This window comes from Streptomyces sp. NBC_01214, from assembly GCF_026340975.1.
In the GTDB taxonomy this organism is placed as follows: domain Bacteria; phylum Actinomycetota; class Actinomycetes; order Streptomycetales; family Streptomycetaceae; genus Streptomyces.
In genome coordinates this window covers 2051823-2108962 of the sequence record NZ_JAPEOS010000001.1, presented here as the reverse complement: position 1 = coordinate 2108962, position 57140 = coordinate 2051823, and the positions used below count along the sequence as shown (strand labels likewise).

At 71.8% G+C, this 57140-nt stretch carries 48 protein-coding genes (2 of these 48 cut by a window edge); 26 read left to right on the top strand and 22 right to left on the bottom strand.

The window, feature by feature from the left end:
* Positions 1 to 512: the 3' portion of a PLP-dependent aminotransferase family protein gene (locus OG594_RS10160; RefSeq protein WP_266597375.1), read on the top strand. Its footprint begins 883 nt before the window's first position; only the last 512 of its 1395 coding nucleotides appear in the window; the start codon falls outside the window, past its left edge; its stop codon occupies positions 510 to 512.
* A 122-nt stretch (positions 513 to 634) separates the two neighbouring features.
* Positions 635 to 1186 carry a hypothetical protein gene (locus tag OG594_RS10155; RefSeq protein ID WP_266597373.1) on the top strand — a complete coding sequence of 184 codons (552 nt, stop codon included), beginning with the start codon at positions 635 to 637 and terminating at the stop codon, positions 1184 to 1186.
* An 8-nt stretch (positions 1187 to 1194) separates the two neighbouring features.
* On the opposite strand, the gene OG594_RS10150 is transcribed toward OG594_RS10155, so the two are convergent.
* Entirely contained in the window at positions 1195 to 2088 is an 894-nt protein-coding gene (locus tag OG594_RS10150) for a Gfo/Idh/MocA family protein (RefSeq protein WP_266602763.1), read from the bottom strand.
* 303 nt (positions 2089 to 2391) lie between these two features.
* Between OG594_RS10150 and glnII the strand changes: the two genes are divergently transcribed.
* The 3 genes from glnII to OG594_RS10135 all read left to right on the top strand — a co-directional run bounded on the left by glnII (position 2392) and on the right by OG594_RS10135 (position 4825).
* Entirely contained in the window at positions 2392 to 3411 is a 1020-nt protein-coding gene (glnII, locus tag OG594_RS10145) for a glutamine synthetase (RefSeq protein ID WP_266597371.1), read from the top strand.
* 124 nt (positions 3412 to 3535) lie between these two features.
* The gene (locus OG594_RS10140; protein ID WP_266597369.1) at positions 3536 to 3865 is read left to right on the top strand and encodes a hypothetical protein; all 330 of its coding nucleotides are present in this window, start codon (positions 3536 to 3538) and stop codon (positions 3863 to 3865) included.
* Between the two features lie 348 nt (positions 3866 to 4213).
* Positions 4214 to 4825: a winged helix-turn-helix domain-containing protein gene (locus tag OG594_RS10135; protein WP_266597367.1), complete on the top strand. Its 612-nt coding sequence runs from the start codon at positions 4214 to 4216 to the stop codon at positions 4823 to 4825.
* A gap of 88 nt (positions 4826 to 4913) precedes the next feature.
* On the opposite strand, the gene OG594_RS10130 is transcribed toward OG594_RS10135, so the two are convergent.
* Both OG594_RS10130 and OG594_RS10125 read right to left on the bottom strand, forming a co-directional pair.
* Entirely contained in the window at positions 4914 to 6359 is a 1446-nt protein-coding gene (locus OG594_RS10130; RefSeq protein WP_266597365.1) for a PepSY domain-containing protein, read from the bottom strand.
* Between the two features lie 63 nt (positions 6360 to 6422).
* Entirely contained in the window at positions 6423 to 7145 is a 723-nt protein-coding gene (locus tag OG594_RS10125; protein WP_266597363.1) for a hypothetical protein, read from the bottom strand.
* Between the two features lie 84 nt (positions 7146 to 7229).
* Here OG594_RS10125 and OG594_RS10120 point away from each other — a divergent pair, with 84 nt between their 5' ends.
* From OG594_RS10120 to OG594_RS10105, 4 genes are all read left to right on the top strand, one after another.
* Entirely contained in the window at positions 7230 to 7817 is a 588-nt protein-coding gene (locus OG594_RS10120; protein ID WP_266597361.1) for a rhomboid-like protein, read from the top strand.
* Positions 7818 to 7842: 25 nt separating this feature from the next.
* A complete protein-coding gene (locus OG594_RS10115) occupies positions 7843 to 8637 on the top strand; it encodes a tyrosine-protein phosphatase (RefSeq protein ID WP_266597359.1) in 795 nt (264 codons plus the stop codon).
* 128 nt (positions 8638 to 8765) lie between these two features.
* Positions 8766 to 10706, top strand: a complete 1941-nt coding sequence (locus OG594_RS10110) for a hypothetical protein (protein ID WP_266602761.1) — start codon at positions 8766 to 8768, stop codon at positions 10704 to 10706.
* A 154-nt stretch (positions 10707 to 10860) separates the two neighbouring features.
* Positions 10861 to 12318, top strand: coding sequence for a hypothetical protein (locus OG594_RS10105; RefSeq protein WP_266597357.1), 1458 nt, complete (start codon positions 10861 to 10863; stop codon positions 12316 to 12318).
* On the opposite strand, the gene OG594_RS10100 is transcribed toward OG594_RS10105, so the two are convergent.
* Positions 12315 to 13298 carry an IS481 family transposase gene (locus OG594_RS10100; RefSeq protein WP_266597355.1) on the bottom strand — a complete coding sequence of 328 codons (984 nt, stop codon included), beginning with the start codon at positions 13296 to 13298 and terminating at the stop codon, positions 12315 to 12317. The genes OG594_RS10105 and OG594_RS10100 overlap by 4 nt on opposite strands.
* Positions 13299 to 13538: 240 nt before the next feature.
* On the opposite strand from OG594_RS10100, the gene OG594_RS10095 reads away from it, so the two are divergent.
* From OG594_RS10095 to OG594_RS10080, 4 genes are all read left to right on the top strand, one after another.
* A complete protein-coding gene (locus tag OG594_RS10095) occupies positions 13539 to 14435 on the top strand; it encodes a metal-dependent hydrolase (RefSeq protein WP_266597353.1) in 897 nt (298 codons plus the stop codon).
* On the top strand, positions 14432 to 15478 hold the full coding sequence (locus tag OG594_RS10090; protein WP_266597351.1) for a PDR/VanB family oxidoreductase: 1047 nt from the start codon (positions 14432 to 14434) through the stop codon (positions 15476 to 15478). The genes OG594_RS10095 and OG594_RS10090 overlap by 4 nt, the downstream gene beginning before the upstream one ends.
* A gap of 24 nt (positions 15479 to 15502) precedes the next feature.
* The gene (locus OG594_RS10085; protein ID WP_266597349.1) at positions 15503 to 16225 is read left to right on the top strand and encodes a TetR/AcrR family transcriptional regulator; all 723 of its coding nucleotides are present in this window, start codon (positions 15503 to 15505) and stop codon (positions 16223 to 16225) included.
* An 84-nt stretch (positions 16226 to 16309) separates the two neighbouring features.
* Positions 16310 to 16846: a GNAT family N-acetyltransferase gene (locus tag OG594_RS10080; RefSeq protein WP_030009449.1), complete on the top strand. Its 537-nt coding sequence runs from the start codon at positions 16310 to 16312 to the stop codon at positions 16844 to 16846.
* On the opposite strand, the gene pulA is transcribed toward OG594_RS10080, so the two are convergent.
* Positions 16833 to 22139 (bottom strand): pullulanase-type alpha-1,6-glucosidase, encoded by a 5307-nt coding sequence (gene pulA / locus OG594_RS10075; protein WP_266602759.1) that lies wholly within the window; start codon positions 22137 to 22139, stop codon positions 16833 to 16835. The two genes, OG594_RS10080 and pulA, sit on opposite strands and share 14 nt — an antisense overlap.
* Before the next feature lie 163 nt (positions 22140 to 22302).
* Positions 22303 to 24006 (bottom strand): carbohydrate-binding module family 20 domain-containing protein, encoded by a 1704-nt coding sequence (locus tag OG594_RS10070; protein ID WP_266597347.1) that lies wholly within the window; start codon positions 24004 to 24006, stop codon positions 22303 to 22305.
* A 105-nt stretch (positions 24007 to 24111) separates the two neighbouring features.
* Here OG594_RS10070 and OG594_RS10065 point away from each other — a divergent pair, with 105 nt between their 5' ends.
* A complete protein-coding gene (locus OG594_RS10065; RefSeq protein ID WP_266597345.1) occupies positions 24112 to 25482 on the top strand; it encodes a multicopper oxidase family protein in 1371 nt (456 codons plus the stop codon).
* A 66-nt stretch (positions 25483 to 25548) separates the two neighbouring features.
* Here the strand turns inward: OG594_RS10065 and OG594_RS10060 are convergent, their stop codons facing one another.
* The 5 genes from OG594_RS10060 to OG594_RS10040 are packed head-to-tail and all read right to left on the bottom strand — an operon-like array spanning position 25549 to position 31532.
* Positions 25549 to 26550 carry a LacI family DNA-binding transcriptional regulator gene (locus OG594_RS10060; RefSeq protein ID WP_266597343.1) on the bottom strand — a complete coding sequence of 334 codons (1002 nt, stop codon included), beginning with the start codon at positions 26548 to 26550 and terminating at the stop codon, positions 25549 to 25551.
* The gene (locus tag OG594_RS10055) at positions 26547 to 28196 is read right to left on the bottom strand and encodes a glycoside hydrolase family 13 protein (protein WP_266597341.1); all 1650 of its coding nucleotides are present in this window, start codon (positions 28194 to 28196) and stop codon (positions 26547 to 26549) included. Before OG594_RS10055 ends, OG594_RS10060 begins: the two co-directional genes overlap by 4 nt.
* Before the next feature lie 51 nt (positions 28197 to 28247).
* Complete coding sequence (locus tag OG594_RS10050; RefSeq protein ID WP_266597339.1) at positions 28248 to 29192, bottom strand: sugar ABC transporter permease; 945 nt, start codon at positions 29190 to 29192, stop codon at positions 28248 to 28250.
* Complete coding sequence (locus OG594_RS10045) at positions 29189 to 30250, bottom strand: carbohydrate ABC transporter permease (protein WP_266597337.1); 1062 nt, start codon at positions 30248 to 30250, stop codon at positions 29189 to 29191. The genes OG594_RS10050 and OG594_RS10045 overlap by 4 nt, the downstream gene beginning before the upstream one ends.
* A 7-nt stretch (positions 30251 to 30257) precedes the next feature.
* Positions 30258 to 31532 carry an extracellular solute-binding protein gene (locus OG594_RS10040; RefSeq protein WP_266597335.1) on the bottom strand — a complete coding sequence of 425 codons (1275 nt, stop codon included), beginning with the start codon at positions 31530 to 31532 and terminating at the stop codon, positions 30258 to 30260.
* A gap of 222 nt (positions 31533 to 31754) precedes the next feature.
* On the opposite strand from OG594_RS10040, the gene OG594_RS10035 reads away from it, so the two are divergent.
* Together OG594_RS10035 and OG594_RS10030 are read left to right on the top strand one after the other, a co-directional pair.
* Positions 31755 to 33590: an alpha-amylase family glycosyl hydrolase gene (locus OG594_RS10035; protein WP_266597333.1), complete on the top strand. Its 1836-nt coding sequence runs from the start codon at positions 31755 to 31757 to the stop codon at positions 33588 to 33590.
* Positions 33591 to 33616: 26 nt separating this feature from the next.
* Positions 33617 to 34648 (top strand): LacI family DNA-binding transcriptional regulator, encoded by a 1032-nt coding sequence (locus tag OG594_RS10030; RefSeq protein ID WP_266597331.1) that lies wholly within the window; start codon positions 33617 to 33619, stop codon positions 34646 to 34648.
* On the opposite strand, the gene OG594_RS10025 is transcribed toward OG594_RS10030, so the two are convergent.
* A complete protein-coding gene (locus OG594_RS10025; RefSeq protein ID WP_266597329.1) occupies positions 34645 to 35853 on the bottom strand; it encodes an NAD(P)/FAD-dependent oxidoreductase in 1209 nt (402 codons plus the stop codon). The two genes, OG594_RS10030 and OG594_RS10025, sit on opposite strands and share 4 nt — an antisense overlap.
* A gap of 237 nt (positions 35854 to 36090) precedes the next feature.
* On the opposite strand from OG594_RS10025, the gene OG594_RS10020 reads away from it, so the two are divergent.
* From OG594_RS10020 to OG594_RS10010, 3 genes are all read left to right on the top strand, one after another.
* On the top strand, positions 36091 to 36696 hold the full coding sequence (locus tag OG594_RS10020) for a TetR/AcrR family transcriptional regulator (RefSeq protein ID WP_266597327.1): 606 nt from the start codon (positions 36091 to 36093) through the stop codon (positions 36694 to 36696).
* A 104-nt stretch (positions 36697 to 36800) separates the two neighbouring features.
* Positions 36801 to 37811, top strand: coding sequence for a DUF389 domain-containing protein (locus OG594_RS10015; protein ID WP_266597325.1), 1011 nt, complete (start codon positions 36801 to 36803; stop codon positions 37809 to 37811).
* Between the two features lie 94 nt (positions 37812 to 37905).
* Complete coding sequence (locus OG594_RS10010) at positions 37906 to 38802, top strand: phosphatase PAP2 family protein (RefSeq protein WP_266597323.1); 897 nt, start codon at positions 37906 to 37908, stop codon at positions 38800 to 38802.
* Positions 38803 to 38804: 2 nt separating this feature from the next.
* Here the strand turns inward: OG594_RS10010 and OG594_RS10005 are convergent, their stop codons facing one another.
* The 6 genes from OG594_RS10005 to OG594_RS09980 all read right to left on the bottom strand — a co-directional run bounded on the left by OG594_RS10005 (position 38805) and on the right by OG594_RS09980 (position 44417).
* Positions 38805 to 39236, bottom strand: a complete 432-nt coding sequence (locus OG594_RS10005; RefSeq protein WP_266597321.1) for a GNAT family N-acetyltransferase — start codon at positions 39234 to 39236, stop codon at positions 38805 to 38807.
* Between the two features lie 147 nt (positions 39237 to 39383).
* Complete coding sequence (locus OG594_RS10000) at positions 39384 to 41453, bottom strand: phosphocholine-specific phospholipase C (protein ID WP_266597319.1); 2070 nt, start codon at positions 41451 to 41453, stop codon at positions 39384 to 39386.
* A 205-nt stretch (positions 41454 to 41658) separates the two neighbouring features.
* A complete protein-coding gene (locus OG594_RS09995) occupies positions 41659 to 42156 on the bottom strand; it encodes a GNAT family N-acetyltransferase (protein WP_266597317.1) in 498 nt (165 codons plus the stop codon).
* 43 nt (positions 42157 to 42199) lie between these two features.
* The gene (locus tag OG594_RS09990; RefSeq protein WP_266597315.1) at positions 42200 to 43384 is read right to left on the bottom strand and encodes a hypothetical protein; all 1185 of its coding nucleotides are present in this window, start codon (positions 43382 to 43384) and stop codon (positions 42200 to 42202) included.
* Entirely contained in the window at positions 43381 to 43587 is a 207-nt protein-coding gene (locus tag OG594_RS09985) for a DUF397 domain-containing protein (RefSeq protein WP_266597313.1), read from the bottom strand. The genes OG594_RS09990 and OG594_RS09985 overlap by 4 nt, the downstream gene beginning before the upstream one ends.
* Positions 43584 to 44417, bottom strand: a complete 834-nt coding sequence (locus OG594_RS09980) for a helix-turn-helix transcriptional regulator (RefSeq protein WP_266602757.1) — start codon at positions 44415 to 44417, stop codon at positions 43584 to 43586. Before OG594_RS09980 ends, OG594_RS09985 begins: the two co-directional genes overlap by 4 nt.
* Positions 44418 to 44532: 115 nt before the next feature.
* Between OG594_RS09980 and OG594_RS09975 the strand changes: the two genes are divergently transcribed.
* Together OG594_RS09975 and OG594_RS09970 are read left to right on the top strand one after the other, a co-directional pair.
* On the top strand, positions 44533 to 45009 hold the full coding sequence (locus OG594_RS09975; protein ID WP_266597311.1) for an ATP-binding protein: 477 nt from the start codon (positions 44533 to 44535) through the stop codon (positions 45007 to 45009).
* Between the two features lie 204 nt (positions 45010 to 45213).
* Positions 45214 to 46086, top strand: coding sequence for a helix-turn-helix domain-containing protein (locus OG594_RS09970; RefSeq protein WP_266597309.1), 873 nt, complete (start codon positions 45214 to 45216; stop codon positions 46084 to 46086).
* A gap of 82 nt (positions 46087 to 46168) precedes the next feature.
* On the opposite strand, the gene OG594_RS09965 is transcribed toward OG594_RS09970, so the two are convergent.
* From OG594_RS09965 to OG594_RS09955, 3 genes are all read right to left on the bottom strand, one after another.
* Positions 46169 to 46933 carry a maleylpyruvate isomerase family mycothiol-dependent enzyme gene (locus OG594_RS09965; protein ID WP_266597307.1) on the bottom strand — a complete coding sequence of 255 codons (765 nt, stop codon included), beginning with the start codon at positions 46931 to 46933 and terminating at the stop codon, positions 46169 to 46171.
* A 106-nt stretch (positions 46934 to 47039) separates the two neighbouring features.
* Positions 47040 to 47360, bottom strand: coding sequence for a hypothetical protein (locus OG594_RS09960; protein ID WP_266597305.1), 321 nt, complete (start codon positions 47358 to 47360; stop codon positions 47040 to 47042).
* Positions 47361 to 47560: 200 nt separating this feature from the next.
* Positions 47561 to 48286 (bottom strand): dienelactone hydrolase family protein, encoded by a 726-nt coding sequence (locus OG594_RS09955; RefSeq protein ID WP_266597303.1) that lies wholly within the window; start codon positions 48284 to 48286, stop codon positions 47561 to 47563.
* 133 nt (positions 48287 to 48419) lie between these two features.
* On the opposite strand from OG594_RS09955, the gene OG594_RS09950 reads away from it, so the two are divergent.
* The 3 genes from OG594_RS09950 (at position 48420) to OG594_RS09940 (ending at position 50848) form a co-directional block, all read left to right on the top strand.
* Complete coding sequence (locus OG594_RS09950) at positions 48420 to 48905, top strand: hypothetical protein (RefSeq protein WP_266597301.1); 486 nt, start codon at positions 48420 to 48422, stop codon at positions 48903 to 48905.
* Between the two features lie 419 nt (positions 48906 to 49324).
* Positions 49325 to 49594, top strand: a complete 270-nt coding sequence (locus tag OG594_RS09945; protein ID WP_266597299.1) for a hypothetical protein — start codon at positions 49325 to 49327, stop codon at positions 49592 to 49594.
* A gap of 471 nt (positions 49595 to 50065) precedes the next feature.
* The gene (locus OG594_RS09940; RefSeq protein WP_266597297.1) at positions 50066 to 50848 is read left to right on the top strand and encodes a CAP domain-containing protein; all 783 of its coding nucleotides are present in this window, start codon (positions 50066 to 50068) and stop codon (positions 50846 to 50848) included.
* A gap of 109 nt (positions 50849 to 50957) precedes the next feature.
* Here OG594_RS09940 and OG594_RS09935 read toward each other — a convergent pair whose 3' ends face one another.
* Positions 50958 to 53945: a bifunctional [glutamine synthetase] adenylyltransferase/[glutamine synthetase]-adenylyl-L-tyrosine phosphorylase gene (locus tag OG594_RS09935; RefSeq protein WP_266597295.1), complete on the bottom strand. Its 2988-nt coding sequence runs from the start codon at positions 53943 to 53945 to the stop codon at positions 50958 to 50960.
* Between the two features lie 276 nt (positions 53946 to 54221).
* Between OG594_RS09935 and OG594_RS09930 the strand changes: the two genes are divergently transcribed.
* Both OG594_RS09930 and OG594_RS09925 read left to right on the top strand, forming a co-directional pair.
* Complete coding sequence (locus OG594_RS09930) at positions 54222 to 56780, top strand: PIG-L family deacetylase (RefSeq protein WP_266597293.1); 2559 nt, start codon at positions 54222 to 54224, stop codon at positions 56778 to 56780.
* Between the two features lie 179 nt (positions 56781 to 56959).
* Positions 56960 to 57140 carry the beginning of a PIG-L family deacetylase gene (locus OG594_RS09925; protein WP_266597291.1) on the top strand. The gene runs 1886 nt beyond the window's last position, so only the first 181 of its 2067 coding nucleotides appear in the window; it begins with the start codon at positions 56960 to 56962; its stop codon lies beyond the right edge, outside the window.

Below are 57140 nucleotides of genomic sequence, written 5' to 3'. Positions count from 1 at the left end.
CCGAGCACGTGGTGTACGCGGGCTCGTTGAGCAAGAGCCTCTCCCCCGCGCTGCGCCTGGGCTGGCTGGTCCTCCCCGACCAGCTGCGCGACCAGGTGCTGGCCGCGAAGGGGCTGCGGGAGTCCTGGGCGAGCGCGCTGGACCAACTGGCACTGGCCGACTTCATCGAGTGCGGGGCGTACGACCGCCACGTGCGCCGGATGCGGCTGCGCTACCGGGGCCGCCGCGACCAGCTGGTCGCCGTACTGGCGGCACGCGCCCCGGAGGTCCGGGTGACGGGCATCTCGGCCGGCCTGCACGCCGTCCTGGAACTCCCCGCGGGCCGGGAATCCCCGGCCCTCGCGGCGGCCCGCGCCGCGGGCCTGGCCCTGGACGGCCTGTCGTCCTACCAGCACCCGGCCGACCCGACCCCACCCCGCGAGGGCCTGGTGGTCGGCTACGCGGCGCCCCCGGACTCGGCGTTCGCCCGGGCCCTCGCATCCCTGGCGGGGGTGGCGGGCGGGCCGGAATGAGGAGGACCGGAAGCCACCGCCGCACCTCCCGGCTCCGGTGCCTCTTCACCTCGCCCCCATCTCCCGCCCCCTAGGGTGGCCAGGGCAGCAAAGTGGTACGTATCAGATCAAAGGGACCCGTTGTGAATGAGGAGCAGCAGCCACACGGCCGGGCGGACCAGCCGACCCTCCCCTCCGGGGCGGCCTCACGACCCGGGCGGCGGGGGGCCGACTGGATGTTCGGTGGGGTGTACGGGACCGTGCTGGCCAGTGCACTGCTGGCCGCGCTGCACCAAAAGGGGGAGGAGTTCACCCCGTACTACGACGCCAGCTGGGTGCTCGTGACGGCCGCGACCGCCGGGCTCGCGCACGGCTACTCGCACCACATGGCCTCCCACCGGGGGGAATCCGCCGGGCACCGGTGGCGGATGCTGGTCCTTGCGTTGTGGAACGAGTGGCCGCTGATCGTGGCCGCCCTGCCCACCGTCCTGCTGCTGGTCGCCGCCGGGCTGTTCGACTGGGACGCCTACGCGGTGAGCGCCGTCGGGCTGGGAGTGAACACCGCCCTGCTGTTCACCTGGGGTGCGCTCGTCGCGCTCCGCGTGGGCTACCGGCTCGGCTCCGCCCTGGCGATCGGCATGGCGGACGCCACGATCGGCCTGGCCATCATCGTGGCGAACGCGGTGATCAAGTAGCGCGGCGGTCAGGTGGGGAGCTGCGCCTCCGCCTCGGCCAGGATCTCCGTCAGTCGGGCCCCGAACTCCGCCCCGCGCGGATCCGGCACCCCCGTCCGGGCCGCGGTGAGCAGCGCGTCCAGGGCGCGCCCGTAGGCGCCCGGTACGTCGCTCCAGCCGGGCAGTTCGTGCACGCCCTCGGTGCCGCGCAGTTCGAGCCCGACCCCGGCGGCCGCGCGCGGCGCGCCCAGGCTGAGCACGGCGGTGCTGGCCGCGCCGGAGGTGTGCCGGAGTGCCAGTTGGACCACGTCGGAGGGGCCTCGGGTGGCGCTGATCTCGGTGACCTCGCCGAGGACCGGGATCAGGACGGACAGGGCGTGCGGGCCGACGTCCCACAGCCCGCCCTTGGCCTTGCGCCAGGGCGAGTCGGCGTAGGCGCTCGGCGTTCCGTCGGAGGGGAAGACGGCGCCGAGCCAGTGGGCGGCGGCCGTGAACCAGCCGGTGCGCGCGGCCTGTTCCTCGACCCAACCCGCGGTGGGCTCGGCGAAGCGCAGGGTGAGGAAGACGACGGAGGCGACCTGGTGGCGCGCGGCCGCTTCGGCGACGGCGCGGGCGTCCTCCACGGTGGTGGCGACGGGCTTGTCGAGGAGCAGGTGGCATCCCGCGGCGGCGGCGCGGACGGCCATGGCGGCCTGCACGTCGGGCGGCAGGGCGAAGGCGACGGCGTCACACTCGGCGAACAGCTCGTCGGGGTCTTCGTACACCTTCACGCCGTACTCGTGCGCCAGCTCGGCCGCGGCCTCGGGCCGGCGGCCCCACACGCCGGCGAAGTCGGAGTCGGCGTGCGCGGCGAGGGCGGGGGCGTGGGTGCGGTGCGCCCAGGGGCCGGTGCCCAGCAGCCCGACCCGGGGGCGGCGGTCCACGGGGGCCTGATCGGCGGTGCCGGCGGTATCGGCGGCACCTTCGGCAACGCGTTCGGCGGCGCTCTCGACGGGGCCCTCGGCGGAGTTCCAGTCAGACGAAATGCTCACGCGGTCAGTCTGCCCCACCCGGACGGGCGGGCCGTCACCAACCCGCACAACCCACCCGACCTGCGGTGCAAACCTCGGTAACACGGGGTTCACACACGGGCAACGGAAGAGAAATCGCGGGCGGGCACGCTGCGGTCATCACCGCAGCGATGAAGCAGCGACCAGCAGCACCCGCAGAGTCTGAGGATGGGGCCCGTGAGCTACAAGGCTGAGTACATCTGGATCGACGGCACCGAGCCGACGGCGAAGCTTCGCTCCAAGACGAAGATCATCGGGGACGGCGACGCGCTGCCGATCTGGGGCTTCGACGGATCGAGCACGAACCAGGCCGAGGGCCACGCGTCCGACCGCGTGCTCAACCCGGTCTTCTCCTGCCCGGACCCGATCCGCGGCGGCGACAACGTCCTCGTCCTGTGCGAGGTCCTGAACATCGACATGACCCCGCACGAGTCGAACACCCGCGCGCTGCTGCGTCCGGTCGCCGAGAAGTTCGCGGCCCAGGAGCCGATCTTCGGCATCGAGCAGGAGTACACCTTCTTCGACGGCATCCGTCCGCTCGGCTTCCCGGTGGGCGGCTTCCCGGCCGCGCAGGGCGGCTACTACTGCGGTGTCGGCTCGGACGAGATCTTCGGCCGCGAGATCGTCGAGAAGCACCTGGACCACTGCCTCGCGGCGGGCCTGAGCATCTCCGGCATCAACGCCGAGGTCATGCCCGGCCAGTGGGAGTTCCAGGTTGGTCCGGTCGGTCCGCTGGAGGTCTCGGACCAGCTGTGGATCGCGCGCTGGCTGCTCTACCGCACCGCCGAGGACTTCAACGTCTCCGCGACGCTGAACCCGAAGCCGGTCAAGGGCGACTGGAACGGCGCGGGCGCGCACACCAACTTCTCCACGAAGGCGATGCGCGAGGACTACCGCGCGATCATCTCCGCGTGCGAGGCGCTGGGCGAGGGCAGCAAGCCGCTCGACCACGTGAAGAACTACGGCGCCGGCATCGACGAGCGTCTGACGGGTCTGCACGAGACCGCCCCCTGGAACGAGTTCAGCTACGGCGTCTCGGACCGCGGCGCCTCGGTCCGCATCCCGTGGCAGGTGGAGAAGGACGGCAAGGGCTACATCGAGGACCGCCGTCCGAACGCGAACGTGGACCCGTACGTGGTGACCCGCCTCATCACGGACACCTGCTGCGCGGGTCTGGAGAAGGACGGCCTGGTCTGACGACCAGCACCACCAGCACCACCAGAACCACCGGGCCCGCGCCCGGCCGATGACCACGGACAGCGCCCGCCGCGCCCCCACGGGGCCGGCGGGCGCTGTCAGTGGCGCGTGCGACGGTGTGGCCATGTTGGCGATCAAAATCCAGACGGAGCGCGGCGAGTCCTACGAACGCCCCCCGCTCGGCTTGTTGTCCGAACTCGTGGGGCGCATCGGCCCGGACGGGGACCGCTTCCTCGTCGTCGAGCGGATCGTGGAGGACCCGGACGTCTACGTACAGGTCTGGCACGACGCGGGCGGCGACTACCAGTTGGAGCACCGGGACGGGTCCGCGGAGCGGCACTTCCAGGCGTACCTGCCCACGGCGGCCGAGGTGGTGGAGGTCATGGCGCGCTGGGCCCGCCAGGAGGAGGCCTGGGACGTCGGGCCGGGGTGGCAGCGGCTGCGGCTCCCGTGAGGAGTTGGCTTTTGTCCGGGATTGACAGGGGCGCGGGCTCGGCATATGAGATTTCCATCCACGGGGTGAGACGGGGCCTGCCCCGGGGACATGACATCTGCTTGAATGGGGCCATGGCCAGCCATTCGCACACCTCGTCAGGTCGCAGCGACCTCGAGCCTTTCTGGCCGTCCCGTCAGGATCACGATTACGACCGGGAGTGTTGCCGCGCGAAGAACGCGCCGGCCCTCTAAAGCCTCCGGGACCACCCACCTGACCTTCCCCGAGGCCTTCGGTCTGCGCGGTATCGACATCGACGACGTACGCACGTCTCCTGCCGACCACTCCGCGTGAAAGAGCTGACCACTCATGGCGAACACCCGCTCCCTCTCCTCCGCCGCCACCGCTGCGACCTCTCCCCTGTCCTATCCGCCCAGTCCGCGCCACCGACTCCGGTCCGTTGACCGAGACGAAGTGGCCCGAGTCGTGGACCTCCTGCCGCCGGGGGCCACCTGGCTGCCCGCACCCCAGCACACCCTGCCGACGCTGCCGGGCCAGCCGCCGATGATCGGCTACCTGGTGCTCGTACCGGCCGACCAGCAGCCTCCGATCGCCTTCGCCCCGCAGGCCGTGGCCACCGCCGTCCCCTCGACTGCCGCCGCCCCGGCGCCCGCCGCGCCCGCTCCGGCCGGACCGGGCGACGGCCGGGTCCGGATCGACTCGGCGCAGCGCACCGCCGAAGTCGACGGCCGGGTGCTCGACCTGACGTACCTGGAGTTCGAGCTGCTGGCCCACCTGGTGCAGCACCCGCACCGGGTGCACAGCCGGGACCAGCTGGTCACCACGGTCTGGGGCTACGGGCACGTCGGCGACGGCCGGACCGTGGACGTCCACATCGCCCGTCTGCGCCGCAAGCTGGGCGCCTCCCACCGCGCGGCGATCCAGACGGTGCGCCGGGTCGGCTACAAGTACGCCCCCTGAAGTGCCGGTTGACCTGACGACAGTGGGCCCGTACTCCCCCTGGGGAGTACGGGCCCACCTCGTTCGTGACGGCCGGGAGGCCGTGCGGCTACGCGGCCTTGACCTTGGCCTTGCGGCCCGCGACGAAGCCCAGCAGGACGTCGACCGCGAGGAAGGCGACCAGGCTGATCCCGAGCAGCGGGACGAACCAGCCGGTCACGGCGGTCACCGCGGCCAGCGGCAGCAGCACGGTCACCGGCAGCTTGCGCCAGGCGCCGCGCGGCTGCGCCCGGCCGACGGACAGCTTGCGGTCCTTCGTCGGCCGGCGCAGCCACCACATGCGGTAGCCCCAGAAGACGAGGAACATGACGGCGACGGCGAGCGCGGCCAGCGCGATCTGGTTGACGAGCCCGAAGGTCGTGCCCATGTGCAGGTCGATGCCGAAGCGGGTCATCTTGGCGAGCAGCGGGTAGTCCGCGAAGCGCAGTTCGTCCATGACGCGGGCGTCCGCGGGGTCGACGGCGACCGAGTCCAGGTGCACCGGCACCAGCTTGTCCTGCTCCTTGATGACGTAACCCTTGCCCTTGGCGGGCAGGGTCACGCGGAGCGCCTCGGTGACGCCCGCGGCGCGGGCGGCGTCCACGGCCTTGTCGATGCCGACGTCGGTGGTGGGCGCGGGCGGCGGGGCCATCTGCGTGCCGTCGGGCATGGTGTGCCCGGCGTGCTCGTCGGATCCGGCGTCCGCCCCGGCGTTGAGCTGCGCGGAGACGGCGGGGGTGGCTCCGCCGAGGCTGTCCTGGAGCTCCCCGATGTTCTCGCCGGCGTACTTCGACCAGGTCAGACCGGTTGCGGAGAGGACGACGAGGCCGGCGACGGCCCACAGGCCGACGACTCCGTGCCAGGACAGGGTGCGGCGGCGGCCGGTGGCCCCCCGGTCCGGGAGGACCAGCTGCGACCTGCGCTTGCGGCGGCGGCCGATCCACAGGGCGAGTCCGCCGAGCGCGACCACCCACATCCAGCTCGCGGCGAGCTCGCTGTAGTTGCGGCCGAACTCGCCGAGCTGGAGGTTGGAGTGGAAGGTGCTCAGCCAGGCCCGCAGCGGCAGTGCGTCGCCGGCGGTGGCGAGCTGACCGCGCACCTCGGCCGTATACGGGTCGACGAAGACGGTGAGGGTCTCGCCCTCGGGGAGGCCCGGGCTCTCCATGATCACCCGGGTGGTGGCCTCGGTGTCGGGGGCGGGCCACACGGACACGACCTCGCCCTCGGGGGCGGCACCCTTGGCCGCGTCGACCTGGGCGCTGAGCGGCAGGACGCTCTCGCCGACGCGGGCGACGGTCAGTTCGTCGGAGTAGATGATCTTCTCGGCCTGCCAGGAGACGGCGTAGAGCAGCCCGGTGGCGGCGGCGAGGAAGATCACCGGGGCGATGAGCAGCCCCGCGTAGAAGTGCATGCGCAGGAGCAGCGGCCGTACGGCGGCCCAGCCGCCGCGGTTCTTGGCCGTCCCGGCCGGTTCGGCGTCCGGGGTGCGGACGTCTTGGGCCTCGTCAAGAGACATGGGGATCCTCAGTGTTGGCGAAGACATGGGGAGTCGAGCCCCGGGCCTCGCCGCTGCGCCGGGTCAGGCGTGGACGGGCCGGCCGGGGGCCGTGGGACGCGGGAGCGGAACGCGTCCGGGCGGCCCGCGGCGCACCACGGCGTGGGCGTGCACGGCTCCGCGCAGGCGGCGCGGCCGTTCGTACCGGGCGGGGAAGACGGGCGGGGCCGGTACGGCGGCCACCCGTGCCCGGACCAGGGCGAGCGCGCGGGCGAGCGGCCGGGCCGCGTGCAGCGCAGCCGTGGCCAGGACGCGGGCCAGCCGGAAGACGGCGGCCTCGCCGCGCGCGAGCCAGGCGGCGCAGAGCAGTCCGGCGAGCACGTGGGCGGCGATCATCGCGGCGCCGCCGTGACCGGCCATGCCGGCCATGCCGGTGGCGTCCGCCATGCCTGCGGCACCGGCCATGTGGGCCATGTCCGCCATGCCGGGGGCGTCGGGGGCCATCGCGCCCGCGTCCGCGGCCGACGCGGAGTGGTGGCCGTGCATCGTTGCGGGAGCGGCGAACTGCTGCGCGGCCGTGCTCCCCGAGAAGACCAGGTGCAGCACGCCCTGCACGGAGAGCACCGCGGCGGTGATGCCCACGGGGCCCCGCCGCCGCCCGGCGGCGAGCCATGCCAACCCGCAGGTCACCCCGAAAGCACCCAGAAGGCCGAAGAACGGAATGTCCGTTCCGGACATGGACGAATGCCCCATCGCGCCCAGGGCGACGCACATTGCCGCGAATATTGCGGCTCGCGTGGCGCGCATCGGCGCGAATGATTCGAACATGGCCGGGATATGTTCGCACGGGGCGCCTTGGTGCCCGCCAGAGGCTTATCGGATCATGAGTAGATGATTCCAGTTCCGTGGGGAGCGGTGTACGCCGGAGGGGTGCAGCTCGGGGCCTACGCCCTGGAGCGCACGGGGGCGCCCGAACGGGAGCGGCTGCTCCGGGGCTGCTCCACGAATGTCGAGAACCTTGCCGCCGGGCGCTGGGAGACGCTGCTGAGCAGCGCTTTCCTCGTCGAGGAGCCCATGCCCCTGCCCTACGCGCTGCTGCTCGTCGCGGTCCTCGGGTACGCCGAATACGCGTACGGAGCGTGGTGGGCGGCCTCGGTGTTCCTGTTCGGGCACGCCGCGGCGACCCTCCTCGTCTACGGCGCCCTGCGCGGGAACACCGATCAGGGGACGCGGCGCGCGGTGGACGTGGGGACGAGCTACGGGTTCAACGCCGTGCTCGGCTCGTTGACCTCGGCCCTGCCGCGCGGCGCCGTCCGCACGGCCGCGCGGATGGGGCTGCTGGCGCTCGCGGCGGCGCCCGTGGTCCGGCGCGGGCGGACCTTCACGGACGCCGGACACCTGGCCGCGCTCGGGGTGGGCATCGGAATCTCGCTGACCCTCGATTACCTTTCCGGGGCGAAACATCAGAAAATTACATGAACCACACCTCGCAGGAGCTGCCACGATGACCGCCACCCCGTCCACCACCGTCGCCAACCTCCGCGACCTCGGCGGCACCCCGCTCCCCGGCGGCCGCACCGTCCGCCCGGGCCTGGTCCTGCGCTCCGGCCAGCTCGACCGGCTCGACCTCGGCGCCGACCCGGTGGTGGCCGGGCTGGGCCTGCGTACCGTCATCGACTTCCGCACCGACGCCGAGCGCGCCGACCACCCGGACCGGATACCCGCCGGGGCCCGGCTCCTGGTCGGTGACGTCCTCGCCGACAAGCTGCACTCCGCCAGGCTGCCCGCCGCGGTGCAGCTCAAGGACCTGCTGTCCGACCCGGCCGTGGCCGAGGAGCACCTGGGCGGCGGGCGGGCGCAGGCGCTGTTCGCCGACACCTACCGGTCCTTCGTGAACTCCGGATCCGCGCAGGCCGCGTACCGGATGCTGCTCATCGAGGCCGCCGACGCCGACTCGGGCCCGCTGCTGTTCCACTGCACGGCCGGCAAGGACCGGACCGGCTGGGGCGCGACGGTCATCCTGGCGCTGCTGGGCGCGGACGACGAGACCCTGATGGCCGAATACCTGTCCGTCAATCCGGCGGTCAAGCAGGCCTTCGCCCCGATGATCGAGGGCTTCACGGCGGCCGGTGGCGACCCGGACATCGCGCTCGCGCTGATCGGCGTCTTCCCCTCCTATCTGCGGGCGGCGCTGGACGAGGTCGAGACGCGGTACGGCTCCATGGAGAAGTACGTGCGCGAGGGGCTCGGTGTCGCCGACGAGACGGTCGAGGCGCTGCGCGCCCGCCTGGTGGTCTGACCCCGAGCCCTGAGCCCTGAAGCCCGAGCCCCGGGCCCCGAGCCCCGGGCCGGGGACCGGGGCCGAGCCCTGGGCCGGGGGCCGGGACCGGGGGCCGGGACCGGTGACCATCCGACGATTCGCTCGTTCTGCTGAACGTGACTGCGCCGGATACCGCCACCCGCCCCGTTTCTCCCGTGCCGCCGGACGTCGAGCAGGCCGAGGCCGCCATCGTCGAGCACTACCCCCGGCTGGTGCGGCTCGCCTACCTGGTGCTGCCGCCCGCCCTCGGCCGCAACCGGCGGGTGCTCACCGCCCACTCGCTGGTCCAGCGGGCGCTGCCGCGCGGGCGGCGGGACTCGGCGGCGGCCGCGGCCGCCGTGCGGGGCGGGGTCCCGGGGCAGCGGGTCGGGGCGGAGGACTCCGGGTACGCGTACGTCCGGCTGCGCGTGCTGCGCGCCGCCCTGGAGGCGGGGATCCCGCTGACGTTCCGGGCGCTGCCGCGGCGCGCGCAGCTCCCGCCGGTGCTCCCCCAGGTGTGGGGGCTGCGGTTGTTCCCCCGCTCGGGCGGGGCCGAAGAGCTCGCCCTCGACCAGTGGTTGGCCACCCTCGACGGGCCGGGGCGGGCCGCCTGCGTACTGCGGGCCCTGGAACGGTTGTCGGAGCCCGAGGTGCTCCGGGTGCTCGACGAGGCCGGGGTGCCGGATCCGGCCGCCGCGGCCCGGGAGTCCGGGGATCCGGCGAACGACGCCCTGTTCGCCTCCCCCGAGTTCGACCCGTGCGTGCTCCAGGCCCGGCCCACCGACCTGCTGCGTCGGCGCCGTCTCGGGCGGGCCGCGCTGGCCGCCGGGGCTGCCCTCGCCGTGTGCGGGGCGCTGCTCGCGCTGCCCGGCGGGGGCTGGGGCTCGGACGGGGCCGCCGCCCCGCCGTACGCGCGCAACGCCGCGGCCGAGCAGGCCCTGGATCCCGCGAAGCTGGTCCGGGCCGCACCCACCCTCTGGCGCACGTCGTCCCGTACGGACTTCTCCACCTGGCCCGCCCGCGGCGACCGGATCGGGGACACGGAGCTGCTGCGCCGGGCGCTGGCCGTCTGGGCCCGGCCCGGTGCTTCGGTGGTCACCTCGGCCACGGCGGGCACGCCCGCCGGGCCGCCGATGGGGCCGGCGCAGCTGCTGTTCGCGGGCGCCGTGGACCAGGCCGTCGTGGTCCTGATGTACGACGGCCTGCGCGTGGTCCGGTACGCCGAACCGCGGACCGGGACCGCGGGCGCCGCCCTCGACTTCGCCCGGACCGACGGCGCCTCTGCGGAGACCGCCACCGCGCTGGTGCTCAGCCGGGTCGACGGCAACGTCCGCTATCTCACCGCGCCCTGGGTCACCGGCACGGCCCTGCGGGACCTGCTGAGGCCCGCCGCCCCCGTAGTGGCGCTGAAGCCGACCCCGGACGGGGTGACCCCGCCGGTGGCGGGCCCGGCCCCGGCGGGCAACTGCACGAGCTGGAACGCGCTGGCCCTGACGGGCGACAGCGCCACCCGGCTGATCACCGACCTCGGTGAACTGACCCCGGCCCGGCTGACGTCGGGTGCGCCGGGTGCCGAGCGCGACGTGACGGAGGCCGCGGAGCTCGCGGACTGGTCGAGGATCGCCTGTCTGCTGCCGGCGGTCCGTTCGCACGGGGTCCGTACGGTCAACGCGTGGACGTACGCGAAGCAGCCGCTGCCGGAGGGCGACGGGACGGCGGCCTGGCTCTGCACCCGGGCCGAGACCTGGCAGGGGGCGGCCGATCGGGTGCAGGCGCAGTTCCTGGCCCCGGGCGCCCCGATGGCGGCGCAGGCGGCCCGCTCGGAGGGTACGGCGGCCTGCGGGCCGCGGGAGCCGCGGGTGCTGGCGGGCGTGCTGTGGAAGTCGCGGGCCGGGCAGTGGTACGTGCTGGCGGCGGGCAGCGCGCAGTTCACCTCGCTGTCGGTGTCGGGCGGCGGGGTGAGCGGGGCGGCGGCCGGTAACCGGCTGGCGGTGAAGGCGCCCGCGGGCGCGCAGGTCGACCTGTCGGGCAAGTTGACGGACGGGACGCAGGCGGGGGTGTTGCGGTAGGACTTCGCGGGTGGGTGAAGCTTCAACCGTCATGAACGGTGGGGTAGTTGGCGGGATCCGGACATGACGGTCGCCGTCAACACATGGCATGATCGGGTTCCGGTTACCAAGCGGTAACCCTCAACACCCCTCCCCCACCTGAAGGTCACCCCACGTGCGCACGCTCGCCCGACGCCTCCTCATACCCGGCTTGACCGCCCTCGCCCTGACCGCCACCGGCTGCGGCTCGACCCCTCACACCGGTGCCGCCGAACCGGCCGCCCCCGCCGCCGTCACCCCCACGTCCTCCGACGGCACGTCGCAGCAGCTCGACGTGGCCGCGGCCCCGGAGGGAACGCCCACACCGGCGGCCGTGGCCCGGGCCGACGGGAAGGGCAAGACCGAGCAGTCCACGCTGAAGGTCGCCTCCTACGACAAGGGCAGCGGCCGGGCCGTCATCGCCAAGTCCGCTCCGGAGCCGAACCGTTCGCCCTCGCCCGGCAAGTCGTCCGGGACGGGCAAGGCCCCTGAAACCGGCAAGTCCCCCGAGGCCGGCAAGTCCCCCGACGCCGACAAGCCGGTCGCGGTGGGCGATGTCATCGCCAGCGCACCCGCCCCCGGCGCCCCGGCCGGACTGCTCGCCAAGGTCACCGAGGTCGTCGGCAAGACCGACAAGGGCACCGAGGTCAAGACCGCCTCCACCACGCTGGCCGCCGTCCTCGGCGACGACAAGGCCGACGGCAAGGTCCCCGTCGACCCGGCGGCGGTCACCGTCGAGCCCCTGACGAAGGGCGTCACCTTCTCCTGGGCCAAGGGCCCGGGCCTGACCTTCGGCCCCGAGGGCGCGAAGCTGCCGCTCGGCAACCTGCGGCTCGACGTCAACGCCTCCGTCGACACCGCCCCGGACGCCCCCGCCTCGGCCGGCGCCTCGGTGTCCGGGTTCGTCCAGCTCGCCCCGCAGGTCGAGTTCGCGTACGACGGCAGCACCGGCGGCGGCCCCGGCCCGCGCGGCGCCTTCCTCGGCATGAGCGGTGACTGGTCCTCGCAGTGGAAGCTCCAGGGCCGCGCCGCCGCGAGCACCGGAGCGCCCAAGCGGATCCCGTTCGCCAAGCTGCACAGCTCGCCCGTCATCCAGGTCGGCCCGGTGCCGGTCGTCGTCAACCTCGACCTGACCTGCTACATCCAGGTGGAGGCCGACGGCCGCGTGACCCTCGACGTCCAGCAGGACGTCAAGGGCGACTTCAAGGTCGGCGGCAGCTACGCCGCGGGCAAGGGCTGGACCCCGGTGAGCGCCTCGAACGTGAAGAGCACGCCGGTCAAGGCGAGCGTCACCGCCGCCGGAAAGGTCAAGGGCGCGCTCGGCGCCGAGGCCTCGGTCGGCCTCTACGGCGCCGTCGGCGTCAGCGCGGACTTCGCCCCGTACCTGCGCGGCGAGGGGGACATCAAGGCGACCGCGTCCAGCGACGGCAAGACCTCCCTCGACGGCGCCTGGGCGCTGTACGGCGGCTTCGACCTGAGCGGCAACCTCCAGCTCCAGCTGTCGCTGTTCGGCACGCCCGTCTTCGAGCGCCGGATCCCGCTGGGCACCCTGAACCGCGAGTGGGCGCTCACGACGGGCCACGTCGGGCGCTAGCTGTATTGACCCGCAGCGTTGTTGACTCGGCTGATGGGTGGGTGTCCGCCGAGTGCGGTGTGGCAGCGGTGGTGGTTGTAGGTGTGGAGGAAGTCTGCCAGGGCTGCTGTCCGCTCGGTGTTGCTGGTGTAGGGCCGGAGATAGGCCCACTCGTCCAGCAGGGTGCGGTTGAAGCGTTCGACCTTGCCGTTGGTCTGCGGCCGGTAGGGCCGGGTTCGTTTGTGGGTGATCCCGGCCTTGGTCAGGGTCTGGGTGAACAGCTTCGACTTGTAGCAGGAGCCGTTGTCGGTCAGGACGCGTTCGACGGTGATCGCGTGGTCGGCGAAGAATGCGTTCGCCCGCTCCCAGAAGCCGATGGCGGTCTCCTTGCGTTCGTCGGTCAGGACCTCGCTGTAGGCCAGGCGGGAGTGGTCGTCGACCGCGGAATGGACGTAGGAGTAGCCGATCACCGGTGTGTTGCTCTTGCGCTGGCCGGTGGTGGCCTGGCGGTTGCGGTCGCCGGCTGACCGGCCCACGACGCGCCATCCGCCGCCGTCGGGGATGTTGCCGAGCTTCTTGATGTCCACGTGGACCAGTTCACCGGGCCGGGTCCGCTCGTAGCGGCGGACCGGCTCGCCGGTGGGCCGGTCGAGCCAGGCCAGGCGGTTCAGGCGGTGCCGGACGAGGATCCGGTGCACTGTGGAGGCGGGCAGGCCCAGGATCGGGCCGATGCGGGCCGGGCCGAGCTTGCGGTCGGTCCGCAGCCGGCACACATGGTCCTCGACCGTGGCCGGGGTGCGGTGCGGCGTCGTGCGGGGCCTGCTGGAGCGGTCCGCAAGGCCCGCTTCGCCCTCGGCACGCCAGCGGCGGACCCACTTGTGGGCCGTGGGACGCGATATCCCCATCTCCGCGGCCACGTGCGCGACCGGACGCCCGGCCAGAACACGTTCGACCAGGATCCGCCTGCCGTGCACGGTCAGCCGGGCATTACGGTGGGACACGAAGACCTCCGTGTGTGGTGTGGAGCCTAGACACCTCCACCACACCGGAGGTCTTCGCCATGATCAAGACCCGACACCGTTAACAACGCTCGTGATCAATACAGCTAGCCCGCGCGGCCGTAGGCACCCCCACCCATCGGACATGCCACTGCCCGGGCGCGGACGCGCCCGGGCAGTGGCATGTCGTAGAAGTCCGCCGGGGGGCTTCTCCTCCCAGCTACCCATCAGTACATTGACGCTATGTCTAATACGCCGCTCGCGCCCGCCCCCGTGGCGTCGGAACACGTGGACCTGAGGCCCCGGAACGTGTCCTTCGGCTGGGAGGACACCCCGCTCCACTGGCTGCCCGGCGACCCCTTCTCCGGGCACATGATCAACGTGCTGCACCTGCTGCTCCCCGCCGGGGAGCGCTGGTTCGTACACGTCTACAAGCAGGTGCTCCCGTACATCGAGGACGAGCAACTGCGGGCGGACGTCGTCGGCTTCATCGGTCAGGAGGCCATGCACGCCACCGCGCACGACGACGTGCTCCCCCACCTCAAGCGGCTCGGGCTGGACCCGACCCCCTACACCGCGCAGGTGGACTGGCTGTTCGAGAAGCTCCTCGGCGACCGGACCCTGCCGCCGGGCCGGGCCCGCCACTGGTGGCTGATGGAACGGGTCGCGATGATCGCGGCGATCGAGCACTACACGGCGTTCCTGGGCGACTGGGTGCTGAACGCCGACGCGCTCGACCGGCGGGGCGCCGACCCCACCATGCTGGACCTGCTGCGCTGGCACGGGGCGGAGGAGGTCGAGCACCGCTCGGTGGCCTTCGACCTCTTCATGCACGTCGACGGCACCTATCGCCGCCGGGCCCGGACCTGGGCGACCGCCTTCTCGGCCCTGGTGTTCCTGTGGCAGCGCGGGGTGCGCTTCTTCATGGAGAACGACCCCCACCTGGTGGACGGCAAGGCCTCCTTCGGGAAGTTCTTCGTGGCCGGGCAGCAGGGGGTGCTCCCGTCGACGGGAGCGATGCTGAAGTCCGTCCCGAAGTACCTCTCCCGCAGCTACCACCCCTCGCAGGAGGGCTCGACGGCCCAGGCGGTGGCCTATCTCGCCACCTCTCCCGGTGCGAACGGCGGGGTACGGGCATGAGGCGCACCCTCGCGGTCACGGCGGCCCTGGGCGCGGCCTGGATGACCCGGCGCGCCCTGAAGCGCCGCATCGGCGACTCCCCGCTCTGGCCGCTGCCGGCCCTGGAGACGCCGGTCTCGGGCAACTCCCCGCGCCGCGCGCTGCGTGCGCTGATCGTCTCCCGTACGGAGCCCGCCCAGGGCGTGCTGCGGCTGACCCTGGAGTCACCGGACCTCCCGGCGTGGACCCCGGGCGCGCACGTGGACGTCACGCTGCCCTCGGGCCTGGTCCGCCAGTACTCGCTGTGCGGCGACCCGGCGGACGAGGGCCGGTACACGATCGCGATCCGGCTGGTCGAGGACGGCCGGGGCGGCTCCCGCGAAGCGCACGACCAGCTGGTCGAGGGCGCCGAGCTGGAGCTGCGCCCGCCGCGCAACCGCTTCGGGCTGGTCCCGGCGGCCTCGTACGTCTTCGTCGCGGGCGGCATCGGCATCACGCCGATCCTGCCGATGCTGCGGGCCGCCACGGCGGCGGGCGCCGACTGGACGCTCCTCTACGGGGGCCGCACCCTCGACTCGATGCCCTTCCTGGACGACCTCGCGCCCTACGGCGACCGGGTGTCGGTCTTCCCCGAGGACGAGACGGGCCTGCCCGACCTGGCCCCGGTGGCCGCTGCGGGGCCGGGCACGCTGGTCTACTGCTGCGGTCCGGAGCCGCTGATGGCCGCCGTCACGGAGGCGGCGGCGGATCCGATGGCGGTGCACCTGGAGCGGTTCGCCCCGGCGGGCGAGCCCGGTCCGGGGCGGGCCTTCACGGTCGAACTGCGCCGCTCGGGGCGGGTCGTCGAGGTGGCCGCGGACGAGAGCGCGCTGGCCGCGGTGCGCCGGGAGCTGCCGGACACCCCGTACTCCTGCGAGCAGGGATTCTGCGGGACCTGCCAACACCGGGTGCTGTCGGGCGGGGTGGACCACCGCGACGAGCTCCTCACGGACCAGGAGCGCGAGGACTCGATGCTGCTGTGCGTCTCCCGCGCGCAGGGCGACCGACTGGTCCTGGACCTGTGAACGCGCCCCAGTAGGGTGTTCCGCATGACAACCGGGGTGCGACGCAGGATGGGTGTCGAGGAGCGGCGGCAGCAGCTGATCGGGGTTGCCCTGGAGCTGTTCAGCCACCGCTCGCCCGACGATGTGTCGATCGACGAGATCGCGGCGGCCGCCGGGATATCCCGGCCGCTCGTCTACCACTACTTTCCGGGCAAGCTGAGCCTGTACGAGGCCGCGCTGCGGCGGGCCGCCGACGAGCTGGCGCTGCGGTTCGTGGAGCCCAGGGAGGGGCCGCTCGGGGCCCGCCTGCTGCGGGTGATGGGGCGGTTCTTCGATTTCGTCGACGACCACGGGCCGGGTTTCTCGGCGCTGATGCGCGGCGGTCCGGCCGTCGGCAGCAGCCGGACGAACGCGATGATCGACGAGGTCCGGCAGGCGGCGTACGAGCAGATCCTCACGCACCTGGGCGTCGGGCTGGAGCGCACGCCCGCGCGCCTGGAGCTCGTGGTGCGGTCCTGGGTGTCGCTCGCCGAGTCCACCGCGCTGATCTGGTTGGACGGGCGCCGGATCCCGCGGGGCGAACTGGAACTGCAGCTGGTGCACGACTTCGCCGCGCTGGCCGCCGTGAGCGCCGCGTACGACGCGGAGATGGCGGGGATCCTCGGGGGGATCCTGGCCGGCGAGCCCGCCGACGGGCCCTTCGGCGAGCTGGTCGGGCGGCTCGTCGCGCTGGTGCCGGACGGTGCGTCGGAGACCGTACCGGCCTAAGTGCCGGGCGGGGTGCGGAAGTCGCGCTGGATCCGCACCGAATCCGGGGTGTGGCGGCCGCCCATGATCATCGATAATGCCCGCGTGATCATTGACGACGAGATCCTGTTCCGGCCGGCCGAGGAGAAGGACGCCGGCACGCTGGTGCAGCTGTACGACCAGGCTGCCCGGTGGATGCGCAAGCACGGGATCGACCAGTGGAAGCCCGGCGACAAGGACGCCGCGCACTTCCGGTCGAAGATGCGCGAGGGCGAGGTGTGGCTCGCCGCCGACGCCGACGGGCGCGTGTGCGGGGCCTACGAGTTGTGGTGGTCCGACGAGGAGGCCTGGGGGGTCCAGCCGCCCGTGGCCGGCTACGTGCACCGGCTGATGGTGGCGCGCGAGGTGGCCCCCGCCGGGGCCGGGCGGCGCCTGCTCGAACACGCCGAGCGGCGGACCGCCCGGACCGGTCGGGAACGGGCGCGGCTGGACTGCGTCTCCACCAACCCCCGGCTGCTCGCGTACTACCGGGGTGCGGGCTACCGGGTGGTTGGGGAGCTCCCCAACAAGGAGGGGAAGGACGGCAGGACCTACGGGGTGATCCTGCTGGAGAAGCGGCTGGACCGGCTCAGCGCCGTGTGAAGACCGAGACGGTGCGGGCGGGGACGGTGAACTCTCCTGTCTTCGCGTCGTACGCGGACTGCTTGACGGTGGCGTCGGAGCCCGCGGCCTGGACCGGGTGCAGCCGGTAGCCGGTGCCGGCGAGGGCCGGGACGCGCTGGGCCTGGGTGGTGGGGGCCGCGTTGAAGACGACCACCAGGTCGCCCAGGGTCATGGTGATCACGCCCGGGGTCTCGTCCTTGCCCGAGAGGGGGAAGGCCAGCCGGGACTGGACCGCCTCGGTCGTGGCGAGGGCGAAGTCGGGCTCGGTGGTGCGGATCCGCAGCAGGTCGCGGTAGGCGGCCGAGGTGGCGCCGATGTCGGTGCAGGTGGGCGCCGCTCCCGTGAGCAGCGGTTTCGCGTAGAGCCACTTCGAGGCGTTGTCGGCGGCCGGGGGCAGCCCGCGGCCGAAGCCGTTGCCGTCCCGGCAGTCCCAGTGGATGGCGTTGAACCAGTCGCCGCTGTCGTAGGAGTTGCGGTCCAGGGACTTGGAGCGGAGCAGGTCCGTGCCCGCCTGGGAGAGGGCCGGGCCCTGCGAGAGGGTGGCCGTGGCCATGGCCAGGACCTGCGTGCGAGCCTGGTCGCGGGGGGCGGTGCCGGTCGGGAGCTTGTAGGTCAGGGCGTCGGCCAGGGATTCGTTGTCGTGGGCGTCGGCGTAGGCGAGGGCGTCACCGGGGGCGGCCGCGTAGCCGGCCGGGGCGCCGTTGTAGTCCAGTTCGGAGCCCTTGATGCGGCGGCCGGTGGTGTCGGTGAAGGCGTACGAGGCGAGGTTGCCGGAGAGCCCGACCTTGATCAGGTCCTGGGCGTGCAGGAGGCGGGCCTTCTGCTGCTCGGCGGTGCCGTTGGCGGGCGCGGCGTTCGGGGCGGTGAACAGGCCGGACGCGAAGCCCTGGACGCGCGGGTCCTCGTCGAAGGGGCCGCCGCCGCGGACGGCGTCACGGGCCCGGTCGGAGAAGGTGGCGATGCCGGTTCCGGCCATGTTCTTCTGCGTGGCCTGCACGAAGCGGGCGTCGTCGGCGATCTCGCCGAAGTTCCAGCCCTCCCCGTAGAGGACGATCTTCTTTCCGTCGACCCCGTCCTTGGCGACCGTCAGGGCGTCGAGGGCCGAGCGGACGGCCAGGATGTTGGCCTTCGGGTGGTGGCCCATCAGGTCGAAGCGGAAGCCGTCGACCTTGTACTCCTTGGCCCAGGTGACGATCGAGTCGACGACCAGGCGCCCCATCATGGCGTTCTCGGGGGCGGTGTTGGCGCAGCAGGTGGAGGTGGCGACGCTGCCGTCGGCCAGCAGGCGCTGGTAGTAGCCGGGGACGATGCGGTCCAGGACGGACTTGTCCGACTGGCCCGCGGCGACGGTGTGGTTGTAGACGACGTCCATCACCGTGCGCAGTCCGGACCCGTTCAGGGACTGGACCATCTTGCGGAACTCGACGGTGCGGGCCGTGCCGTTCGGGTCGCTCGCGTAGCTGCCCTCGGGGACGGTGTAGTGGAGCGGGTCGTAGCCCCAGTTGTACGCGTCCTTCGCGGCCGCTGCGGCCACGCACGCCTGCTGTTCCTGCGAGTCCGGGGCGTACACCGTGAGCTCGCAGGCGGGCTCGGTGCGGTCGGCGGCCTTCTCCGGGATGGTGCCGATGTCGAAGGCCGGCAGGAGGTGGACGTACGAGGTTCCGGCGGCGGCCAGGTCGCGCAGGTGCCGCATGCCCGCCGAGGCGGTGTCGGTGAAGGCCAGGTACTGGCCGGGGTGGGTGGTGGTGCGGTCCGCGACGGAGAAGTCACGGACGTGCAGCTCCTGGATCTGCGCGGAGGTGAAGGGGACGGGCGCGGGCTTGCGCAGGGTCTTCCAGCCGGGCGGGGCGAGCTTGGGGTCGGCCAGGTCGACGACCAGGCTGTGGACGGAGTCCGCGGTGAGGGCGGTGGAGTAGGGGTCGGTGACGAGGTTGCGGACCACCTGGCGGGTGCTCGGGGCCCAAACGGTCACGTCGTAGCGGTAGGGCTTGCCGGTCCAGGAGCGTTCGCCGCGCACCGACCAGACGCCGGTGGCGTCGTCGCGGCGCATGGGATGCGTGCGGCCGTCGAGTTCGAGGGAGACCTGCTGGGCGGTGGGGGCCCAGACGGAGAGGGTGGGGCGGCCGTCCTTGAAGACGGGGCCGAGGGAGGCGGTCGTCGCGTACAGGTCGTCGAGGACGCCGGCGAGCTGGACGCCGGTGGCGGCGAGGACCGCGCCGTTCGCGGCGCGGGCGCTCGCGACGAGCTGTCCGCGCAGGGCCTCGCGGACCCGGGCTCGGTCGCGCGGGTCGACGGTGTAGGCGCCGTACGCGGCCAGGTGCGGGAACTTCTGCTTCTGGGCGGCGGTGAGCTCGGCCTTGCCCAGCCGCAGCCACTGGGCGCGGCCGGTCAGGGTGCCGTTCTCGGCCTTGACGGCGCCTTCGCGGGAGGCGAGGAGCTGCACGGAGGCGGCCGTGGCGGGGGCGTTCCAGGCGAGGGTGTCGCGGTCGATCCAGACGGCCTGGGACTTGGTGAGGTCCAGGGCGGCGGCGGAGCCGGCGGGCTGCGGGAGGAGGTACTGCTCCTGGCCGCCCAGCATCCACACCTCGTGGCCGGTGGCCTTCAGGTCCAGGGACCGGTCGGTGGGCAGGTCCTTCTCGTCGCCCTTGTGGAGGATGTAGCTGAGGCTGGTGGCGCCGGGCGCGAGCGGAACCTCGTAGACCGCGCCGTAGGAGTCGGTGCGGGTGGGCAGCAGCGGCTTGGACCAGTCGGTGGGGTTCGCGGCTCCGGTCCAGACGTGCAGGCCCCAGCCGTCGTAGGCGCGGTCGGGGCGCTGGTAGTGCAGGACGGCCTTGGCCTGGTCCTGCGGCGGGTAGGCGGGGCGGTCGGTGCGGGCGGGTTCCTTGCCCTGCTCCAGCCAGATCTCGCCGGTCTTCGTCACGTCGATGGTGCGGTCGGCGGCGACGTCCTTGTTGCCGTCCTTGTCGATGACGAGGTAGCCGACGGAGGAGGCGCCGGGCTTGAGCTTGACGTACGCGAAGGCGCCGTAGGCGTCGCGGCCGGTGAAGTCGTGGCCGGCGGGCCAGGGCGTGGCTTCGCCTTCGGCTATGTCGCCCCAGGCGTACAGGCGCCAGTTGGTGTAGTCGCCGTCGGGGCGGTTGTAGTGGACGACGGCGTAGTCGCGTTGGGTGGCGGTGGGGATCTCGGCGGGCGGGGCCTGGCCGGTGGCGGAGGCGGCGAGGGCGCTCGCGGTGCGGCCGGCGGAGTCGACGACGACGGCCTTGTAGCGCAGGGCGGTACCGGCCGGGGTCTTGGCGTCGAGGTGCTGGGTGACCTTGTAGGGGGCGTGGTCGGCGGTGCCGAGGACCTGCCACTTCTCGTTGCCGGTCTGAGCGGCGAAGACGACGCGGTTCAGGCCGCCGCCGCTGACGTCGGCGGAGAGCTCGACGGTGCCGGTGGCGCCGGCGGCCGGGGCCTTCAGGGTCAGGGTGGGCTTGACGGTGGGCTTGGCGGCGGGGGTCACGGCCTGGAGAACCACGGAGCCGAGGGCGGGGACGGGCACGGTGAGCTTGCCGGCCGCCGAGGCGCGGATCAGCGCGGTGCCGCCGTAGAGGGTGCGGTACTGGGTGCCGGCGGGGGCGTCGAGCTCGACGGTGCGGGATGCGGCGCCGTTGTTGGCGGCGACCAGGTACTCGGTGCGGGTCTTGGTGTCGGTGCGGGCGAAGGCGTAGACCGAGCCGTCGGAGAAACGTTCACTCTGAACGCCGTCGCGTAGGGCCGGGTGCGCCTTCGTCAGCTTCGAGAGAGCACTGATCTGCTGGTAGAGCGGGTGCCCCGGATCGTAAGCATCGCTCGCGTGCGTGCGCGCCGTTCCGAGCTGGTCGTCATCCAGGTAGTCGGCGACCTGCGTGGCGAACAGCGGCTGCCGGGCGTCCTTGTCGCCGCCGGCCCCCGTGAAGCCCTGCTCGTCACCGGAGTAGATCACCGGGTTGCCCCGGGCGAAGAACATCAGCTCGTTGGCCAGCCGGTAGCGCTCCAACAGCTCCTGCTCGCCGGCCCCCGGCCGGTCCTGCTTGAGGAAGGTGGCGAAGCGGCCCATGTCGTGGTTGCCGAGGAAGGTCACCTGCTCGTAGGCGTTGGCCTTGCCGGAGGTGTACCGGTAGTCGTCACCGAGTACGGAGGCCAGCCGGCCGGCCGCCGCGCCCTGGGAGGCGTACGCGCGGATCGCGTCCTGGAGCGGGAAGTCGAGGGTGGCGTCGAGCTTGCCGCGGGTCACGTACGGGGAGGTGACGGCCGTGTCGGCGGAGTAGACCTCGCCGAACATGAAGAAGTCGTCACGGCCGCGCTTGGCCGCGTAGGAGTCGAGGGCGGTCGCCCACTGCGTCCAGAACTCGGTGTTGACGTGCTTGACCGTGTCGATCCGGAAGCCGTCTATCCGGAAGTCCCGCACCCACTTCTCGTAGATCTTCTCCATCCCGCTGACGACCTCGGGACGCTCGGTCCACAGGTCGTCGAGACCGAAGAAGTCGCCCTGGTCGGAGGACTCGCCCGCGAAGGTGGAGTCCCCGCGGTTGTGGTACATCGTCGGGTCGTTGAGCCAGCCCGGCACCTTGAGGTTCTTCTTCGCGTCCGGCACGAAGGGCGTCCTGGGGAAGGACCCGCCGTCCACCTTCGGGAACTTCCCCTTCCCGTCCGCGTAGTCCTTGTCGTCGAACGGCACTCCGTCCTTGGTCAGGTACGGGAACGCCCCCTTCGACAGGTACGAGTACGACGCCTCCCGGTAGTCCACGACGTCGGCGGTGTGGTTGGTGATGACGTCGAAGAAGACCTTCATCCCCTTCCCGTGCGCCTTGTCGATCAGCCGCTCCAGGTCTGCGTTCGTCCCGAAGTGCGGGTCGACCTGCGTGAAGTCGGTGATCCAGTAGCCGTGGTAGCCGGCGGAGACGTCGGCCCCCTTGCCCTGCACCGGCTGGTTCTTGAAGATCGGCGCCAGCCAGATGGCCGTGGTGCCGAGCCCCTTGATGTAGTCGAGCCGGTCGGTGAGCCCCTTGAGGTCACCGCCCTGGTAGAAGCCCTTGTCCGTGGGGTCCAGGCCGGTCTCCAGGCGCGAGCCGGTCAGGCCGCCCCGGTCGTTGCCCGGGTCGCCGTTCGCGAACCGGTCCGGGAGCACGAAGTAGAACTGCTCCCGGGTCAGGTCGTGCCGGGCCGGTTCGGCGGCCAGTTTCGCGTCCGGGGGCGGGGCGGGCGGCCCGCTGGTCGCGGCCGCGGCGGGGAGGGCGGGCAGGAACGTCACGGCCAGGGCGGCGGCGAGCACTCCTGCGGCAGGGCGTATCAAGGCAGGTCTCCTTGTGTACGTGTCGCATGGATGAGGGCCGCCCGGCCGGGGGGTCCCCCCGGACGGAGTCTGGGGGATAGGGATGGTGGTGCCGGACGGCCCTGGTCTGTGGAGCGGCGGCTCAGTTGCGCCAGGTGTCGGCCAGCGTGACCTTGCCGCTCGCGGGGACGGTGGCGGTGCGGTTGGCTCCGCTCTCCCAGGTGACGTTCCCGGCAGCGTCCTTGCGGAGGTACTTGTACGAGAACGCGGTCCCGGCCGGGAGCGTCACGTCGAGCTTCCAGACCGGGTACGCGGCCGGGTCGAGCTTCAGCGCGCCACCGGTGTTCCAGCTGCCGAGCTCGGCGCGGTCACCGGTGACGTAGACGTTCTGCCCGAAAGCGGTGGTGGCGCCCACGCCGAAGGAGGCCCCGGCGGAGCCGGCCGGGGTACCGGAGCAGGTGCGGGCCCCGGCGTGCAGCGCGAGGGCCGTCCCGGGGGCGACCGTGGCGGTGAACTGCCCGCCCGAACCGACGGAGACCGTCCGCCCGCTCTGCACGTCGCAGTAGTCGCCGCCCGGCAGCGAGGTCTGGAAGCTCCGGGTCAGGGCGGAGCCCTCGTGGTTGATCACCACGTACGCCTTGGTGCCGCGCCCGAAGGCGATCTGGTCACCGCCGTTGTCCCACCAGTTGCCGACGGACTGGCCGCGGGCGGCGTTGCGGAACCCGACCATGGAGGAGATCTCCCGCCAGGCGTGCTGGCACTTCCAGCCGTCGGAGTAACAGGCGTTCACCGCGCCCCCGCCCGGCGGACCGGCGTCCTTGTCGCTCCACTCGTAGCCGGAGTGCACGTCGGGCGAGCCGTACGGCCAGGCCAGCGCGAAGACGTTGGCCAGCGTGTAGGCGGACCCGTCCTTGTAGCTGAGGGTGTCGCCGCCCCGCTCGGTGTCGTGGTTGTCGACGAAGACCCCGGCCTGCCCGCTGGGCATGTACCCCCAGGCCTCGCCGAAGTTCTTCAGGTAGGCGAGGTTCTCGTTCTGGAAGACCCGCTTGAGGTCCCGGGCGTACCGGAACTCCTGCACGTCCCCGTTCCCGAGGTACTCGCTCGGCGAGACGGCCTCGCCGGCCCCGTATATCGCCTCCTGCTTCCAGTACGCGCCGGGCTTGGTGAGCCGGGACTTGATGTTGGCGAGGTCGGCGGCGGGCATGTGCTTGGCGGCGTCGATCCGGAGGCCGTCCACGCCCAGCGACAACAGGTCGTTCAGGTACTCGGCGATGCGCCCGCGCACGTAGTCCTCACCGGTGTCCAGGTCGGCGAGCTGCACGAGCTCGCAGTTCTGGACGTTGCCCCGGTCCTGGTAGTTCGAGATCGAGGCCCGGCAGTCGTCCATGTCGGCGCCCGAGTAGAGCCCCGGGTACCCGTACTTCGTGTACGAAGACCCGCCGGTCCCGGTGAAGGTGGCGCCGGCGTCCGCCGGTCCGGCCATGTGGTTGATGACGGAGTCGGCGACGACCTTCACACCGGCGGCGTGACAGGTGTCGACCATGGCCTTGAAGGCGGCCCGGTCCCCGAGCCGCCCGGCGATCTTGTAACTGACGGGCTGGTACGAGGTCCACCACTGGCTGCCCTGCACGTGCTCCTGCGGCGGCGAGACCTGCACGTACCCGTACCCGGCCGGCCCGAGGGAGTCGGTGCAGGCCTTGGCGACGGAGTCGAAGCGCCACTCGAACAGGACGGCGGTGACGTCCTTCTCGCCGGGGGGCGCGGCAACGGCCTGCGGCCCGAGGCCCGTGAGGGTGGCCGCGGCAAGTGCGGTGGTGGCGCAAAAAGTTGCAGCTCTGGCAGGCATGCGGGAGGCCTCCTGGCGGAAGACGTGGGGATTGGAGCGACCGTAGGGGCCAGGTAGGAGCCCTGCAAGAGTTTGCGCAAGAGATTGCAGAATTGTTTCCGAGGCGTGTCCTCCTGGGTGGACCCCTGGACTCCGGTCCCGACGAGGGGAGTTCACCCCCGGGAACCCGACCGCGTCAAACGCAACGAAGCGATCTGCGCGTACACCAACCACGAGCGCTCGTCCCTGCTCTGGTACCACGACCACGGCATGGGGATGACCAGCATCAACGTCTACGCGGGTCTGGCCGGCCTGTACCTCGTCCGCGACCCCGCCGACGAGCGGCTCGGGCTGCCGCAGGGCGAGTTCGAGGTCCCCCTCATCCTTCAGGACCGGACCTTCCACCCGGACGGAAGACTCGCCTACACCATGACCCAGCAGGAGGGCGAGGACACCCCGGTCGTCAACGGCAAGGCGTACCCCTTCCTGGCCGTCGAGCCGCGGCGCTACCGGCTGCGCATCCTCAACGCCTCGAACGAGCGCTTCTGGCGGCTGAGGATCGACCCGCCCAGGGACGTGGTGCTCCAGCCCAACCTTCCGTTCTGGCTGATCGGCACCGACGGCGGCTTCCGCGCCCCGCTCCAGATGCTGAACTTCCTGATCGGGCCCGCCGAACGCTACGACCTGATCGTCGACTTCAGCGGGATGCCCATGGGCTCGAAGTTCACGTTGACGAACTACCACGCACCGGTGCACTACCCCGGTGTGCCCGGCCTGGGGCCGCAGATCTCGGAAGTCATGCAGTTCCAGGTCACCAAACCGCTGTCCGGTGCGGACAGGACCACGCCGCCCAAGCAGCTGAAGCTACCCGCGGTCGCGCCCCTCGTACCGGAACCGCAGATCCACCGGCGGGAATGGGTCGTGTACCAGCACAAGCTCTTCAGCACCATGACGTTCAACGCGGTGCCCTTCATGGAGCCGTCCCAGGACTTCATCAAGGCGGGCGCGAAGGAAATCTGGGAGTACGTCAATCCCAACCACGACGCGCACCCGATGCACGTCCACCTCGTCAATTTCCAGGTGCTGAACAGGCAGCCCATCGACGCGGCCGCCTACCAGGCGGATTACGAGAAGTGGATCGACGGCGGCCGCAAGGCGTCGGACAAGCCGGTGCTGGCGCACTACTTCACCGGCCCGCCGATCCCGCCGGACCCGGACGAAGCACTGTCCTACAAGGACACCTTCAAGTCCTATCCGGAGACGGTGACCAGGATCATCACCGACCCCTGGAGCCCGCCGATGGAACCGATCGCGGGGATCGCGAACAGCGGGACCGAACTCCCGGCGACGTACGTCCACCATTGCCACCTCCTCGAACACGAGGACGATGACCTGATGCGCCCGTTCACGATCGTCGACCCCGCGGCCCCCCTCCCCGTCGACCAGGACGGCGGCCATGGTGGTGGCCACGGCGCAGGCCACGGCCACGGCCGCTGACGGCACCGCTCGGCGGTTGGACCCCGGGCGGGGCGGAACAGGCCCGCGCCGCCCCGCCCGGGAGGATCACGGCACCTGGGCCGTCGAGCCCCGGACCACCAGTTCGGGTTGGAAGATGTACTCCGTGCGCTGGACCGGGGTGCCCGACACCGCCTCCAGGAGGGCGCCCACCGCCGCCGTCGCCATCGCACGCACCGGCTGGCGGACCGTCGTCAGCGGCGGGTCCGTGAACGGGATCAGCGGGGAGTCGTCGAAGCCGACCACTGACACGTCCTGCGGCACCCGCAGCCCGCGCTCGCGCGCCGCCCGGATGACGCCGAGCGCCATCGGGTCGCTGCCGCACACGATGCCCGTGCAGCCGCGGTCCAGCAGGGCGATGCCCGCAGCGTGTCCGCCCTCCACCGTGAAGAGCGTGCGCTGGATCAGCCCGTCCGCCTCCGCCTCCGGCAGCGCCGCGAGGAAGCCCTGCTCCTTGCGGGCCGACGGCACGTACCGCGTCGGCCCGATCGCGAGCCCGATCCTGCGGTGCCCGAGGTCCTGTAGGTGCCGCACGGCGATGTCCGCCGCCGCCCGGTCGTCCGGGGAGATGAACGGGGCGTTCACCTGCTCGTTGAAGCCGTTGATCAGGACGAACGGCACCCCGCGCGCTGCCAGTCGCTGGTAGCGCGCCGGGTCCGCGTGGGCGTCCGCGTGCAGGCCCGACAGGAAGACGATCCCGGTGACCCCGCGCTCCTCCAGCTGTTCCACCAGTTCGTCCTCGGTGGCCCCGCCGGGGGTCTGCGTGCACAGCACCGGCGTGTACCCGTGCCCCGCCAGCGCCTGCTCTATCACCTGCGCGAACGCCGGGAAGATCGGGTTGGTGAGCTCCGGGATCAGCAGCCCGACCAGCCCGTTGCTGCGCCGTTTGAGCCGGACGGGCCGCTCGTAGCCCAGCAGGTCGAGCGCGGCCAGCACCTTGTGCCGGGTGCCGGCCGCCACGCCCGGTTTCCCGTTGAGCACGCGGCTGACGGTCGCCTCGCTGACCTGGGCCTGCGCGGCGATGTCCGTCAGCCGAAGGGGGGAGGTCACCCCGACGTCACCTGCCACCACACCGTGGTGTCGGCCGGCAGCACGCCGTCCTCGACCGTCGCGCCGCTGGACAGCAGGGCCTCGCCGGTGACGGGGAACCGTACCGCCGTGCCGGTGGTGTTGGCGGCGCAGAGGAAGTCCCCCCGGCGGAAGACCAGGACGCCCTCGGGAGCCTCCTGCCAGTCCACCGACTCGCCGTCGCCCAGGTCCGGGCGCTCGCGGCGCAGCCGCAGGGCGGACCGGTACAGCTCCAGGGTGGAGGACGGGTCGCCGGTCTGCGCCTCCACGCTCAGGTCCGCCCAGGAGTCCGGCTGCGGGAGCCAGCTGCCGCCGGTGCCGAAGCCGTACGGGGCCTCGGTGCCCGACCACGGGATGGGGACCCGGCAGCCGTCGCGGAAGCCGTCCTGGCCCGCCGCGCGGGAGAACGACGGGTCCTGGCGGACCTCGTCCGGCAGGTCGGTGACGTCGGGCAGGCCGAGCTCCTCGCCCTGGTAGACGTACGCCGAACCGGGCAGTGCCAGCATCAGCAGGATCGCCGCGCGGGCCCGCCGCAGACCCAGCTCGCGGTCGCCGGGCTCGCGCAGCTGGGTGCCGAGGCCGGCGGGGTTGGCGAAGCGGGTGGCGTGCCGGGTGACGTCGTGGTTGGACAGCACCCAGGTGGTGGGGGCGCCGACGGTGCGCATGGCGGCCAGCGAGCCGTCGATGACCTCGCGGAGCGCCGTCGCCTCCCAGTCGCTGGTCAGGTACTGGAAGTTGAACGCCTGGTGCATCTCGTCGGGGCGGACGTAGAGGGCCGTGCGCTCGACGGTCGGGGTCCATGCCTCGGCGACCAGCACGCGGTCGCCCTCGTACTCGTCGAGGATCCGGCGCCAGGAGCGGTATATCTCGTGGACGCCGTCCTGGTCGAAGAAGGGCATGACGTCGTTGCCGAGCAGCTTGAGCTGGTCCTTGGCACCGAGGTCGGGCAGGCCGGGCGCCTTGACCAGGCCGTGGGCGACGTCGACGCGGAAGCCGTCGGCGCCGAGGTCGAGCCAGAAGCGCAAGATGGAGCGGAACTCGTCCTGGACGGCGGGGTGCTCCCAGTTGAAGTCGGGCTGCTCGGGGGCGAAGAGGTGCAGGTACCACTCGCCGTCCGCGACCCGGGTCCAGGCCGGGCCGCCGAAGATCGACTCCCAGTCGTTCGGGGGCTCCGCGCCGTCCGCGCCGCGGCCCGGGCGGAAGTGGAAGCGCTCGCGCAGCGGGGTGCCGGGGCCTTCCCGCAGCGCCTGCTTGAACCATTCGTGCTGGTCGGAGCAGTGGTTGGGGACGAGGTCCACGATGATGCGCAGGCCCAGTTCGTGGGCTTCGCGGATCACGGCGTCGGCGTCGTGCAGGGTGCCGAACATGGGGTCGATGGCCCGGTAGTCGGCGACGTCGTAGCCGGCGTCGGCCTGCGGGGAGGCGTAGAAGGGGCTGAGCCAGACGGCGTCGACGCCCAGCTCCTTCAGGTAGGGCAGGCGGCTGCGGATGCCTTCGAGGTCCCCCATGCCGTCCCCGTTGGAGTCGGCGAAGCTGCGCGGATAGACCTGGTAGATCACCGCTTCTCTCCACCAGCCGGGCTGCGTGCCGGTGGAGGTGGGGAGCGCGTCGGCGAGGTGCTGGGTCATGGTGTCCTTGGAGAGGTCGGGCCGGGGGTGAGAAGGGGCAGGCTCGGGTGGTCAGCCCTTGGTTGCGCCTGCCGTCATCCCGGCGACGAGGTGACGCTGGGCGAAGACGAAGAAGATCGCCGCGGGGATGGCGATGAGGACCGAGGCGGCGCTCATGGCTCCCCAGTTGGAGGTGTACTGCGTGACGAAGGTCTGCAGTCCGCCGGCCAGGGTGAGGTTCTCCTCGCCGACCATGAAGGCGGAGGCGTACGCGACCTCGCCCCAGGCGGTGATGAAGGCGTAGAAGCCGGTGACGGCGAGGCCGGGCTTGGCGAGCGGCAGGATGAGGCGCCAGAAGGTGCCGAAGGGGTTGAGTCCGTCGACACGGCCCGATTCGTCGATCTCCACCGGGATGGTGTCGAAGAAGCCCTTCATCATCCAGGCGCAGAACGGCACGGCGATGGTGAGGTAGGTGATGATCAGGCCGAGCGGCTGGTTGAGCAGGCCGAGGTCGCCCATGAGGTTGTAGAGCGGGACGATGAGGATCGCCATCGGGAACATCTGCGTGATGAGCAGGGTCCACATGAGCGGCTTCATGCCGGGGAACTTGAAGCGGCTGACCGCGTATCCGGTGGTCGCGGCGATGAAGACGCCGAGGACGGTGGTGACGCCCGCGACCAGGACGGAGTTGGCGAACCAGCTGAGGAAGTGGCTCTGGTCCAGCAGGTACGTGTAGTTGCTGAGCGTCGGTTCCTTGACGAAGTCGGTGGTGACCGCGTGCTTGGCCGGCTTGAGCGAGGTCAGCACGATCCACAGCACCGGGAAGACGGCGATCACGGCGGCCACGACGAGGGTGCCGTGCAGGCCGACGGAGGCGAGCGGCGAGCGGCTCCCGCGGGGGCGGGCCGCGGTGGTGGTGCGGCCGGTGGCCTTGGCGCCGGTGGTCTTGGTGCCGGTGGCCGTGGTGGCCGCGGTCTCGGCGGTCTCGGCGGTCGTACGGGCGGTGGTCATGGTCACCACACCTCTCCCTGCTTGCGCAGCGAGCGCCGGTAGACCAGCGCGAAGATCATGAGCAGGGCGAGGATCAGGACGCCCCACGTGGCCGAGCCGGCGAAGTCACGCGGGCTCGACACGAACGCCTCGCGGAAGGCCTGGGTCACCAGGATCTCGGTGGAGTCGCCGGGTCCGCCCCGGGTGAGCAGGAAGATCACCGGGAACATGTTGAAGGTCCAGATGGTGGAGAGCAGGATCACCGTCATGCTCACCGTGCGCAGTCCGGGCAGGGTGATGTGCCTAAAGCGCTGCCAGGCGCTGGCGCCGTCCATCTCGGCGGCCTCGTAGAGCTCGCCGGGGATGGACTGCAGGCCGCCGAGCAGGGCGACCATCATGAAGGGGACGCCGAGCCAGACGTTGACGGCGACGACCGAGAACTTGGCCCAGGTCGGGTCGTCGAGCCACGGGACCGCGGCGATGCCGCCACCGTCGAGGATCTTGTTGAGGATGCCGTTGTCGCGGTTGAAGAGGAACCGCCAGGCGAAGACCGAGACGAAGCCGGGGACGGCCCAGGGCAGGATGAGCGCCATCCGGTAGGCGGCGCGGCCCCGGAAGTCCCGGTTGAGCATGTTGGCCAGGGCCAGACCAAGCGTGAAGGTGATGGACACGCACGCGACGGTCCACACCACCGTCCACACCAGCCGCTGCAGGAACACCGGGTCGCTGAGCACGGAGACGTAGTTGTCGAGTCCGACGAACTCGTACGTGGCCTCGATGTGCCGGGCGCCGATGGTGCGCGAGACGTTGCGCTCGGTGGCGTCGGTCAGCGACAGGTAGACGCCCCGGACCAGCGGCCAGCCGATGATCACGCCGAGGACGAGCACCACCGGGGCGACCATGGCCCAGGCGTACCAGTGCGTACCGACGGCGCGCCGGAGGCCGGACGCGCCCTTTCCACCGCGGGCACCGCCGCGGTTACCGCTGTCGCTGTCAGTCCTGCGGCTCCGGCCGCGGGCGGCGACGTCGTTCTCGACGTCGTCGCCCGCGGCCTTCGCCACCGACTGGCTGGTGTGAGCAGCCATGGTTTCGTTACTTCCAGCCCTTGAGGATCTTGCGGAACTCGACGCCGGCCGACTTGGCCGCGTCCTCCGGGCTCGACGCCCCGGTGATCGCCTTGGTGTATTCGACCTTCAGCGGCTCGAAGAGCGAGCCGTTCTCCGGGATCCAGGCGCGCTCGACGGCCTTGTCCACGGCCGGCTTGAAGAACTGGACCATCTCGTTGCCCTTGACGTCCGGCAGCTCGTAGGCGGCGGTACGGGTCGGGAGCAGGCTGAGGTCCTTGGTCGACTGCACCTGGACCTCCTGAGAGGTCATGTACTCGACGAAGGCGTGCGCCGCGGCGGTGTTCTTGGAGCCGGCGTAGACGGCGAGGTCGTGGCCGCCCTGCGGGGCACCGGCCTTGGCCGAGCCGGCCGGGACGGCGGCGATGCCGAGGTTGGCCTTGTCCTTGAACTGGTCACCGGCGTAGGTGTCGGCGACGGCCCACGGACCGTTGATCATCATGGCGGCCTCGCCGGTCTTGAACGCCGTCTGCATGTTGGCGTAGCCGTCGGTGGCGTTGGTGATCGCCGCACCGGAGGCAACCAGGTCACGGGCGGTCTTGAAGGCCTTGACGCCCGCCTCGTTGTCGACGGTGACCGTCTTGTTCTTCGCGTCGACCAGGTCGCCGCCCTCGCCGTAGATGAGGGGGAGGAACCAGTAGGAGTCGTCGCCGCGGAGGTAGAGGCCGGCCTTGCCGGTCTTGCCCTTGATGGCGGCGGCGGCGGTCTTCACCTCTTCCAGCGTCTTGGGGGGCTGGACGCCGGCGTCGGCGAGCATCTTCTTGTTGTAGAAGAGGCCGAGGCTGTCGATGACCTGCGGGACGGCGTAGGTCTTGCCCTCGAACTTGCCGCTGGCCGCGGCCTGCGGGAGGAACTCGGCGTCGACCTTCTTCGCCGTCTCGGCCGGGACCTCGTCGAGGTAGCCCAGGGAGGCGAAGTCCGCGACCCAGCCGACGTCGGCGCGGATGACGTCAGGCGCGTCGGAGCCGCTGCTGAAGGCGTTCTTGACCTTGTTCTGCGCGTCGCCGTACGGAACGTTGACGTACTTGACGCTCACCTTCGGGTGCTTCGCGGTGAACGCCTCGGCGATCTTCTGGAAGCTGGCCTTCTCGGCGTCGTTCGAGGTGTCCCAGTACGTGACCGTGCCGGAAAGCTCGCCGCCCGCCTTGGTGCCGTCGGCCGCGTCCTTGTCGTCCCCACCGCAAGCCGTTGCCGCGAGCGCCAGGGTCGCGACCAGCGCGGTGGCCGCTATGCCACGCCGCATATGAACTCCTTCGATGATCCCGGCCGCGCCCTCGCGGTCCCGAGTTGCCAGGAACGTAACAAGACTGAAAGAGGACCGAAAGACCTTGCGCAAACTTTCTGCAAGCGGAGGCGATCGTTACATCCGTGTGTCCGTACGGTTGCCGCAGCTTGCTGTTAGTTCGAGCCACCTTCGACTGTCGGGGCCCGCAACCAGGGGGCATGTACCCGCGTTGACCCCGATATGACCCACGATTCGACGGCCGTCCAGCTTGCAAGCTCTTCCAGCAACGCGACCGCGAGCGGTGGCTGGTGGCGCGATGCCGTCATCTATCAGGTGTACGTGCGCTCCTTCGCCGACAGCGACGGAGACGGCATCGGGGACCTCCGCGGGGTCCGCTCCCGCCTCCCCCACCTCGCCCGCCTCGGGGTCGACGCCGTGTGGCTCACCCCCTTCTACGTCTCCCCGCAGGCGGACGGCGGCTATGACGTCGCCGACTACCGGGCCGTCGACCCCCTCTTCGGGGACCTCTCGGACGCCGACGAGCTGGTCCGGGCCGCGCACGCGCTGGGGCTGCGGGTCATCGTGGACGTGGTGCCGAACCACACCTCCGAGCAGCACCCGTGGTTCCGCGCCGCCCTCGCCGGGGAGCCGGGGGCCCGCGAGCGCTACCACTTCCGCCCGGGCCGCGGCGCGGAGGGCGCGGAGCCCCCGAACGACTGGGAGTCGATCTTCGGCGGCCCGGCCTGGACCCGGGTCCCGGACGGCGACTGGTACCTGCACCTCTTCGCCCCCGAGCAGCCCGACCTCGACTGGGACCACCCCGAGGTCGCCGCCGAATTCGCCTCCGTCCTGCGCTTCTGGCTCGACCTCGGCATCGACGGCTTCCGCATCGACGTCGCCCACGGCATGGTCAAGGCCCCCGGCCTGCCGGACATCGGCCGCGGCGCCCAGGCCACCTTGATCGGTACCGAGCCGCTCCCCTTCTTCGACCAGGACGGGGTCCACGAGATCCACCGCTCCTGGCGCCGCCTCCTCGACTCCTACGGGGGCGGGCGCATCGGGGTCGCCGAGGCCTGGGCGCCCACCTCGGAGCGGCTCGCCCTGTACGTGCGCCCCGACGAACTGCACCAGGCCTTCAACTTCCGCTTCCTGAACTGCCCGTGGGACCCGGCCGCGATGCGCACCGTCATCGACGAGTCCCTGGCCGCCACGACCGCCGTCGGCGCCCCGACCACCTGGGTGCTGTCCAACCACGACGTCGTACGTCACGTGACGCGCTACGGCGGCGGGGCCCGCGGCCTGGCCCGGGCCCGGGCGGCCGCCCTGCTGATGCTGGCCCTGCCGGGTTCGGCGTACCTCTACCAGGGCGAGGAGCTCGGCCTCCCGGAGGTGGCGGACCTCCCGGACCGGGTCCGCCAGGACCCGGCCTTCCGCCGCGGGCGCCGTCAGCCGGGGGACGCGCACGGCCCGGCGGGGTCGGGGCCCCGGCCCGAGGGCCCGTCGGAACCGGAAGGACAGGACGGGCTGCGCGACGGGTGCCGGGTGCCGCTCCCCTGGTCCGGCGCGGAGCCCCCGTACGGCTTCGGGCCGGCCGGCAGCTGGCTCCCGCAGCCCGCCGGCTGGGGCGGCCTCAGCGTCGCCGCGCAGACCGGCGACCCGCACTCGACGCTGGAGCTCTACCGCGCCGCCCTGGAACTGCGCCGGGCGATGCCGGGGCTGGGGGCGCCGGAGGCGGGGACGGGGACGGGAGCGGGGACGGGGGTCGACGCGACGGCCGTGGCGGGTGCCGATGCCTCGGCGGAAGTCCCGTACGACCCGTACGACCCGTACGACCCGTACGTCCCGGGCGGCCCGGACGACCCCGACGGCCCGGACGCATGCGGGATGCGCTGGCAGTCCGCCCCCGAGGGCGTGCTCCTCTTCACCCGCCCCGGTTTCGCCTGCACCCTCAACACCCGCCCCGAACCGGTCGAGCTTCCCGCGCCCGGACGCCCCGTACTCTCCAGCGCCCCGGTGGAGACGGACGGCCGAACCGTCCGGCTTCCCCCGGATTCGTGCACCTGGTGGTCATGGTGAACGTCCGACCGGTACAGTCCAATCCCGTGACCGCACGGCTAGCCGACATCGCAGCCCAGGCGGGGGTCAGCGAAGCCACAGTCAGCCGCGTGCTCAACGGCAAGCCCGGTGTGGCCGCAGGCACCCGTGAATCCGTGCTGGCCGCCCTCGACGTACTCGGCTACGAGCGGCCCGTGAAGCTGCGCCAGCGCAGTGCGGGGCTCGTCGGTCTGATAACCCCCGAACTGGACAACCCGATCTTCCCCGCGCTCGCCCAGGTCATCGGCCAGGCCCTGACCCGGCAGGGGTACACGCCGGTGCTGGCCACGCAGACGCCCGGCGGGTCCACCGAGGACGAACTGACCGAGATGCTGGTGGACCGCGGGGTCTCCGGGATCATCTTCGTCTCCGGCCTGCACGCCGACACCACGGCCGACATGGGCCGCTACGACCAACTCCGCGGGCAGGGCGTTCCGTACGTCCTCATCAACGGGTTCTCCGAGAAGGTGCAGGCCCCCTTCGTCTCGCCCGACGACCGGGCCGCGATGGTCCTCGCCGTCACCCACCTGACCGCGCTCGGGCACACCCGCATCGGGCTCGCGGTCGGACCGAAGCGCTTCGTACCGGTCCTCCGCAAGATCGAGGGCTTCCGGCTCGGGATGAAGGAGCGGCTCGGACTCGGCGAGGCCGAGATCGAGGGGCTGATCCAGCACTCCCTCTACTCGTTGGAGGGCGGCCAGGCCGCCGCGGCCGCGCTGATCTCGCGCGGCTGCACGGCGGTGGTGTGCGCGAGCGACATGATGGCGCTCGGCGCGATCCGGGCGGCCCGGCAGCAGGGGCTGAAGGTGCCCCAGGACGTGTCGGTGGTCGGCTTCGACGACTCGCCGCTCATAGCGTTCACCGACCCGCCGCTGACGACGATCCGCCAGCCCGTGCAGGCGATGGGGCAGGCGGCGGTCCGGACCCTGCTGGAGGAGATCGGCGGTACGCCGGCCCCGCACAGCGAGTTCGTCTTCCTGCCCGAGCTGGTGGTGCGCGGCTCCACGGCCTCGGGTCCGGGCCAGCGCCGCCGGGACTAGGCCGCCCCTTTCGGATCTGGTGACCGGCTGCCCGCGCCGATGGTGCGAGCGGGGGGCGGGTCGGGGAGCGGGCCGGCCGGCCAGAGGGTGTCGGGGAAGGCTGCGGCGTCGGAGTCGGTGTCGGGCATCAGCGTGGTGAGCATCTGCTGAGCGGTCTTCGCATGGTCGGTGGCGCGGGGGAACATGGCGCTTTCGTAGGCGTCGAGGGCCTCGTCGATGGTGGGCCGGTCGATGACGGCTCGGGCGAGTTCGGCGCCGTCGAGCAGGGCGAGGTTGGCGCCGACGCCGACGGGCGGCATCAGGTGGGCGGCGTCGCCGAGCAGGGTGATGCCGGGGACACGCTGCCAGGAGTGGGCGACCGGAAGGACGAACACGGGCCGGTTGGTGAAACCGCCCTCGTTGTCGCGCAGGATGTCCAGCAGGCGCTCGTCCCAGCCCTGGTACTGGGCGAGCAGGCGCGCGCGTACGGATGCGGTGTCGGCGAGGTCGAGGCCGGCGTGCCAGTCCTGGGGGCCGCGGAAGGTGACGTAGGCGCGGACGTGTCCGTTGCTGTTGCGCTGGAGCACCAGGCTGCGGCGGCCCGCCTTGGCCGACATGGTGCCGCGACCGACCAGGTGGGCGATGCCGGGGTGACGGTGGTCGACGTCGTCGAAGTGGGCTTCCACCATCGTGACACCGGAGTAGGAGGGTTGGGCGTCGCTGAGCGCGCGGCGCACCCGCGACCAGGCGCCATCGGCGCCGATGACCAGGTCGAAGTCCTCGCCGGTGCGGGCGTGGTGGTGCAGGCGGGCGATGCCGCGGGGGAGCGGCGTGACTCCCCTCACCGAGTGGCCCCAGCGGACCGTGCCGGGGGCGAGGGAGTCCAACAGGAGCGCGCGCAGCTGGCCGCGGTCGATCTCGGGCCTGCTCAGATCGCCCTCGCCGGCCCGGTCGTGGCGCATCAGGGTCGCGTGGCGGTCGTACAGGCGCCACTCCTGGCCTTCGGGCCGGGACAGGGCGAGGAACTGGTCTAACAGTCCGGCTGTGCGCAGGGCTGCCTGGCCGGTGGCTTCATCGATGTCGAGAGTGCCGCCCTGCGCGCGGGAGCGGGGGTCGGGCTCGCTCTCGAAGACCGTGACCGGCACGCCGTGCTGCTGTAGGACGCGCGCGCAGACGAGGCCGCCGAGGCCGGCGCCTGCGATCGCGATGCGAGGGGTGGTGGACATGAGGGTCACGCTCCGTTCGATGGTTGAAGAGAGTGCTGGTCATGCGGCGACGCCCGGTCCCGGGCAGGACGGATCAGCCGTTCCGCTGCGGGTAACGCGCCCCCGGGAGCAGGCGGCTGAGTGCCGGTCAGGCGTACCTGAGCACAGAAGCACAGCCGATCTAAAAGTACAACCGCTCCGATTTTCTAGTGGATCGCCTTTGCGATCGAATCGACCCAAGGGGGCTACGATGGGGGGATGGCCGAGATGACAACAGGACGCCGGGAACGCAAGAAGGCCCGGACCAGGCAGGCCCTGGCGGATGCCGCGGTGCGGCTGTTCACCGAGCGCGGCTTCGACGACGTCGGCGTGCGCGAGGTGGCGGAGGCGGCCGACGTCTCGCTGAGCACGCTCTTCAAGCACTTCCCCAGTAAGGAAGCCCTCGTCTTCGACCTGGACGAGGACGTCGAGAGCGCTCTGGTCGCCGCCGTTCGCGACCGAGTCCCCGGTCAGCCCGTGCTGCACGCCCTGCGCGACCACATGGTGCACACCCGTACCGCCGTGCGGACCGACGACCCCACTTTCGTCCTCGTCGAATCCACCCCCGCGCTGCGGGACTACGCCCGGCGCATGTGGTCGCGTCACGAGAGGACACTGGCCGCTACCCTCGCCGAGGCCACCGGGCTCGACCCGGAAGACCCCGCCGTCACCGGCTTGGCCCGCTTCGCCCTGGAAGCCCCCGGCCTCGCCCGCGCGAGCGAAGACCCGGCCCGGACCATGCGCGACGTGTTCGCCCTGCTGGAAAACGGCTGGGCCACCACCGCCTTGGCACGACAGGAGGTCCGCCCCGATCGGGACGGGTGACCGCGACCAGCGGCGGAGCGGACGCTCGTGGTGGTGTCGAGCCGCGGGGCGGGGCGGTCGTGTTGCTGCGACGGCGCGGGGATCCCGGTCCTGATACTGGGCAGATGCCCATGCCCGGCCGGCTTCGCGACAGGATCCTGCCCGACCACAAGCGACGTTCCCTGGAGGACCTCCAGGAGGATCTCGACCTGTCGTCCGGGGACAGCCGGGCGAAGCGGTCGGCCTTCTGGACCATGCTCACGCTGTCCTCAGTGATCGCCGCGTGCGGGATCCTGACGGACTCCACCGCCACCGTCATCGGAGCGATGATCATCGCCCCGCTGTCGACGCCGATCATGGGAATCGCCCTCGGCGCCGTGCAGCGCCGCCGCTCCACCGCCCTCGCCTTCGTGGCGCTCGGCGGTCTGCTGGTGCTCCTGATCGGCGCGGCGGCCTCCCTGGTGGTGCCCCCCTCGTACGACTTGCTGTCGGACAGTCAGATCTCCGGCCGGACCTCCCCCGGGCTCCTCGACCTGATCGCTGCCCTCGCGACGGGCTTCGCGGGCGCCGTGGCGCTGTCCCGCAAGGACGTCGCCGCGGTCCTGCCGGGGGTGGCGATCGCGATCTCCCTGGTACCGCCGCTCGTGGTGACGGGCGTGTGCGCCGGCCAGACGTCGTGGTGGCTCGCGCTGGGTGCGCTGGTGCTCTTCGTGTCCAACCTCCTCGCCATGGTCTTCGCGGGCATGGTGGTCTTCGCCACCCTCGGGTACACCCGGCCCGCCGGCCACCCCGCCCGGGGAGGGGCCCCGCGCCGCGCCTACGTGATGCTCGGGCTGCTGTTCACGGCGGTGCTGTTGCCGCTGGGCGCCAACACGGTGACCACGGTGCTGTTGAACGCGTGGACCGCGCGGACCTGGACCGCCGCCGAGCGCTGGCTCGCCGCCAGCCCCGGCGCGGCGGTCACCGGAGTCGACGCCCAGTCCAGGACCTTCTACGTACACGTACGCAGCCCCGGGGCCCTCCCGCCGATCGAGGACCTCCTCGGCGACCTCGAAGGACAGGTCCCCGACGGCCTCCCGATCGTGGTCGACGCCACCCGCGGACAGCAGATCGTCGCCGGGAAGGTGGGGGGCTGACGCGACGACGTAGTACCCAGGTCTGAGCGGCTGCGTCGAAGACCGTACCGAGGGATGATCGGAGGCGGGAACGCATCTGGCAGACTCTCTCCCCATGGGTGAATCGAGCGTGAAGACACTGGAAACCCGGACGGACGTCTCATCACCCACCGTGGTGGAGACCGAGACCCGCCCGGAGCCCGAGCGCACCCTGCTGTCCCGGTTGCGTGCCCCGCGCCGGCCCCGGATCTGGTTCGAGGTGCTGCTCATCGCGATCAGCTACTGGACCTACTCACTGATCCGCAACGCGGTGCCCGAACAGAAGGCGGCGGCCCTCGCCAACGCCGACTGGATCTGGAGCGCCGAGCGGACCCTCGGCATCGCCGTCGAGCAGTCGGTCAACCACGCGATCAACTCCGTGACGTGGCTGATCGTGGGCATGAACTACTACTACGCCACGCTCCACTTCGTCGTGACGATCGGCGTGCTGGTCTGGATCTACCGTTTCCATCCGGGGCGGTACGCCGCCACGCGTCTGGTCCTCTTCGCCACCACCGGCGTCGCCCTGGTCGGTTACTACTGCTACCCGCTCGCGCCGCCCCGGCTGATGAACGGGCAGAACTTCATCGACACCGTGCTGGTCCACCACACCTGGGGCTCCATGGCCTCCGGCAACCTCAAGCAGATGTCGAACCAGTACGCCGCGATGCCCTCCATGCACATAGGGTGGTCGCTCTGGTGCGGCCTGACGATCTTCGCGGTCGCCTCGGCCCCCTGGGCCCGGATCCTGGGCCTGCTCTACCCGACGGCGACCCTCGTCGTCATCGTCGCCACCGCCAACCACTTCTGGCTCGACGCGGTGGGCGGCATGATCTGCCTGGCCTTCGGCTACACGGTCTCGCGGTCCTGGTACGGCTCCTTCGCCCACCGCCTGCCCCGCCACCCCGAGCACACGGGCCCGCACCCGGCCACGGAACTGCTGAACCGGGTCCGGGTCCGCACCCGCGCCTGAGGCTACTGCTGCCCGAGGGCCATCCACTTCCCGGGCGTGGTGAGGGTCTCGAAGCCCGCCCGCGCGTAGACGGCGTGCGCGTCGGCGGTGGCGAGCAGCACCCGGCGCAGCCCGTACGGCTCCAGGTGCGCGCACACCGCGTCGACGAGGGCCCCGCCGAGCCCCTTGCCGCGGGCGCCCGGATCGACGTAGACGTCGCAGAGCCAGGCGAAGGTGGCCCGGTCGGTGACGACACGGGCGTACGCGAGCTGGGCCCCGGAGGCCTGGTCGTAGAGGCCGAAGTTCACGGAGCCCGCGATGGCGTCCTCCTGCTTCTGCCGACTGCGCCCGAGTGCCCAGTACGCGTCTTCGGACAGCCACCGGTGGACGAGTCCGACGTCGAGTCGGGCGGCGTCGGTGGAGATCTCGTATCCGTCGGGAAGGTCATCGCTCATCCCGGCATCCAACCAGCGACCGTTCGTTCCGTGCCAGCGCATATCCCTGCGGGCGGGCCTAGGGGGCGTCCGGTCGATCGGGCCGGATCGGGGAGCGGTGCCAGAGACCCCGCGAGCCCGGCCCGATCGGCAAGACACCCCCCAGGGTCAGGACGACTGGTTCGTCAGGATCGCCGGGTCCGACAGGCCGGCCGCGCCGGTCTCGACCTTGCCGGCGAAGCGGCGACCGAAGTCCGCGGACCCGGACGCGGTGACCGTCACGTCGTACCAGCGTCGGGTGTTCTTCAGGGAGACGCTGTACGTGACGGTGGCGCCCTTGGCGACCGTCAGGCGCTTGGGACCGCCGCCGTATGCGTTGGTGACGGTGAGCGTCGCGGTCGACGCCCCCGCGTTGGTGAGGGTGAGGTCCAGGTTCCCCGTGGTGGCGTTGTGGCGGGCGGTGACCTCGGGGCCGGGGGTGGTGCCCGGGTTGCGGAAGCCGCGCAGGAAGCCGTTGGGGCCGTGGACGGTCAGGTCGGTGACGCCGGCGGAGTAGCGGGTGTTCCAGGTGTCCGAGATCGACTTGCCGGCTTCGGTGGTGTACGTCCAAGGGGCGTCGGTCCGGTTGCCCGAGGTGACGTAGAACTGCGCGCCCAGGTCCGGGCCGCCGCTGAAGGTCAGCTTGAACTTGCCCTCGCCGGTGAGCGCGGCGCCGTCCACGTACGGGGCGTACTTCAGCGGACGGGTGCGGCACTGGCCCTTCTCCTGGCGCGGCATGCTGCCCACGGCCGGCGGGGTGGCCCGGAAGTCGGGGTGGCGCTCGCGGTCCTGCGGCTGCCACGCACCGGTGTCGGGCAGCGACGCCGGCGCCGTGTCCTGGCGGGCGAAGTCGAAGGCCGAGGTCAGGTCACCGCAGACGGCGCGGCGCCAGGGCGAGATGTTGGGCTCGTGCACACCGAAGCGCTTCTCCATGAAGCGGATCACGGAGGTGTGGTCGAAGGTCTCGGAGCAGGAGTAGCCGCCGGTGCTCCACGGCGAGACGACGAGCATCGGGACGCGCGGGCCCAGCCCGTACGGTCCGGCGACGTAGCCGGCCTTGCCGGGGAAGACGTCGAGGGCGGTCGGCGTGGTCGACAGGCCCTGGTTCGCGTCGGCCGGGGCGTACGGCGGGACGACGTGGTCGAAGAAGCCGTCGTTCTCGTCGTAGGTGATGAACAGCGCGGTACGGGCCCACACGTCGGGGTTGGAGGTCAGCGCGTCCAGCACCTGCGCGATGTACCACGCGCCGTAGTTGGAGGGCCAGTTGGAGTGCTCGCTGAAGGCCTCGGGGGCCGCGATCCAGGAGACCTGGGGCAGGGTGCCGGCGGCGACGTCGGCGCGCAGCCGGTCGAAGTAGCCCTCGCCGGTGCGGGCGTCGGTGCCGGTGCGGGCCTTGTCGAAGAGCGGGTTGCCGGGCTGGGCACCCCGGTAGTTGTTGAAGTAGAGGAGCGAGTTGTCGCCGTAGTTGCCGCGGTAGGCGTCGTCGATCCAGCCCCAGGATCCGGCGGCGTCGAGGCCGTTGCCGATGTCCTGGTAGACCTTCCAGGAGATGCCGGCCGCCTCCAGGCGCTCGGGGTAGGTGGTCCAGCCGTAGCCGGCCTCGGCGTTGTTGAGGACCGGGCCGCCGCCCGTGCCGTCGTTGCCGGTGTGGCCCGACCAGAGGTAGTAGCGGTTGGGGTCGGTCGAACCGATGAAGGAGCAGTGGTAGGCGTCGCAGAGGGTGAACGTGTCGGCGAGGGCGTAGTGGAACGGAATGTCGTCGCGCGTCAGGTACGCCATGGTGGCCGGCGTCTTGGCGGGCACCCAGTTGTCGTACTTGCCCTTGTTGAAGGCGCTCTGGCCACCGGCCCAGTCGTGGTTGAGGCCCTGGAGGAACTCCATGCCGAGGTCGTCGGACGGCGGGCGGAAGGGCAGCGTCTCCTTGCCCGCGTTGTCGGTCTGGTGCCAGACGGACTTGCCGCTGGGCAGGGTCACCGGGCGCGGGTCGCCGAAGCCGCGGACACCGCGCAGCGCGCCGTAGTAGTGGTCGAAGGAACGATTCTCCTGCATCAGGACCACGATGTGCTCGACATCGGCGATGGTGCCGGTCGTCCCCTGCGCGGGGATGGCGGCGGCGCGCGCGATGCTCTCGTTGAGCAGGCTCAGGGCGGCGGCGCCGCCGGTGAGCTGGAGGAAACGGCGGCGGTTGAGTTCTGCCATGGCGAGAGACCTCTGCTTTGTCGAGGGTGGTTGAGCGCTCCCAAGAACAGCGCCCCTGGAGGACCGGAGGGGGAGCCCGGTGTGACGGCAGCGGGTACGTCAGGCGAACGGCAGTCGGATTCTGCCGGAGTTCGGTGGTGGACGTCCGGCGGCGGACGTCCGGTGGTGGACGTCCGGCGGCGGTCGGCGGCGGGTGTCCGGGGTGTCAGCACGCGCGCTCGTATTCGACCTGGGTGAGGGGCTTCCCGTCGCCGAAGTCGAAGGGGCGTGCGGCGCCGCTCTCGGTGAAGCCGCACTTGCTGTAGAAGCGGCGGGACTGCGGGGTGTCGCGCAGGGTCCACAGGTGCGTCCGGGCGAACCCGTCGTCGCGCAACTGCCCCAGCGTCCCGGTCATCAGCGCGGCCGCGATGCCGCTGCCCCAGCCGTCGGGGTGGCTGTAGAAGGAGAGGATCTCGGAGAGACCGGGCCGGTTCTCAGAGGCCCTGAAGGCGGTCAGCGCGAGCGGACGGCCGTCGTGTTCGGCCAGCAGGATCGTGGTGTCGGCCTGCCCGACCCTGTCGTGCCATCGCGTTCGCCTGCTCCGGACACCGTGTGCGGCGAACTCGGGATCGAAGAAGGGGGCGTACGCCGCCTCCCAGGCCGCGGCGTGGATCTCGCCGAGGACGTCCCCGTCGTACGGGCCGGCGCGACGCACTGTGAACATGCCCTCACCGTAACCCCGCCGCGTTCCCGGGCACTTGGGAATCTCAGATCGGGCGTCCGAACCCGAAGATCCGCCTTCGTGCGGGAGCCGGCAGGGGTACGAGCTCCTTGGAGGGAGCCGGTACGGGGCCTACCGCGGCGCCCGGAGCGATCCGTTCCAGAGCCTCGGTGAGGGTGCGGACGTAGGCGCCGTCCGCCAGGATCCGTATCCGCTCGAAGGGATGGCCGAGCCGTTCCTCCTGCGCCAGGATCCGGCCCAGCAGGGGCGCCGCGACGGCGGCCGGGGCGCCGATCTCCCCGAGGCGGCGGACGGCCTCCTGCACCGGCACGGCCGGGTGCCCCGCCCAGGCCGGGTCCACCTCCGCCAGCAGGACGGGTACGGCGGGCTCCGGGTCCCCGGTGATCCGCCAGTACGCGTGCGCGGCGGCCACCCGGGTCCAGGCTCCGGGCGAGTCCAACAGGCCGCGCACCGTGTCCGCGTGGGCCGCGGCCAGCGGGCCGAGATCGGCGAGGAAGGGCAGGCCGTGGCTCGCCGTCCCGGACCGTACCGCTGCTCCGCACGCGTCGAGGGCGAGGGTGGGATCGCCGGTGACCCGCCAGTGCGCCCAGGCGGCGCGGCGCGCGTGGTGCCGGCCGGCGCGCGGGTCACGACCGGTGACGAAGTCGACCAGCCGGTTCGCCGTCCCGGCCGCGGCGGGCCCGATCCGACCGAGGACGCGCAGGGCGTCGTAGGCGTACTCGGTGTCCAGGAACCGGGTCACCTCGGGCACGGCGGGCGCGGCACCGGGTCCCCAGGCCGAGAGCACTTCGAGGGTGGCTTCCGCCCGGTAGCGGCCCTTCTGCAACGTGGCCCGCATCGTGGGAACCAGCCCTGCCGCGGGCAGCTCGGCCAGAATCCGGGCCTGCGGTCGCTGGGTGGGAAGGCCGCCGTGCTTACCGAGGCTGTGCAGGGCCGGCAACGCGCGCAGGTCGCCCATCCCGGCGAGGGCCAGGGCGCGCACCTCCACGCCGTGGCCGACGGCGGTCCCGAACGACCCCTGGTGACGGCGGAGGTCGTCGGCGATCCGGTCGGCATGCCGGACGACGGCCCGGCCCGCCTGGATCAACGCGTGGTCGGCGTCGTAGCTCGACGCTTCGGAACGGACCGCTTCGACCACGGCGTCCCAGCACGCCGGCTCCGGCCGCCGGTACCGGTGCACGGCCTCGACGGCGGAATCCACCCGTCTCACGAGGCGACGGCGTGGGCGACGAAGCCGCTCCAGGCGGCCGGGGTGACCGCGAGTCGGGCGTCGTCCGGCCGCTTGGAGTCCCGGACGAGGACGGTGCCGGGGGTGTGGGCGACCTCGACGCACTCGTTGCTGTCGCTGGCGCTGTAACTGCTCTTCACCCACTCCAGTGCGGAAGGGTCGCCGACCGAGGGCCTGATGCTCATGTCTCTCCCAGCACTTTCTCGATGAAGGCTCTCGACTGCCGTGGGCTGAGGGCCTGTGAACGGATGATCCCATAACGGAGTTCGAGCAGTTGGATGTCGGTGGCGTCGGTGATCAAGCGGCTCGGCAGCTGCGCCTCGACGTACCCGACCGCCGAACCGTCCCGCATCTTCACCACCTGAAGGTGGCCTCCCATGCCTGCATGGTCCTCGGAATCCGTCGGCATCACCTGGATCTCGACGTTACGCAGTCGGCCGACATCGAGCAGGTGCTCCAACTGCCTGCGAAGTACGTCTCGCCCACCGATCGTTCGCTCCAGCGTGACCTGTTCCAAGACGAAGGTCAGTGCGGGTGACGGCTGTCGATGGAAGATCTCCTGCCGAGCCATTCGAGCTGCGACGTACCGTTCCACCTCGTCCGCCGAGTAGGCAGGCCTCCGCATTTCGTACAGCGCCCGCGTGTACTCCTCGGTCTGAAGCAACCCGTGCAGATTGTGGTTCCCGTAGGCACCCAGCTCAACCGCCTCGGATTCGAGCTTGGCCAGATCCCGAACCTTCTTCGGATACCGCGCCCGCTGAATGTCCTCCTTCATGGCGGCGATTTTCCCACCCGCCCCCAGGACCTCGTCCGCCTTGTCCAAGAACTCCGGACGCGGAATGCGCGCACCTCGCTCGATCTTGTAGATCAGATTGGCGCCGTAACCCATCCGTTCACCGAACTTGGAACGGTCGAGCCCGCTCGCCTCTCGCCACATTTTCAACTGGCGTCCCACCGCGGCGATGACCGCCCCGGATTCGTCCTCCGGGTCGAGTTCCCAGCTCGACTCGTCCATGCCGTCCGTGCCGTCCGTGCTCACTGCCACCTCCGCGGGACCGGGAGGACACGACGAGACGACCTTGGACAGCCGTCGTACACAGCGCCCTCAACTCTGTTCAGGTTACGCACGGATGGCCACGCTGAGTCACGTGAATCAGGAAACCTGCCTCGTCGCCACGCTCCCGTCCACCCCCCGCGGAGCACGCGCCGCACGCACCCTCACGGTCAACCAACTCACCGAACAAGGACTTCCGTTCGAGGACGCCGCGCAGGTCGTCGCCGAGCTCGCCGCGAACGCCGTGACCCACGGCCGCGTACCGGGGCGGAACTTCCGGCTCGCGTTGCGGATCACGGACGGGCCTACGCTGCGTATCGAAGTGTCCGACACCAGGCGGGAGTTCACACCGCCCGCAGCGCCAGCGTCGCTGGGGGCGGAATCGGGACGGGGGCTGGTCCTGGTCGCCGCGTTCGCCGCACGCTGGGGAGTCGATCACGGTCCCGCGCCACTGAAAACCGTATGGGCGGAAATGGATTTGGGGAGTCCGATTTCACCGGATCGAGGTTTCCACGTTCCGGTGGATCGGCTACCGGTCGCGCACGATGCCTAAAGAACAAATAACCGGGGGAAAGGACCTCTCCATACCTCCCCCTCCCCTCTCACCCAGTCGGGTGAATCACCCCAACCTGGCTGGCGCATATGACAATTCGCCGGGCACTCTGACTCCCGACAACCCCATAAACGCGTACGGCCCTCGTACGGGACTGGCATCCCGAGCGAGGGCCTGACCACAGCGGAAGACCAGACCTTCCCCATGGCTGACCAGCAGCTTAGCGCCCCTGCGCGCGTCCCGTCGGGCATCCGGCACATCAACCACGAACACCGTCGCGGCTACGTCAAGATCGGCAACCATCTCGCCCAGCACCGCGAGCTGAGCATGACGGCGATCGGGCTGGCCACGCACATCCAGTCGCTGCCCACCGGCCGCAAGGTGACCATCAAGGCCCTGGCCGAACGCTTCCCGGAGGGCGAGGTCCGCATCGCCGCCGCCCTGCGCGAGCTGGAGGCGCACGGCTACCTGGCCCGTTTCCAGGAGCGGCTCCCGTCCGGGCGTGTCGTGACCTGCACGGTCTCGTACAACAACCCGCCCGCCAGGTCGGCGGAAACGACCCGCGAGCGCCGCGAGCCGCAATCCTCCCCAGCCCCGACCCCGGCGCCGGCCCCGGCCCCCGCCCCGGAGCCTGCTCCCGAACCCGCCCCGGACGAGGCCCCGGCAGACGCCCCGGCAGACGTCCCGGAGGTCGAGCTCCGGGCACGGGAGCTACTGGCCCGGCTGCGGCTGCGTGATCCCCGGCTGGCGCTCTCCGAGCGCGACACGGTGCGGATGGCGCCCGTCGCAGCCGTATGGCTGGAGCGCGGGCTCGTGCCGGGCGCCGTCACCGCCGCCCTGACGCGCGGGCTGCCACCGACGGTGATCCACTCCCCGGCCGGGCTGCTCGCCCACCGCCTGCGCGAACAACTCCCGCCCCGCCTCCCGGACCCCTGGGCGGCACACCCCGTACTCCCCGACCGCGAGGTCCATCCGCTCCGCACCTGCGAGAAGTGCGACCTGGCCTTCCGCTCCCCCACCTCGGGCCTCTGCCGCGGCTGCACCCCACCACCGGCCACGGCGGCGACAGCCGCGTAGGTCGTTCCCCTGGTAAGGGGCCTTCGGGATCGAGACCGCAGCCATCATCTGCACCCGCAGACTCTCCGAACGAGGTGTTCTCTTAGCCCCAGTTCTGCAGCTGCTGGAGCAGGTCGGCGTCGCCCTCCATCCGCAGCGAGCCGGCCGGGATGCGCATGTACATGAGTAGGGCCATCTCGCTCGCCGTGCCGTAGATGGCGGCGGTGGGCTTGCTCTCGGCGGCCTCCGCCGCGGTGAGGCGGGTGAAGCGGGAACCGGCGGCGTCCACCGTCTGGCGCCAGGAGCCGGCCTCGGCTGCGTGGTAGTCCATGGTCGCGGGCTCGCCCGGCCACGGGACCGTGCCGGTGCAGACGGTGGCGAGGAACTCCTCGATGGCGTCGGCCGCCTCGGTCGTCGGCAGCTCCTGCGGGTTACCGGAGGCCAACTGGGCGTCGTAGGTGTGGATCAGCGACTCCGGGACGCGGCGGCGGGCCACGGCGGCCACCGTGTGCGGCGAGGCCAGCGGCTCCCACCAGGCCCAGCAGCCCCGGTCCGGGCCGGCCTCGCGCAGAGTAGTGAGCAGCTGCTCCGTCGAGTCGGCCAGCCAGGATATGAGGGCCTCGCGCTCCCTGGGCGCCGCCAGTCCGTCCTTGCTCGGCCGCTCGTCGCCCGGCGCGGTGTTCCGCACGATGTGGGCCCAGAAGCGGTCCCCCTCACTGAGGTGGTTCGCCAGGTCGTACAGCGTCCAGCCCGGGCAGGACGGGACGTCGGCGTCGAGGCTGGGGGCCGCGGCGACGGCGGCGCGGAACGCGGCGGAACGCTCGTCGATCATCCGCAGCAGGGTGGGGAAGTAGAGATGCTCAGTCACCCAGACCTTGTACCACCCGGACCGAAACTCTCGCATTCGATTTAGGCCCCCAACTGGGATGTCCTCAGGGCGTGTATCGGAAGTGACGCGAGGGGCTGTCGGTTGGTCAGTCCCGAGGCAGGGCGGCGAGCCAGCGGTCGTCCTGGAACTCGGCAGGGACTTCGTCCTCCCACGGATCAATCCCACGGCGTTCCAGCTCGTCGAACCATCGGTCCCGCTGTGACTCGGGGAGACGCCGTCCGCACCAGGGACAGAACCCGACGGTGATGCTCGACGTGCCGCCGTCGTGGATGATCAGCCCGTACTCCTGGAACTTGGCACTGAAGGCGATCAGCGCGTCCGGGCAGGCGAAGGGGTCGTCGTGCTGGTCACAGCGCACGTTCACGCGGCGGCTCATCACCTCGCAGCAGTGGTTCGTCGGCACCATGCCCAGGAGTAGATCACGGACTGCGGTGATCACCGGGTGGCACGTGGAGATCTGACGGATACGCAGTGGTCCCGGCCGGCCGGAGCCGCCCAGGTCCCGGCCGCAGGACCCCTGCGCCCGCTGCGTGACGTGACCCGGCCGCGCGGAGCTGGACGAAGAAGAGGATGGCGGGCATGAGTGAGCGTCAGTGGCCTACCGCATCACTGCGTTACGGGTAGGCACTCGGCGAGCAGGTCGACGATGTCGCGCCAAGCTCGCTGTGCGTGCCGCGGGTGGTAGCCGACTCCGGGGGGCGCGGCGTGGTCGACCGGCGGGTGGTGGAAGGCGTGCAGGGCTCCGCCGTAGACCGTGAGGCGCCAGTCGACGCCTGCGGCCTGCATCTCGGCGGTGAACGCCTCCCGTTGCGCGGGCGGCATGATCGGGTCTTCCGAACCGACTCCGGCCCACACAGGGCAGCGAATGCGTGCCGCCTCGTCCGGTCGACCCGTGGTCAGTGCATTGACCGTCCCGATCGCGCGCAGGTCGACGCCGTCGCGCCCGAGTTCCAACGCGATGGCGCCCCCGGTGCCGTAACCGATGGCCGCAATGCGGTCGAGGTCGGCCCGCGGTTCGGCGCGCAACACGTCAAGCGCCGCGTGGCCGATGCACCGCATCCGGTCGGGATCGGCGAGCAGCGGCAGGCAACGGGCCAGCATCTCCTCGGGATCGCTCAGATAGCGCCCGCCGTGTAGGTCAAAGGCCAGTGCCACGTACCCGAGCTCCGCCAGGGCCTCGGCCCGGCGGCGCTCGACGTCGCTGAGTCCCATCCCCTCGGGTCCGATCAGGACTGCGGGCCGGCGATCGGCACCGGCCGGGAGCGCGAGGTGTCCGATCATCGTCAGGTTGTCGGCTGGATACTCCACTGCACGCGTGGTGACCGTCGTCATGCGACTGGACTGTAGTGACCGGCACGTTCGCTCGGACGGGTGTTCACCGCTGGCGGACAGTGGCCAGGTCCGGTACCAACCGCTTCTTAGTGTGGCGTGCGATGTCGGGTTGGCTTGAGGGAGGCCGTGAAGCGTGTTCGAGTTGAATCTCCCCGTCGAGACACTGGAAGTACGGGGACCGTTGTTCGCGGCTGGAGTGGTGTGGCTGAGGCTGGGAGGTACTGACTTCCCCGAGTCCGGTTGGCACGACAGCCCCCTCTCGGTCTTCGGCTCGCTCCACACGGCCGTGCAGGGGGTGCTGAAGGGAGAGACGCGGGACGCCTACTTCTTCGACGGCTCGTACTTCGTCAAGATGATCCCGGTTGCCGCTGCACCGGGCAGCCCGCGTCTGGTCCGGGTGGCGGGCGTGTGCGACCGGGACGAGGCGAATCCCACTGTGCTCGCCGACACCACGACACCGCTCCGCGATGTCGTCGAAAGCATCAACGCCGTGCTCCGGTCCCTGCGTGCATGGGCGGCCGACGAAGGCGATGCGGAGATCGGGGCCATGCTCTTGGCCACGCCGGATCTGGCAGAACCCGCGACCCCTACGACCCCTGGGCCCGGTTCACCGTACTGACCGCACGCGGAGGGCTGCGACTCCGTGCAGCGCGCCCGGCCCGGCCCCCGCATGCGCGCAGCGGCTCGGCGGCACACGTCCTCAGAGCCGCCCCGCACCCCGTTCCACGCGCCACGCACACCTTCGCCGATGCCGCACGCGCGGGCGCCCGGTCGTGGGGACGTGCCACCAGTCGTACGGTGGGAGGAGGCGCGCGCCCCCGCAGCTGCCTGCGGCGGTGCACGCGCCCGCACAAGCCGCGCAGCACCCCGACCCGAGAGGCGGGTGCCATGGGCGGCTTCCCACGACCCCCGACGCGAGGCAGCAGCACAAGCCGATCCGGCACCGGCCGAGGGGGAAGCAGCCCTGCCGAGCGGTCCGGTACGGGGAGACCGGACCCGCCGGCGACGAATTCGGAGAGCAGGTACGTCCCCATGCACATGTCCACCCGTGTCGCCGGTGTCCTCACCGGCCTGTTCCTCTCCCTCGCCGGCGCGACCCTCGTCGCCCCCGCCGCCCACGCGGACATCCCCGCCTGCACGAACATGGCCGCGCAGGCGGGCGCCGAGGTCACCGACGCCGTCACGGCGGCCTGCCGGCAGGGCGTGAGCGGTGATCTCCAGGGCTGCGTGAGCGGCCTGACCGGGGCCGGGGTGCCGGGTGGCGCCGCGAACGGCGCCTGCCGGACCGCGGCCCTGGAACCGCGGTAGATCGATCGCAGCGCCCGTTTCCCTCCGTACGTCGTCGGCGCAGGCCGAGGGCGACTCGAGGGGAAACGGGCGCTGCGCGCTGCCCCGACCACGAAACAGTGACATGCGTCACGGTACGCCCGTCGGCGATGGGCCTTCTTGACGGAGCGTTAACCCGCCGACATTTCGATATTTGTCCCTTTTGGAATCGACATTCCCCTCTCCGCCGGAAACGGAATATGCGATACCGGTGAACCCGTCCTCGACCGGCCAGGTCACAGCCGCTTCTGATCGTCCATCAGACGGTTGCGGCAGTGACCAAATCGTGATGATGCACGATCACGGTCCCGTTTCAAGCCGCGTGCCGACCGCCCCAGGCTTGTGATCAGCGGAAACTTGCCAGGCCATTCAGAGCCTTTTAAGAATGGCGGCCTCTTCGGCGCCCTGTGATTCCGGCGCCGGAAGCTTCGCGATCACTGAATGAGGTCAGGCATGCAGAAGCATCGGAAGAAGACGTCCTACAAGAAAATAGTCATCGGCGTCGGCGCGCTCGCCATCGTGGGTGTTCCCACGGCCGCCATGGCCTGCTTCGACGGTCAGGACGACGGCAACGGCCGGATCCGGACCGCGAGCCACCAGCAGCAGCGTCCGTGGCAGTGGCAGTCCACGCCGTCGGCCACTCCGAGCACCCTGGCCCCCGTGGACGCACCGCTCCCGAGCGGGGCGCCGAGCAGCAGCCCCTCCGAGGCCTCCCCCAGCAGCTCCGCCGAGCCCACGCAGCCCATCGTACAGAGCACGCCGCCCGCGCAGCCCAAGCCGGCGAAGCCGCCGGTCGCCACGAAGAAGCCGCAGGCGCCCGCGCCCCAGCCGTCGAAGACCGCCGCCGCCCCGCCGGCCTCCGGCGACGTCGCCCAGGTCCTCGCGCTCGTCAACCAGGAGCGCGCCGCCGCCGGCTGCCAGGCCGTGTCCCTCAACGCGAAGCTCACGAAGGCCGCGCAGGACCACAGCGCCGACATGGCCTCCCACAGCAACATGTCCCACACCGGCTCCGACGGCTCGGACCCGGGCGCGCGGATCACCCGCGCCGGGTACGCGTGGAGCACGTACGGCGAGAACGTCGCCTACGGCTACAGCACTCCCGAGAAGGTCATGGAGGGCTGGATGAACAGCCAGGGCCACCGGGAGAACATCCTGAACTGCTCCTTCAAGGAGATCGGCATCGGCCTGGCGCAGCCCGGCTACTACTGGACGCAGGACTTCGGCACGGCGCGCTGACCCCGCGCCGGCCGGTCAGCCGGGAGTCGGTGGCCGGGAGTGTCGGGAGTCGAACCACGGCTCCCGACTCCCGACTTCCGGTTTCCGGTTTCCGACTCCCGACTTCCGGCTACGCGCCGTAGAAGAGTTCCTCCACGACCGCCCGGGCACGGCGGGTGATGCGACGGTAGTCGTCCAGCATCTCCCCGACCGTGCCCTCGGCGTATCCGAGGTAGCGGCCCACGGCCGCGAGTTCCCGGGCCTCGGTCGGGAAGGTGTCCCCGGCCCGGCCGCGCACCAGCATCACGGCGTTGCGGACCCGGGTCGCCAGGACCCAGGCCTCGTCCAGGATCTGCGCCTCCTCGGTCGGGATCAGCCCGGCCGCGTGGGCGGCCGCCAGCGCCTCGCGGGTACGGGTGGTGCGCAGGCCCGGTTCGACCCAGGCGTGCCGCATCTGGATCAGCTGGACGGTCCACTCGACGTCGCTGAGGCCGCCGCGGCCGAGCTTGGTGTGCAGGGTCGGGTCGGCCCCGCGGGGCAGCCGCTCCGATTCCATGCGGGCCTTGAGCCGGCGGATCTCGCGCACGGCGTCCTCGCGGAGCCCCTCCACCGGGTAGCGCAGCGGATCGATCAGCTCGATGAAGCGGGCGCCGATGTCGGCGTCGCCCGCCACCGGTTCGGCGCGCAGCAGGGCCTGGCTCTCCCAGGTCAGGGACCAGCGCCGGTAGTAGGCGGCGTAGGAGGCCAGCGTGCGCACCAGCGGGCCGGAGCGGCCTTCGGGGCGCAGGTCGGCGTCGATGAGCAGCGGCGGGTCGGTGGTGGGCAGCTGGAGCAGCCTGCGCATTTCGGCGATGACGGTCTGGGCGGCCTTGGCTGCCTCCTGCTCGTCGACGCCCTCGCGGGGCTCGTGGACGAACAGGACGTCGGCGTCGGAGCCGTAGGCGAGTTCGTGGCCGCCGAAGCGGCCGACGCCGATGACGGCGAAGCGGGTGGGCAGCGTGTCGCCGTAGTGGCTGTGGACGGCGGCGCGCAGGGCTCCGGCGACGGTGGCGGCGGTGAGGTCGGAGACGGCCCCGCCGACCCGGTCGACGAGGGCTCCGTGGTCCTCCTCGGCCGGGTTGTCCTCCGTACCGTACGAGCCGATGATGTCGGCCGCTGTGGTGCGGAAGAGCTCGCGGCGGCGCACGCCGCGGGCGGCGGCGACGGCGGCCTCGGGGTTCTCTGCGCGGCCGACGGCGGCGAGGACCTCCTGCTCCAGGGCCTCGTGCGTACGGGGCTCCAGGCCTTCGGGGTCGCCGAGCAGGGCCACGGCCTCGGGGGCGCGCATCAGCAGGTCGGGGGCGAGGCGCCCGGCGGACAGGACGCGGGCGAGGTTCTCGGCGGCGGCGCCCTCGTCGCGCAGCAGGCGCAGGTACCAGGGGGTCTTGCCGAGGGCGTCGGAGACCTTGCGGAAGTTCAGCAGGCCGGCGTCCGGGTCGGCGGAGTCCGCGAACCAGCCGAGCATCACCGGCAGCAGGGTGCGCTGGATGGCGGCCTTGCGGGTGACGCCGGAGGCGAGGGCTTCCAGGTGGCGCAGGGCCGAGGCCGGGTCGGCGTAGCCGAGGGCTTCGAGGCGCTGGCCGGCGGCGCGCGGGGAGAGCCGGGTCTCGCCGGGGGTGAGCTGGGCGACGGCGTCGAGCAGCGGCCGGTAGAAGAGCTTCTCGTGCAGGCGCCGGACCACGGAGGCGTGCCGGCGCCAGGCCTTGTTGAGCTCGGCGACGGGTTCGGTGCGCAGGCCCATGGAGCGGCCCAGGCGCCGCAGGTCGTTCTCGTCCTCGGGGACGAGGTGGGTGCGGCGCAGCCGGTAGAGCTGGATGCGGTGCTCCATGGCGCGCAGGAAGCGGTACGCGTCGTGTAGTTGGGCGGCGTCGGCCCGGCCGACGTAGCCGCCGGCGGCGAGGGCGTGCAGGGCGTCGAGGGTGGTGCCGGAGTGCAGGGTGGCGTCGCTGCGGCCGTGCACGAGCTGGAGCAGCTGGACGGCGAACTCGACGTCGCGCAGGCCGCCGGGGCCGAGTTTCAGCTCGCGGTCGACCTGGGCGGCGGGGATGTTGTCGACGACGCGGCGGCGCATCTTCTGGACGTCGGCGACGAAGTTCTCGCGTTCGGCGGCCTGCCACACCAGCGGACTTATGGCGGCGATGTACTCGGCGCCCAGGGCTTCGTCGCCGGCCACGGCGCGGGCCTTGAGGAGGGCCTGGAACTCCCAGGTCTTGGCCCAGCGCTGGTAGTAGGCCAGGTGGGAGGCGAGGGTGCGGACGAGGGGGCCGTTGCGGCCCTCGGGGCGGAGGTTGGCGTCGACGGGCCAGATGGTGCCCTCGACGGTGGTCTCCGAGCAGATCCGCATGAGGTGCGAGGCCAGGCGGGTGGCGGCCTGGAGGGCCTTGCCCTCGTCGGCGCCGGGGGCCGCGTCGCCGACGAAGATGACGTCGACGTCGGAGACGTAGTTCAGCTCGTTGCCACCGCACTTGCCCATCGCGATGACGGCGAGCCGGCACAGGGCGGCGTCCTCGGGGGCGGCGGCGGAGGCGATCCGCAGGGCCGCGCGGAGGGTGGCGGTGGCCAGGTCGGCGAGCTCGGCGGCGGTCTGGGCGACGTCGATGGTGCCGCAGACGTCGCGGGCGGCGATGGAGAGCAGGCAGCGGCGGTAGGCGACGCGCAGGCCGACGGGGTCGTGCGCGTCGGCGAGGCCGAGCTCGAACTCGGCGAGTCCGGGATGCAGGTCGGCGGCCTCGTAGGTGACGAGCCCGAGCCAGTCGCGGGGGTGGCGGGCGAGGTGGTCGCCGAGGGCTTCGGAGGCGCCGAGCACGCCGAGCAGCCGGTCGCGCAGCGGCTTGGCGCTGACGAGGGTGTCGAGGAGCCCGGGCAGCTCGCCGTCGGGCTGGGCCTCGGCGAGCCGGACGAGCCCGAGGAGGGCGAGGTCGGGGTCGGCGGTCGCGCCGAGGGCGTCGAGCAGCACGGGATCGGCGCGTACGGCCGCGAGCGCGTCGGCGTCGAGCAGCCGGGCGGCGGCGGAGGGGGCGGTGAAGCCGCTGCGGAGCAGCCGGATGAAGGTGCTGCTCCTGCGTCCCGGGACCGTCATCCCGCCGCCTCCCGCGGTTGTCGCTGCCACTGCCTGCCAGTGCTCGCCGGTGCTCGCTGGTGCTCACTGCTGTCTGCGCTGTCCTGGCGTGCTCTGCTCCTGAGCCTAAGGCCCTGGGACCTGTCGGCGGAGTCCCGCCCGGGCCGCGGCGCAGATTTGGGCGTGTCCGGATCAAATGTTCGACTCAACGCGCATACGATGCCAAGAATTCTCCGATCATCGGATTATTCATCGCATCATTGGGGTACACCCCGCCGTCCCGCCGGAAGGAGCCCCGTGTCCGACTCCTGGCAGGGCCCCGGGGCCCGGGATCCGCAGGCCTGGTGGTCCGAGCAGGTGCACCAGGGGTACGAGGGACACCACCCGGCACAACAGCCGCACCAGGACTACCCGCAGCAGCATGCGCACGCGTTCCCGCAGCAGGACTACCCGCAGCAACACGCGTACGCGTACCCGCACCAGGTCCCCCACCCGTCCCAGCAGGCCCACCAGGCCCCGCCGCACGCCGACTTGGCCGATGCGGCTGATGCGGCCGATGCGGCAGAACCGGCTGCCCTGGCCGAGCCGGCCGAGCCGGCCGAGCCGGCCGCCGCGGTCGCCGCGGTCGAGTCCACCGAAGCCGCGGACGCCCCGGCAGCTCCCGCGGCTCCCGCGGCTCCTGCGGCCACCGCAACCACCGACGGCCGTCGCCGGACGCGCCGCGCCGCCCGCGGCAAGGGCGGTGCCCGGGACGGGGCCCGCTCCTCCCGCCGGCGCCGCCGGGCCGGCCTCGTCAAGGTCGTCGCCTTCTGCGTGGTCACCGCCGCCGGCAGCCTTCTCCTCCTCCGGGGCAACGAACTCCTCGACCGCCTCGACTCCCCCACCGTCCCCGTGAAGGCGGCCCCCACCCCCGCCCCCGAACCGCCCGACCCCGGCCGGGTGCTCCAGGTCATCGCGCACCCCGACGACGACCTGTACTTCATGAACCCGGACCTGCGGTACTCCATATCCGCCGGCCACCCCGTGACCTCGGTCTACCTCACCTCCGGCGAGTCCGACGGCATCAACGCCGGCTCCGCCAAGGCGGCCACCACCAAGCCCGACAAGCCCGCCTACGCCGAGGCCCGCCAGAACGGCATCCGCGCCGCCTACGCCAAGATGGCCACCGGCGACCGCGGCAGTCCCTGGACGCGCACCGTCGTCCCGACCAAGGGCGGCGGTCACGCCGAGGTCGACGTCCTGGTCGCCAAACCCCAGGTCAACCTCGTCTGGTTGCAGCTCCGCGAGGCCGGCACCGTCTACGACAACGCCCCGGACAGCCTGCACGGCCTGTGGGACGGCAAGGTTCCCCGTCTGGACTCCATGCTCGCGTCCGGAACCCCGGTCACGCAGAAGTTCTCGTACACCAAGGACCAGGTCGTCCAGACCCTCGTCGGCATCCTGGAGCAGTACCGGCCGACCACCGTCCGCTCCCAGGACCCGACCCCCGGCCGGTATCCCACCACCAAGCGGTACACCGACCACCAGGACCACTTCTACGGCGCCCGGTTCGTACAAATGGCCACCGCCGCCTACGCCAAGGACGTCACGGACCGCCCGCACTTCGCGGTGCAGAACTACGCCGGCTACATAAACGGCTCGCTCCCCAGCGCCCTGGACCCGGACGAGGCCAAGGAGAAGCTGGACATCCTGGGCACCTACGCCTGGCTCGACCAGCAGAACCACTGCAACAGTCCCGCCGGTTGCGGCGACCTCAAGGTCTCCGACCAGCCGGGCGGCAACCGGTGGTCGGACTCCATCAACTACACCCGCGGCACCAGCACCAGCTGGCTGACCTCCGACGCGGAGCACGGGCTGTGGGCCTTCAAGGTGCTCGACGGCCAGGTCGCCGTCTGGCACCGGCCCGGCCCCGTCGGCCGTTGGAAGGGCCCGGACCTGCTCCCCGGCACCGGCATGGACCCGGCCGTGAGCACCGTGACCCTGGCGGACGGCCGGATCGCCGCCTTCGGCACCCGCACCTCCTTCGGCGCGAAGCCCACCGACTACACGCGCGAGGTCGTCTACGTCGTCCAGAAGCAGCCGGGGGCCGAGGAGTTCACGGAGTGGCAGTCGCTCGGCACCCCCGAGACCGCGGACGAGACCTGGACCTCCGACATCAGCGCGCCGGCCGTATCGGTCGACGGCACGGGCCAGTTGGCGGCGTACGTCCGCGACGGCGCGTCCAGCCTGCGCGGCCGGGTGCAGCGGGCGGACGGCAGCTGGGGGCCCTGGGAGAAGTACGGCGGCACCGACCTGCACGGCTCCCCGGCCGCCGCGACCGACGGCGCCGGGCGGCGCATGGTGTTCTCCGCCACCTCCAAGTCGGTGGTGGGCTGGGTACAGCCGAAGCCGGGCGCCCCGCTGGGCCAGGTCACGGCCACCGGGCTGCCGGACACCACGCTCCCGCTGACCGCGGACGGCCGCGAGGGCGGGGTGCGGCTGTGGTTCCGCAAGCCCGGCTCCGGCAACGTCCGTACCGCACTGATCACGGGTGAGGGCGGGCTGAAGGTGAGCCAGATGACCGACCTCGGCGGCCTCCAGGGCTTCGGCTCGGTGACGGCGAGCGGGCACGTACTGGCGGGCCGCACGGCGGGCGGCCAACTGGGCTCGGAGGCCGGGCCGGGGCGGCCGTGGGAACGGTCCCCGCTGATGTTCGTCGGCGCGCCCTCCTCCACGATGACCGGCAAGGACCTGGTCAGCCTGGCGGTGGTGGGGCTCGACGCGCGGCTGTACGTGACCTCCTCGGCCGACGTTCCGAACGCGCACCTGGCGCCGTGGCAGCCGGTGGGCCCGCGCAACGCGCCTCCGTTCCCTTAACCGCCCACCGCCCACCGCCCACCGCCCGGGTCGCCTCCATAAGGGGACGAACAACGTCCGCATTTTGTCGGGGAAAAGCACCGGTCATCTGCGAATTCGGTGAACCAAGTCCGTTGATTCGGCCTCTCTTTGACTGTTCAACGCTTTCTCCCGACGAGAACGACCCGAGGCGTGACCCGATGCCCGTGACCCGTCGCCGCTTCGCGGCCCTGCTCACCGTGCTGACAGCCGGCGCCACCGGTGTGCTCTCCGTGGCCGGCGGCCAGCAGACCACCGCCCAAGCCACCCAGGAGAAGAACCCGGCCGCGGCCCGGCCCGCGAGCGTCACCGCCGGTTCGGTCGTCCAGGTCGTCGCCCACC

What these genes read in the sequence shown, in the direction of transcription:
- OG594_RS10115 (WP_266597359.1), top strand. Translation starts at nt 7,843, where the DNA reads ATGACCGCCACCCCGTCCACCACCGTCGCCAACCTCCGCGACCTCGGC.
- OG594_RS10095 (WP_266597353.1), top strand. Translation starts at nt 13,539, where the DNA reads ATGTCTAATACGCCGCTCGCGCCCGCCCCCGTGGCGTCGGAACACGTG.
- OG594_RS09935 (WP_266597295.1), bottom strand. Translation starts at nt 53,945, where the DNA reads ATGACGGTCCCGGGACGCAGGAGCAGCACCTTCATCCGGCTGCTCCGC.
- OG594_RS09985 (WP_266597313.1), bottom strand. Translation starts at nt 43,587, where the DNA reads ATGAGCATCAGGCCCTCGGTCGGCGACCCTTCCGCACTGGAGTGGGTG.
- OG594_RS10005 (WP_266597321.1), bottom strand. Translation starts at nt 39,236, where the DNA reads ATGAGCGATGACCTTCCCGACGGATACGAGATCTCCACCGACGCCGCC.
- OG594_RS10040 (WP_266597335.1), bottom strand. Translation starts at nt 31,532, where the DNA reads ATGCGGCGTGGCATAGCGGCCACCGCGCTGGTCGCGACCCTGGCGCTC.
- OG594_RS10140 (WP_266597369.1), top strand. Translation starts at nt 3,536, where the DNA reads ATGTTGGCGATCAAAATCCAGACGGAGCGCGGCGAGTCCTACGAACGC.
- OG594_RS09975 (WP_266597311.1), top strand. Translation starts at nt 44,533, where the DNA reads ATGGCCACGCTGAGTCACGTGAATCAGGAAACCTGCCTCGTCGCCACG.
- OG594_RS10020 (WP_266597327.1), top strand. Translation starts at nt 36,091, where the DNA reads ATGGCCGAGATGACAACAGGACGCCGGGAACGCAAGAAGGCCCGGACC.
- OG594_RS10000 (WP_266597319.1), bottom strand. Translation starts at nt 41,453, where the DNA reads ATGGCAGAACTCAACCGCCGCCGTTTCCTCCAGCTCACCGGCGGCGCC.
- OG594_RS09955 (WP_266597303.1), bottom strand. Translation starts at nt 48,286, where the DNA reads ATGACGACGGTCACCACGCGTGCAGTGGAGTATCCAGCCGACAACCTG.
- OG594_RS09995 (WP_266597317.1), bottom strand. Translation starts at nt 42,156, where the DNA reads ATGTTCACAGTGCGTCGCGCCGGCCCGTACGACGGGGACGTCCTCGGC.
- OG594_RS10090 (WP_266597351.1), top strand. Translation starts at nt 14,432, where the DNA reads ATGAGGCGCACCCTCGCGGTCACGGCGGCCCTGGGCGCGGCCTGGATG.
- OG594_RS09960 (WP_266597305.1), bottom strand. Translation starts at nt 47,360, where the DNA reads ATGGTGCCGACGAACCACTGCTGCGAGGTGATGAGCCGCCGCGTGAAC.
- OG594_RS10135 (WP_266597367.1), top strand. Translation starts at nt 4,214, where the DNA reads ATGGCGAACACCCGCTCCCTCTCCTCCGCCGCCACCGCTGCGACCTCT.
- OG594_RS10010 (WP_266597323.1), top strand. Translation starts at nt 37,906, where the DNA reads ATGGGTGAATCGAGCGTGAAGACACTGGAAACCCGGACGGACGTCTCA.
- OG594_RS09980 (WP_266602757.1), bottom strand. Translation starts at nt 44,417, where the DNA reads ATGGACGAGTCGAGCTGGGAACTCGACCCGGAGGACGAATCCGGGGCG.
- OG594_RS09945 (WP_266597299.1), top strand. Translation starts at nt 49,325, where the DNA reads ATGTCCACCCGTGTCGCCGGTGTCCTCACCGGCCTGTTCCTCTCCCTC.
- OG594_RS10120 (WP_266597361.1), top strand. Translation starts at nt 7,230, where the DNA reads ATGATTCCAGTTCCGTGGGGAGCGGTGTACGCCGGAGGGGTGCAGCTC.
- OG594_RS10045 (WP_266597337.1), bottom strand. Translation starts at nt 30,250, where the DNA reads ATGGCTGCTCACACCAGCCAGTCGGTGGCGAAGGCCGCGGGCGACGAC.
- OG594_RS10125 (WP_266597363.1), bottom strand. Translation starts at nt 7,145, where the DNA reads ATGCGCGCCACGCGAGCCGCAATATTCGCGGCAATGTGCGTCGCCCTG.
- OG594_RS10085 (WP_266597349.1), top strand. Translation starts at nt 15,503, where the DNA reads ATGACAACCGGGGTGCGACGCAGGATGGGTGTCGAGGAGCGGCGGCAG.
- OG594_RS09940 (WP_266597297.1), top strand. Translation starts at nt 50,066, where the DNA reads ATGCAGAAGCATCGGAAGAAGACGTCCTACAAGAAAATAGTCATCGGC.
- OG594_RS09970 (WP_266597309.1), top strand. Translation starts at nt 45,214, where the DNA reads ATGGCTGACCAGCAGCTTAGCGCCCCTGCGCGCGTCCCGTCGGGCATC.
- OG594_RS10070 (WP_266597347.1), bottom strand. Translation starts at nt 24,006, where the DNA reads ATGCCTGCCAGAGCTGCAACTTTTTGCGCCACCACCGCACTTGCCGCG.
- OG594_RS10035 (WP_266597333.1), top strand. Translation starts at nt 31,755, where the DNA reads ATGACCCACGATTCGACGGCCGTCCAGCTTGCAAGCTCTTCCAGCAAC.
- OG594_RS10015 (WP_266597325.1), top strand. Translation starts at nt 36,801, where the DNA reads ATGCCCATGCCCGGCCGGCTTCGCGACAGGATCCTGCCCGACCACAAG.
- OG594_RS10055 (WP_266597341.1), bottom strand. Translation starts at nt 28,196, where the DNA reads ATGACCCAGCACCTCGCCGACGCGCTCCCCACCTCCACCGGCACGCAG.
- OG594_RS10025 (WP_266597329.1), bottom strand. Translation starts at nt 35,853, where the DNA reads ATGTCCACCACCCCTCGCATCGCGATCGCAGGCGCCGGCCTCGGCGGC.
- OG594_RS10130 (WP_266597365.1), bottom strand. Translation starts at nt 6,359, where the DNA reads ATGTCTCTTGACGAGGCCCAAGACGTCCGCACCCCGGACGCCGAACCG.